60 protein-coding genes and 1 pseudogene (2 of these 61 cut by a window edge) are annotated in these 54342 nt (G+C 65.3%); 41 read left to right on the top strand and 20 right to left on the bottom strand.

Features of this window, described 5'->3' with window-relative positions; translation table 11 throughout:
* Positions 1–420, bottom strand: the 5' end (the start) of a protein-coding gene (locus GN330_RS11905) for a heparan-alpha-glucosaminide N-acetyltransferase (RefSeq protein WP_156712848.1). Its footprint begins 549 nt before the window's first position; the window shows 420 of its 969 coding nt (coding positions 1–420); the start codon lies at positions 418–420; its stop codon lies beyond the left edge, outside the window.
* A 188-nt stretch (positions 421–608) separates the two neighbouring features.
* On the opposite strand from GN330_RS11905, the gene GN330_RS11900 reads away from it, so the two are divergent.
* From GN330_RS11900 to GN330_RS23985, 4 genes are all read left to right on the top strand, one after another.
* Positions 609–1520: an acyl-CoA desaturase gene (locus tag GN330_RS11900; protein ID WP_343040584.1), complete on the top strand. Its 912-nt coding sequence runs from the start codon at positions 609–611 to the stop codon at positions 1518–1520.
* A gap of 107 nt (positions 1521–1627) precedes the next feature.
* Positions 1628–2458, top strand: coding sequence for an aldo/keto reductase (locus tag GN330_RS11895; protein ID WP_343040602.1), 831 nt, complete (start codon positions 1628–1630; stop codon positions 2456–2458).
* A gap of 106 nt (positions 2459–2564) precedes the next feature.
* Positions 2565–2873 carry a hypothetical protein gene (locus GN330_RS11890; protein WP_343040601.1) on the top strand — a complete coding sequence of 103 codons (309 nt, stop codon included), beginning with the start codon at positions 2565–2567 and terminating at the stop codon, positions 2871–2873.
* Between the two features lie 222 nt (positions 2874–3095).
* On the top strand, positions 3096–3230 hold the full coding sequence (locus GN330_RS23985) for a hypothetical protein (protein ID WP_281349396.1): 135 nt from the start codon (positions 3096–3098) through the stop codon (positions 3228–3230).
* A gap of 30 nt (positions 3231–3260) precedes the next feature.
* Here the strand turns inward: GN330_RS23985 and GN330_RS11885 are convergent, their stop codons facing one another.
* Together GN330_RS11885 and GN330_RS11880 are read right to left on the bottom strand one after the other, a co-directional pair.
* Positions 3261–4076 carry a DUF72 domain-containing protein gene (locus GN330_RS11885; protein ID WP_246188624.1) on the bottom strand — a complete coding sequence of 272 codons (816 nt, stop codon included), beginning with the start codon at positions 4074–4076 and terminating at the stop codon, positions 3261–3263.
* A 465-nt stretch (positions 4077–4541) separates the two neighbouring features.
* On the bottom strand, positions 4542–5528 hold the full coding sequence (locus GN330_RS11880; protein ID WP_156712844.1) for a hypothetical protein: 987 nt from the start codon (positions 5526–5528) through the stop codon (positions 4542–4544).
* Between the two features lie 150 nt (positions 5529–5678).
* On the opposite strand from GN330_RS11880, the gene GN330_RS23800 reads away from it, so the two are divergent.
* From GN330_RS23800 to GN330_RS11860, 3 genes are all read left to right on the top strand, one after another.
* Positions 5679–6110, top strand: a complete 432-nt coding sequence (locus GN330_RS23800) for a type II toxin-antitoxin system Phd/YefM family antitoxin (protein ID WP_281349395.1) — start codon at positions 5679–5681, stop codon at positions 6108–6110.
* A complete protein-coding gene (locus GN330_RS11865; protein WP_197435129.1) occupies positions 6107–6496 on the top strand; it encodes a PIN domain-containing protein in 390 nt (129 codons plus the stop codon). Before GN330_RS23800 ends, GN330_RS11865 begins: the two co-directional genes overlap by 4 nt.
* Before the next feature lie 283 nt (positions 6497–6779).
* Positions 6780–7148, top strand: a complete 369-nt coding sequence (locus GN330_RS11860) for an endonuclease domain-containing protein (protein WP_156712843.1) — start codon at positions 6780–6782, stop codon at positions 7146–7148.
* A gap of 482 nt (positions 7149–7630) precedes the next feature.
* Here GN330_RS11860 and GN330_RS11855 read toward each other — a convergent pair whose 3' ends face one another.
* The 4 genes from GN330_RS11855 to GN330_RS11840 form a co-directional block, all read right to left on the bottom strand.
* The gene (locus tag GN330_RS11855; protein WP_106569584.1) at positions 7631–7876 is read right to left on the bottom strand and encodes a hypothetical protein; all 246 of its coding nucleotides are present in this window, start codon (positions 7874–7876) and stop codon (positions 7631–7633) included.
* Positions 7877–7890: 14 nt separating this feature from the next.
* On the bottom strand, positions 7891–8166 hold the full coding sequence (locus tag GN330_RS11850; RefSeq protein ID WP_156712842.1) for a DUF4258 domain-containing protein: 276 nt from the start codon (positions 8164–8166) through the stop codon (positions 7891–7893).
* 2 nt (positions 8167–8168) lie between these two features.
* Positions 8169–11093, bottom strand: coding sequence for an excinuclease ABC subunit UvrA (uvrA, locus tag GN330_RS11845; RefSeq protein WP_156712841.1), 2925 nt, complete (start codon positions 11091–11093; stop codon positions 8169–8171).
* Between the two features lie 1100 nt (positions 11094–12193).
* Positions 12194–12463 carry a hypothetical protein gene (locus tag GN330_RS11840; RefSeq protein WP_156712840.1) on the bottom strand — a complete coding sequence of 90 codons (270 nt, stop codon included), beginning with the start codon at positions 12461–12463 and terminating at the stop codon, positions 12194–12196.
* Positions 12464–12728: 265 nt separating this feature from the next.
* Here GN330_RS11840 and GN330_RS11835 point away from each other — a divergent pair, with 265 nt between their 5' ends.
* The 4 genes from GN330_RS11835 (at position 12729) to GN330_RS11820 (ending at position 14935) form a co-directional block, all read left to right on the top strand.
* Positions 12729–13220: a single-stranded DNA-binding protein gene (locus GN330_RS11835; protein ID WP_156712839.1), complete on the top strand. Its 492-nt coding sequence runs from the start codon at positions 12729–12731 to the stop codon at positions 13218–13220.
* Between the two features lie 10 nt (positions 13221–13230).
* A complete protein-coding gene (locus tag GN330_RS11830; RefSeq protein ID WP_156712838.1) occupies positions 13231–13650 on the top strand; it encodes a VOC family protein in 420 nt (139 codons plus the stop codon).
* An 18-nt stretch (positions 13651–13668) separates the two neighbouring features.
* Positions 13669–14079 carry a hypothetical protein gene (locus tag GN330_RS11825; RefSeq protein ID WP_246188622.1) on the top strand — a complete coding sequence of 137 codons (411 nt, stop codon included), beginning with the start codon at positions 13669–13671 and terminating at the stop codon, positions 14077–14079.
* Positions 14080–14158: 79 nt separating this feature from the next.
* Positions 14159–14935, top strand: coding sequence for a methyltransferase domain-containing protein (locus tag GN330_RS11820; protein WP_156712837.1), 777 nt, complete (start codon positions 14159–14161; stop codon positions 14933–14935).
* A 42-nt stretch (positions 14936–14977) separates the two neighbouring features.
* Here the strand turns inward: GN330_RS11820 and GN330_RS11815 are convergent, their stop codons facing one another.
* A complete protein-coding gene (locus GN330_RS11815; RefSeq protein WP_156712836.1) occupies positions 14978–15607 on the bottom strand; it encodes a MarC family protein in 630 nt (209 codons plus the stop codon).
* 437 nt (positions 15608–16044) lie between these two features.
* Here GN330_RS11815 and gyrA point away from each other — a divergent pair, with 437 nt between their 5' ends.
* Positions 16045–18885 (top strand): DNA gyrase subunit A, encoded by a 2841-nt coding sequence (gyrA, locus tag GN330_RS11810; protein ID WP_156712835.1) that lies wholly within the window; start codon positions 16045–16047, stop codon positions 18883–18885.
* Between the two features lie 139 nt (positions 18886–19024).
* Here gyrA and GN330_RS23475 read toward each other — a convergent pair whose 3' ends face one another.
* Entirely contained in the window at positions 19025–19165 is a 141-nt protein-coding gene (locus tag GN330_RS23475; protein WP_197435128.1) for a hypothetical protein, read from the bottom strand.
* A gap of 198 nt (positions 19166–19363) precedes the next feature.
* Between GN330_RS23475 and coaD the strand changes: the two genes are divergently transcribed.
* The 7 genes from coaD to GN330_RS11775 all read left to right on the top strand — a co-directional run bounded on the left by coaD (position 19364) and on the right by GN330_RS11775 (position 24165).
* Entirely contained in the window at positions 19364–19864 is a 501-nt protein-coding gene (coaD, locus tag GN330_RS11805; RefSeq protein WP_156712834.1) for a pantetheine-phosphate adenylyltransferase, read from the top strand.
* Between the two features lie 11 nt (positions 19865–19875).
* On the top strand, positions 19876–20463 hold the full coding sequence (locus tag GN330_RS11800; RefSeq protein ID WP_156712833.1) for a peptidylprolyl isomerase: 588 nt from the start codon (positions 19876–19878) through the stop codon (positions 20461–20463).
* Positions 20464–20505: 42 nt separating this feature from the next.
* The gene (locus GN330_RS11795) at positions 20506–21015 is read left to right on the top strand and encodes a peptidylprolyl isomerase (protein WP_156712832.1); all 510 of its coding nucleotides are present in this window, start codon (positions 20506–20508) and stop codon (positions 21013–21015) included.
* A complete protein-coding gene (locus tag GN330_RS11790) occupies positions 21015–21410 on the top strand; it encodes a hypothetical protein (protein ID WP_156712831.1) in 396 nt (131 codons plus the stop codon). The genes GN330_RS11795 and GN330_RS11790 overlap by 1 nt, the downstream gene beginning before the upstream one ends.
* Complete coding sequence (queA, locus tag GN330_RS11785; RefSeq protein WP_156712830.1) at positions 21407–22486, top strand: tRNA preQ1(34) S-adenosylmethionine ribosyltransferase-isomerase QueA; 1080 nt, start codon at positions 21407–21409, stop codon at positions 22484–22486. Before GN330_RS11790 ends, queA begins: the two co-directional genes overlap by 4 nt.
* A 55-nt stretch (positions 22487–22541) precedes the next feature.
* A complete protein-coding gene (gene tgt, locus GN330_RS11780) occupies positions 22542–23672 on the top strand; it encodes a tRNA guanosine(34) transglycosylase Tgt (RefSeq protein WP_156712829.1) in 1131 nt (376 codons plus the stop codon).
* Positions 23673–23757: 85 nt separating this feature from the next.
* Complete coding sequence (locus GN330_RS11775; protein ID WP_197435127.1) at positions 23758–24165, top strand: DUF2177 family protein; 408 nt, start codon at positions 23758–23760, stop codon at positions 24163–24165.
* A gap of 12 nt (positions 24166–24177) precedes the next feature.
* Here the strand turns inward: GN330_RS11775 and GN330_RS11770 are convergent, their stop codons facing one another.
* Complete coding sequence (locus tag GN330_RS11770; RefSeq protein WP_156712827.1) at positions 24178–24597, bottom strand: DUF4864 domain-containing protein; 420 nt, start codon at positions 24595–24597, stop codon at positions 24178–24180.
* Positions 24598–24862: 265 nt separating this feature from the next.
* On the opposite strand from GN330_RS11770, the gene GN330_RS11765 reads away from it, so the two are divergent.
* Genes GN330_RS11765 through GN330_RS11750 form a run of 4 tightly spaced genes read left to right on the top strand, consistent with a single transcriptional unit; the run spans position 24863 to position 28813 of the window.
* Positions 24863–26278, top strand: coding sequence for a circularly permuted type 2 ATP-grasp protein (locus GN330_RS11765; RefSeq protein ID WP_343040580.1), 1416 nt, complete (start codon positions 24863–24865; stop codon positions 26276–26278).
* A gap of 17 nt (positions 26279–26295) precedes the next feature.
* The gene (locus GN330_RS11760; RefSeq protein ID WP_156712825.1) at positions 26296–27237 is read left to right on the top strand and encodes an alpha-E domain-containing protein; all 942 of its coding nucleotides are present in this window, start codon (positions 26296–26298) and stop codon (positions 27235–27237) included.
* 17 nt (positions 27238–27254) lie between these two features.
* Positions 27255–28049, top strand: coding sequence for a transglutaminase family protein (locus GN330_RS11755; protein WP_156712824.1), 795 nt, complete (start codon positions 27255–27257; stop codon positions 28047–28049).
* A 35-nt stretch (positions 28050–28084) separates the two neighbouring features.
* A complete protein-coding gene (locus GN330_RS11750) occupies positions 28085–28813 on the top strand; it encodes a proteasome-type protease (RefSeq protein WP_156712823.1) in 729 nt (242 codons plus the stop codon).
* Positions 28814–28972: 159 nt separating this feature from the next.
* On the opposite strand, the gene GN330_RS11745 is transcribed toward GN330_RS11750, so the two are convergent.
* From GN330_RS11745 to GN330_RS11735, 3 genes are all read right to left on the bottom strand, one after another.
* Entirely contained in the window at positions 28973–29368 is a 396-nt protein-coding gene (locus GN330_RS11745) for a rhodanese-like domain-containing protein (protein WP_156712822.1), read from the bottom strand.
* A gap of 25 nt (positions 29369–29393) precedes the next feature.
* Positions 29394–30014, bottom strand: a complete 621-nt coding sequence (locus GN330_RS11740) for a L,D-transpeptidase (protein ID WP_246188621.1) — start codon at positions 30012–30014, stop codon at positions 29394–29396.
* Between the two features lie 188 nt (positions 30015–30202).
* Entirely contained in the window at positions 30203–31822 is a 1620-nt protein-coding gene (locus GN330_RS11735) for a fumarate hydratase (RefSeq protein WP_156712821.1), read from the bottom strand.
* 289 nt (positions 31823–32111) lie between these two features.
* On the opposite strand from GN330_RS11735, the gene GN330_RS11730 reads away from it, so the two are divergent.
* The 6 genes from GN330_RS11730 to GN330_RS11705 all read left to right on the top strand — a co-directional run bounded on the left by GN330_RS11730 (position 32112) and on the right by GN330_RS11705 (position 38922).
* Positions 32112–33974 (top strand): L,D-transpeptidase family protein, encoded by a 1863-nt coding sequence (locus GN330_RS11730; RefSeq protein WP_156712820.1) that lies wholly within the window; start codon positions 32112–32114, stop codon positions 33972–33974.
* Between the two features lie 184 nt (positions 33975–34158).
* On the top strand, positions 34159–35559 hold the full coding sequence (locus tag GN330_RS11725; protein ID WP_156712819.1) for an L-serine ammonia-lyase: 1401 nt from the start codon (positions 34159–34161) through the stop codon (positions 35557–35559).
* A 76-nt stretch (positions 35560–35635) separates the two neighbouring features.
* Positions 35636–36073, top strand: a complete 438-nt coding sequence (locus tag GN330_RS11720) for a DUF1489 family protein (protein ID WP_156712818.1) — start codon at positions 35636–35638, stop codon at positions 36071–36073.
* A 375-nt stretch (positions 36074–36448) separates the two neighbouring features.
* Positions 36449–37387: a division plane positioning ATPase MipZ gene (locus GN330_RS11715; RefSeq protein ID WP_156712817.1), complete on the top strand. Its 939-nt coding sequence runs from the start codon at positions 36449–36451 to the stop codon at positions 37385–37387.
* Between the two features lie 95 nt (positions 37388–37482).
* Positions 37483–38214: a vWA domain-containing protein gene (locus tag GN330_RS11710; RefSeq protein WP_156712816.1), complete on the top strand. Its 732-nt coding sequence runs from the start codon at positions 37483–37485 to the stop codon at positions 38212–38214.
* A gap of 12 nt (positions 38215–38226) precedes the next feature.
* Positions 38227–38922 carry a DnaJ domain-containing protein gene (locus tag GN330_RS11705; protein WP_156712815.1) on the top strand — a complete coding sequence of 232 codons (696 nt, stop codon included), beginning with the start codon at positions 38227–38229 and terminating at the stop codon, positions 38920–38922.
* 67 nt (positions 38923–38989) lie between these two features.
* On the opposite strand, the gene GN330_RS11700 is transcribed toward GN330_RS11705, so the two are convergent.
* Positions 38990–40261 carry a D-alanyl-D-alanine carboxypeptidase gene (locus tag GN330_RS11700; RefSeq protein ID WP_246188620.1) on the bottom strand — a complete coding sequence of 424 codons (1272 nt, stop codon included), beginning with the start codon at positions 40259–40261 and terminating at the stop codon, positions 38990–38992.
* 431 nt (positions 40262–40692) lie between these two features.
* Between GN330_RS11700 and GN330_RS11695 the strand changes: the two genes are divergently transcribed.
* From GN330_RS11695 to GN330_RS11680, 4 genes are all read left to right on the top strand, one after another.
* A complete protein-coding gene (locus GN330_RS11695; RefSeq protein ID WP_156712813.1) occupies positions 40693–41022 on the top strand; it encodes a phasin family protein in 330 nt (109 codons plus the stop codon).
* A 263-nt stretch (positions 41023–41285) separates the two neighbouring features.
* The gene (gene clpS / locus GN330_RS11690; RefSeq protein WP_156712812.1) at positions 41286–41636 is read left to right on the top strand and encodes an ATP-dependent Clp protease adapter ClpS; all 351 of its coding nucleotides are present in this window, start codon (positions 41286–41288) and stop codon (positions 41634–41636) included.
* A 7-nt stretch (positions 41637–41643) separates the two neighbouring features.
* Entirely contained in the window at positions 41644–44103 is a 2460-nt protein-coding gene (gene clpA / locus GN330_RS11685) for an ATP-dependent Clp protease ATP-binding subunit ClpA (RefSeq protein ID WP_156712811.1), read from the top strand.
* 9 nt (positions 44104–44112) lie between these two features.
* On the top strand, positions 44113–44640 hold the full coding sequence (locus GN330_RS11680) for a hypothetical protein (protein WP_156712810.1): 528 nt from the start codon (positions 44113–44115) through the stop codon (positions 44638–44640).
* Here the strand turns inward: GN330_RS11680 and GN330_RS23980 are convergent.
* Both GN330_RS23980 and GN330_RS11670 read right to left on the bottom strand, forming a co-directional pair.
* A pseudogene (locus GN330_RS23980) lies at positions 44625–44883 on the bottom strand (hypothetical protein); the annotation flags it as partial. The gene GN330_RS11680 and the pseudogene GN330_RS23980 overlap by 16 nt on opposite strands.
* Before the next feature lie 225 nt (positions 44884–45108).
* Complete coding sequence (locus GN330_RS11670; protein ID WP_156712809.1) at positions 45109–45798, bottom strand: class I SAM-dependent methyltransferase; 690 nt, start codon at positions 45796–45798, stop codon at positions 45109–45111.
* On the opposite strand from GN330_RS11670, the gene GN330_RS11665 reads away from it, so the two are divergent.
* A complete protein-coding gene (locus GN330_RS11665) occupies positions 45791–46540 on the top strand; it encodes an AzlC family ABC transporter permease (RefSeq protein WP_156712808.1) in 750 nt (249 codons plus the stop codon). The two genes, GN330_RS11670 and GN330_RS11665, sit on opposite strands and share 8 nt — an antisense overlap.
* Positions 46537–46887: an AzlD domain-containing protein gene (locus GN330_RS11660; protein WP_156712807.1), complete on the top strand. Its 351-nt coding sequence runs from the start codon at positions 46537–46539 to the stop codon at positions 46885–46887. Before GN330_RS11665 ends, GN330_RS11660 begins: the two co-directional genes overlap by 4 nt.
* Before the next feature lie 28 nt (positions 46888–46915).
* Here the strand turns inward: GN330_RS11660 and GN330_RS11655 are convergent, their stop codons facing one another.
* On the bottom strand, positions 46916–47350 hold the full coding sequence (locus tag GN330_RS11655; protein WP_156712806.1) for an HIT family protein: 435 nt from the start codon (positions 47348–47350) through the stop codon (positions 46916–46918).
* A gap of 93 nt (positions 47351–47443) precedes the next feature.
* Here GN330_RS11655 and GN330_RS11650 point away from each other — a divergent pair, with 93 nt between their 5' ends.
* Positions 47444–47773, top strand: coding sequence for a DMT family transporter (locus tag GN330_RS11650; RefSeq protein WP_156712805.1), 330 nt, complete (start codon positions 47444–47446; stop codon positions 47771–47773).
* Between the two features lie 38 nt (positions 47774–47811).
* On the opposite strand, the gene GN330_RS11645 is transcribed toward GN330_RS11650, so the two are convergent.
* The 3 genes from GN330_RS11645 to GN330_RS11635 are packed head-to-tail and all read right to left on the bottom strand — an operon-like array spanning position 47812 to position 50264.
* Positions 47812–49017: a GNAT family N-acetyltransferase gene (locus tag GN330_RS11645; RefSeq protein ID WP_156712944.1), complete on the bottom strand. Its 1206-nt coding sequence runs from the start codon at positions 49015–49017 to the stop codon at positions 47812–47814.
* A gap of 55 nt (positions 49018–49072) precedes the next feature.
* Entirely contained in the window at positions 49073–49798 is a 726-nt protein-coding gene (locus GN330_RS11640; RefSeq protein ID WP_343040598.1) for a glycerophosphodiester phosphodiesterase, read from the bottom strand.
* A gap of 7 nt (positions 49799–49805) precedes the next feature.
* Positions 49806–50264, bottom strand: coding sequence for a RidA family protein (locus tag GN330_RS11635; protein WP_156712803.1), 459 nt, complete (start codon positions 50262–50264; stop codon positions 49806–49808).
* Positions 50265–50454: 190 nt separating this feature from the next.
* Here GN330_RS11635 and GN330_RS11630 point away from each other — a divergent pair, with 190 nt between their 5' ends.
* The 5 genes from GN330_RS11630 to pyrH all read left to right on the top strand — a co-directional run.
* Positions 50455–51267: a cell envelope integrity EipB family protein gene (locus tag GN330_RS11630; RefSeq protein WP_156712802.1), complete on the top strand. Its 813-nt coding sequence runs from the start codon at positions 50455–50457 to the stop codon at positions 51265–51267.
* Between the two features lie 11 nt (positions 51268–51278).
* Positions 51279–51605 (top strand): DUF4031 domain-containing protein, encoded by a 327-nt coding sequence (locus GN330_RS11625; protein WP_156712801.1) that lies wholly within the window; start codon positions 51279–51281, stop codon positions 51603–51605.
* Between the two features lie 201 nt (positions 51606–51806).
* Positions 51807–52622, top strand: coding sequence for a 30S ribosomal protein S2 (gene rpsB, locus GN330_RS11620; RefSeq protein WP_156712800.1), 816 nt, complete (start codon positions 51807–51809; stop codon positions 52620–52622).
* Positions 52623–52761: 139 nt separating this feature from the next.
* Positions 52762–53685: a translation elongation factor Ts gene (gene tsf / locus GN330_RS11615; RefSeq protein ID WP_156712799.1), complete on the top strand. Its 924-nt coding sequence runs from the start codon at positions 52762–52764 to the stop codon at positions 53683–53685.
* Positions 53686–53790: 105 nt separating this feature from the next.
* Positions 53791–54342: the 5' portion of a UMP kinase gene (gene pyrH / locus GN330_RS11610; RefSeq protein WP_156712798.1), read on the top strand. The gene runs 171 nt beyond the window's last position; the window shows 552 of its 723 coding nt (coding positions 1–552); its start codon is at positions 53791–53793; its stop codon lies off the right edge, out of view.

The following is a 54342-nucleotide window of genomic DNA, read 5'->3' as shown; positions in this document are numbered from 1 at the left end:
CAGCGCGGCCGCGATCGCGGTCACGAACCATGGCGCGCGCAGAAAGGCCAGGCCGAGCACGCTGGCGACGGCGATCTGATGCAGGATTCCGAAAAAGATGAAGGTCTCCGGCATGGCCAGATAGGTTGCGATGCTGATTGCGGCGGCGGCGGCGCCGACCTTGGCCAGCCGGCGTGCGAAGGACGGCCAGCGGATTTCGCGGCTGTGGGCCAGAACCAGGCTGAAGCCTGCCAGGGCCAGGAAGGACGAGGCGATCGACCGGGCAAAGAACTTCCATCCGCCCACCGCCGTCAGGCCGGGCTCGGCATAGCCGAAAAACTCCAGATCCCAAGTGAAATGATAGATCGCCATCGCCACCAGCGCCGCGCCGCGCAGGACATCGATCAGGACGATGCGGGTGCTGGTTGGGGTCTGCGTCATCAAGCCTGCTGTTGATAAATATAAAGACCGGGCTTTTCGGGCCAAGCCATGCCAAGCTCTGCCGGTCGGCGCCATGCGGTCAGGTTGACATCAAACGGGCAGTGCTGAAATCTGTCCCGGCGTCGCGTCGGGGAAGGGGGGCAGTCATCATGCAAGCAGGCTCGCCGAGGAGCGGACGAAGCGTCCGGGTGCCCTACGAACTCAACTGGCTCAACATCGTCAGCATCGGATCCTTTCATCTCGTCGCCCTGCTCGCCTTCATTCCCTATTTTTTCGACTGGCGCTCGGTCGTCATCTGCATGGCGGGCACGGTCGTCTTCGGCACGCTCGGCATTCAACTTTTCTATCATCGTTGCCTGACTCACAAGGGTTTCCAGTGCCCGAAATGGCTCGAGCGCTGTTTCGCCGTGCTTGCGGTATGCTCGTTCCAGGACACGCCCGCCCATTGGGTCGCCGTGCACCGCAAGCATCATGAACACTCCGACGACGAACCCGACCCGCATTCACCGATCCGCAGTTTCCTGTGGGCCCATATCGGCTGGCTGCTGGTCAAGTCGCCGGACATGTCGCGCTACGAAATCTATGCGCGTTACGCCAAGGACGTCCTGCGCGATCCCTTTTACCGCCGGCTGGAAAGCCAAAACTACTATCTCGGCATCATCGGCGCGCAGATGGTCGTCTTCCTGATTGTCGGTTTTTTGGTCGAGCTGCTCGCCGGCGGTACGGTTTCGCAGGCGCTTCGCTTCGCGCTCAGCCTGCTGGTCTGGGGCGTGTTCGTGCGCACCGTGCTTTATTGGCATAATTCCTGGGCGATCAACTCGATCACCCATATTTGGGGTTACCGCAATTACGAGACCGGCGAGCACAGCCGCAACAATGTCGTGTTCGGGCTGATCGCGTTGGGCGAAGGCTGGCACAACAACCATCACGCCGATCCGCGCTCGGCACGCCATGGCCATCGCTGGTGGGAGGTCGACGGCACCTATCTGATCATCCGCCTGCTTGGCGCGCTCGGATTGGCCTGGCGCATCACCGAGCCGAATATCAGTCCGAACCCGACGATGACGCCGCGTGCCGTGCGCGCCACAACCGAGACCTGAAGTCGGACGCCATTGGCGCCTGCCGGCCCGTCCGGGCGATTGTTCGGCGATCCGCGACGCTTTGGAGCGGTGACAGGCGGACCGCCATACGGGATAATGCCGCGATGGTGGAACATGTCGAGGTCAACGGCGCGTCGATCCCGGCGATCGGGCTCGGTACCTGGACGCTCAGGGGAGGCGCCTGCGCCGATATGGTCGAGCATGCGCTCGAACTCGGGTACCGCCATCTCGACACCGCTGCCATGTATGAAAACGAGGCCGATGTAGGGGCGGGGCTACGCGCCGCGGGCCTGCCGCGCGCAGAAATCTTCGTGACGACGAAGGTCTGGTACACCGACATCGCGCCCGGCGACCTGGAGCGTTCGGCCGAGGCGAGCCTGCGCCGGCTCGGCCTCGACCAGGTCGATCTGCTGCTGATCCACTGGCCCAACCCGGCCGTACCCGTTGAGCACAGCATGCGCGCGCTCAACGCCGTCCGCGAGGCCGGCATGGCGCGCCATATCGGAGTGTCGAACTTTCCGACCGGCCTGCTGCGCCGGGCGCTCGCCGCGAGCGCCCATCCGCTGGTCGCCAACCAGGTCGAACATCACCCGAAACTGGCGCAGGACAAGGTGCTGGCGGCGTGCCGGGAGGCGGGCATGGCGATGATTTCCTATTGCCCGCTGCATCGCGGCGGTGCGCTGTTGGACGAACCGGCGATCCGGCGGGCCGCCGACCGCCACGCCCGCACCCCGGCCCAGATCGTGCTGCGCTGGCATGTCCAGCAGCCGGGCGTGGCCGCGATCCCGCGCACCACGCGCCGGGACAGGCTGGCGGAAAATCTAGCCGTGTTCGATTTTGCCCTGTCGGACGCCGAGATGGCGGCCATCTCCGCCCTCGGGCGGGCCGGCGAGCGCCTGTGCGACTACGCCTTCTCGCCGCAATGGGACACGGCCTGAGACGGGCAGTAATGGTTAACGGTGCGTTAACCGAATCGGGCGGATGATTTTTACCGGGAGGAAACCTTGGAGAACCGCGATGTTCTTTGCAGGAAAACCTCCGCTCGTGGCCGGTTGGCTGTTTCTCGCCGGCGTCGTCTCCGCCTTGGCCCATGACGCGCTGCCGACGGCAGCCCAGCCTGAGGGCTGGAAATACCCCTTCGCCTGCTGTTCGGGTTTCGACTGCCGCATGGTGCCGACCAAGGCGGTCAGCGAGCGCCCGGACGGTTACGTGATCGCCACCACCGGCGAGGTGGTCGGTTATGCCGACACAAGGGTGCGCCATTCGCCGGACGGCGATTTTCACTGGTGTTCGGTCGCCGGCAAGAATGACGGCAAGACGATCTGCCTGTTCGTGCCGCCACGCGCGTTCTGAGCGACAGGACACGGACGGTAACCAGCTGTTGAAGGCATGTGTCCGGCCGCGGCGCCAGGCGCGCTTGAATGCCGTGACGGCGCATCCCATCTGATCGAGACCGGCTGCGGGAGGCGCGCGCCGGGCCGGCTGGCGGGTCGATGCAGAAGCTGAGGCCTGGCCGGGGATGAGATCGGGACGGGGTGGAACAGGGCTTGCGGGCCCCAGCCAGGAGTGCCTGTCGTGACCTATGCGCCAATGCCGTCCAAAGACGACCGCCGCGCCTATCGCAGGAGCCCGGCCCGGCCGGTGCGACCGGGCGAGGCCGTGCTCGGCGGCCTTCTGGCCCTGATCGCACTGGTGCTGGTGCTGCTTTGACGGCCATGGCCGCCGGCCGGCCGCTGCGCCTCATTTTTGGCCGTCGACACGCGCCATCAGCGCCCCGGCGCCGAACGGCGCCCGCAGCTTCCCCTCGGTGATGAAATAGACGAACACGTCGCGCGGTTTCTTCTCCGGCGCGAAGGATGGGTCGGCGCGCGGCAAATCGTCCGGCACGCCGCCGGCGGCCCAGATTTTGGCGCGTGCGGCCCAGCCGTCGAGCGCGGCGTCGGGATAGCAGTGCGGATTGTCGTCGGCGCCGGTCTGCAGCCTTGCATAGACGAAGTCGCCGGTGACGTCGGCGATCGCCGGATATTTGGCGTGGTCGGCGAAAACGATCGCCACCTTGTGGCGGTGCGCCAGCGCGACCAGCTCCGGCACGGCGAAGCTCGCATGGCGCAGCTCGATCGCGTGGCGCAGCGCGACCCCGTCATGGGTTGCCGGCAGCAGGGCCAGAAACGCCGCGAAATCTTCCGGGTCGAATTTTTTGGTCGGCGCGAACTGCCACAAAAGCGGCCCGAGCTTCGGGCCGAGCGCGGCGACGCCGGAGCCCAGGAACCGCGCCAGCGACTCGCCCGCCTCGGCCAGCACCCGGCGATTGGTGATGAAGCGGTTGCCCTTCAGCGACAGGACGAAATCGTCGGGCGTCTCGGCCGCCCATTTCAAAAAGGTCGGCTCCTTGAAGCTCGAATAATAGGTGCCGTTGACCTCGATCGTCGGCACCTGGCGCGCGGCGTATTCGAGCTGGCGCTTCCTGGCGAGCTTTTCGGGATAAAACGTGCCCTCCCAGGGCTCGAACGTCCAGCCGCCCATGCCGGCGCGGATTTTTCCCATGGCCGAGCTCATGGCGCGGGGCTCCCGGTTTTTTGTCCGGCCTGAAACGCCGGCGGGCGCATTCGCGCCCTTGGCTTTCCGCGCCAGGAGGCGCGACCCGGGTTCAAGTCCGGGGCGGGCTGGCCGGTCTGCCTTGCGGTCGCTGCGCGACCGGAGCCGGAGAAAAGAGTGATCACCGCGTGCATCGTTCCGTTCCTGAGATTTTTGCCCGGCGAAGATGCGGGCTTTGCCGGCGCCTGTCCATCCGAAACCGGCGGTCTGCTGACAGGGGCAGGTGGGAGTAGGGAGTAGGGAGTAGGGAGTAGGGAGTAGGGAGTAGGGAGTAGGGAGTAGGGATGGCTGGCTCCCGGCTGTGGTGGCGCCGCGGCGGCTGCCGCCGTTTTGCGGGGCGCGGCAAGGCGAAGGCGCGCGAAGGCGCGCGCGGCGAAGGGGTTTTCGCCGCGCGATGCGCTGCCTGGGGGCGGCGGGGGAGGCCGGTCACGACGTGTCGGGCGCCTCCAGCGCCCAGAAGGCGAGGCCGTGAACGTCGGTCAAAATTGTCTGGATTTCATGCGAGGGCCGGCGGCGCTCGGCCCGGCTCTGGCCGGGCGGATGCCCGCTGCGTAGCGGCCAGACGCGGCGGTTGCGGTGTCGTGGGACGCGTTGATAATCCCCACCCCGGCTCGCCAGATTTCGCTCCGCGTCGGCGGCGCGCCGATCCTGCCCACGAGGGGCAGGGGCGGGGGCGGCCGGGCTTTCGCCGCGCGCGTCGCGGGCCGCGCAGGCCGCGCGCCAGCGGGCAAACCGCCGCGCCGCCGCCGGCAGATCGTCGAGCGTGGCGGCAAGCGCTTCCAGCCTGAGCGTCAGCCGGGTGGCGTCGAGCGGGTCGTGGCGCGACGGCGCGCGGCGTTCGGCGAGCGCAAACGGCGCCGCTTCGCCCGGCACCCAGATGCGCGGCACGATGCTTTGCGCCGGCCGCGCCGGCCGCGGCAGCCGGCGCGGCGGGTCGAGCAGCGGCAAGGCGAGGCGGCGGGGCGGCGGACGCAGACCCGCGCCTAGCGCCAGACCGCAATCCGGATTTGCATCCCCACCCCTTCCGACAAGGGTGAGGGGCGGGGGTATCGTGCGGCCTGAGGGATGGCTGAACCCGCGCCGTATCCACACGCCGGTGCCGCCGGGGCGGCGCAGGACGGTGGGCGCCGGTTTCGGCTTCTGCGGGCGCGGCGCTGGCGGCGGCACGACAAGGCCGCGCGCGGCGACGATGATAAGCCGCCGCACGGCCGCTTCGGCCGGGCGCAGCACGCGCAGCACGGCGCGGTGGCGATGGCGGGGCAGGGTGATGCCGGCTATTCTTTCCCCTTGTGGGAGAGATGACCAGCAGGCCAGAGGGGGGTGGCTGTCCCCGAGCCCGGCCATGGCCACAAGCGCTGCCAGCACCCGTCGCAGCGCGTCGCGATGTTTGTCGATCGCAGCCTGCCAGTCCATCGCCGCCTCCTTGTCAGGGCGGCGGGAGTGTAGGCGGGGTTGGGAGGGGGGTGGATGAATTAAGGGCGGATTACGCGGGCGACCGCCGCCTGATGCCCCGCCATCCGGAGGCTTGTTGAACCTAGCTAGTTTTCTAGCTATATTTTGTCCATGGCGATCATCAACATGCACGATGCCAAGACGCGGCTTTCCGACCTGGTGGCGCGCGCCGAGGCGGGCGAGGTGATCGTGATCGCCCGCCGCAACAGGCCGGCGGTCAGGCTGGTGCCGGTCGATGCCGCAAGCGGCGCCGGCGGGGCGTTGCCGCCCGGTTTCGGCGAGGGCGAACAGGCCGACTACGATGCCGGCGCGCTGGAGCAGGCGCTGGCAGCCGGCAGGGAGTTCACGATCATGCGCGACGGTAAGGCGGTGGCCAAGGTGGTGCCGATCGCGGAGACAAAGCAGCGCGTGCCCGGCCGCTTCGCGCATCTGCGCGGCAGCCTGCCGCCCGACCTGTTCGACCAGCCGCTGGGCGAGGACGAATTGGCGGCATGGGAGGGCCGGTATTCGGCCGACGGCGATGTTGGTGACGGTGGCCGGTGAGGCTGCTCCTCGATACCCACGCCCTGTTCTGGTGGCTTTATTTTCCCGAGCTGCTGCCGCCGAGAGTCCGGGAATTGCTGGGCGACCGGCAGGTGCCCGTGTTCGCCAGCGCGGTGTCGGCCTACGAGATGTCCTACAAGCACCACCGCGGGCGCTGGCCGGAAATCGCGCCGCTGGTCGAGGCGTTCGAGGAGGTGGCTGCCGCCGAAGGGTTCGACCTTCTGGCGCTGTCGGCTCGGCACGCGGTGCGGGCGGGCTCGTACGGGCCCGAGCACCGCGACCCGTTCGACCGCATGCTCGCCGCCCAGGCGGCGGTGGAAGGGCTGACGCTGGTGTCGAAGGACGCGTGGCTTGGCGAACTGGGGGCGGAGGTCGTGTGGGGGTAGGGCGGCAGGTAAGCAGGGCGGCACTGATTGCTTGATTGCAGGCGCCTGAACCCGATCCCCCCTCTTGCAAAATCTGACATTTGGCTTCGCCAAGACGTCGATTTTGCTTTCTCCCCCGCATCGGGGGGAGATAAAGCCGGCGTCCGCGCTTGTCGCAAATCGCCGGGTCGAAGACTGGGTGCTGCGTCGCCGCTGCGCGTCCTATCTCCCCCCTTTGCGGGGGAGAAAGCGCAGTCTTGGTCCTGGCGCAGCCAGGCCTTAGACTGCGCAAGAGGGGGGATCGATGCAGGGGAAGCCCGTGCGTTACCAACCGCCGGCAAGCCACCGCAGCCGCGCGCGGGAGATGCGCAAGGACGCCACCAAGGCGGAAAACCTGCTTTGGCAGGCGCTGCGCCGGGGCCAGCTCGAGGGGCTGAGCTTCCGCAGGCAATATCCGCTCGACGGTTATATTCTGGATTTTGTCTGTTTCCGGCCGAAGTTGATCGTGGAGGTCGATGGCGGCCAGCATGCGGGGTCGGCCTCGGATACAAGGCGCGACGCGCATTTTCGCCAAAACGGGTTCACGGTGCTGCGGTTCTGGAATGACGACGTGGTGCGAAACATCGATGGGGTGTGCGCGCAGATCCTGGCGGCGGCGGGCAAGCGGTGGTGATCGGCGGGAGCGGGCGATTCAGGCTGATTTGCCGATGCCATCCCCGCCAGGACTGATCCCCCCTCTTGCAAAATCTGACATTTGGCTTCGCCAAGACGTCGATTTTGCTTTCTCCCCCGCAAAGGGGGGAGATAAAGCCGGCGTCCGCGCTTGTCGCAAATCGCCGAGGTCGAAGACTGCGTGCTGCGTCGCCGCTGCGCGTCCTATCTCCCCCCTTTGCGGGGGAGAAAGCGCAGTCTTGGTCCTGGCGCAGCCAGGCCTTAGACTGCGCAAGAGGGGGGAACAGCGCGGTGTTCCTGGAGCACGCGAAGACCGGCCGCGCCTCCCGTCCCCCGATAGTTTCTTGGCCCCTCTACTCCGCAGCCACCCGTTTCCGTCCCCCCGGCCGACGTTCCAGGAGTTCCTTCAAAAACCGGCCGGTATAGCTGCGTTTTTCGGCGATGATGTCGTCCGGCGTGCCCGAGGCGACCAGTTCGCCGCCGCTACGCCGACACCGGCAACAGCTCGAAAATCTCACCGTGGCGGGCAGCGCCGGCTATGTCGCCGCGCCTCAACGCGCTGCGCACCGCGTCGAGCTTGAGCGCGTCATCGGCCGACAGATACGGGCCCCAATTGGTCGGGTCGTCGGTTTCGTAGATCAGCGTGACGCGAATCTTGGCGACATAGCCGCCTTCCTCAACGAGCCGAGTTACTTCCTCACGCCTTGCGTCGGATCGTGAACTGCTCATCCCACAGCTCCTTGTCAGGCAGATAGACCGTCACGAGAACGGCATGAACCGCATTTTCGTTTATCATACCCCAGACAGTGGATCGGACCACCCGGCAACACGTGCCTTGCGAGGAGGGACGGTCCCATGCGGCCGCTTTCATAGGTTTCGATGACAGACCACGACGCGACGCTTGCCAGAATATCCGAAAGCAGCAGGCCTCTTTCATCCAACCGCCCCTGCGCGTGATCCGAGACCCTGAACGCGCCGCTCGCGATCCAGTTGCGTATCCGATCGGCGAGATCGTCCATCCCTACTCCGCAGCCACCCGCTTGCGTCCCCCCGGCCGGCGCTCCAGAAGCTCCTTCAAAAACCGGCCGGTATAGCTGCGCTCCTCGGCGATGATGTCGTCCGGCGTGCCCGAGGCGACCAGTTCGCCGCCGCCATCGCCGCCTTCCGGGCCGAGATCGAGGATCCAGTCGGCGGTCTTGATCACCTCCAGATTGTGCTCGATGACGACCACGGTATTGCCCTGGTCGACCAGCTCGTGCAGCACGTCGAGCAGTTTGGCCACGTCGTGGAAATGCAGGCCGGTGGTCGGCTCGTCGAGAATGTAGAGCGTCTTGCCGGTCGCCTTGCGCGACAATTCCTTGGCGAGCTTGATGCGCTGCGCCTCGCCGCCCGACAGGGTGGTGGCCTGCTGGCCGATATGGACGTAGCCGAGCCCGACCTTGGCGAGTGTCTGCAGCTTGTCGCGCACCGCCGGCACGGCGGCGAAGAACTCCGCGCCTTCCTCGACCGTCATGTCGAGCACGTCGGCGATCGACTTTTCCTTGAACGTGACCTCGAGCGTCTCGCGATTGTAGCGCTTGCCGTGGCACACGTCGCAGGTGACGTAGACGTCGGGCAGAAAATGCATCTCGATCTTGATCACGCCGTCGCCCTGGCAGGCCTCGCAGCGCCCGCCCTTGACGTTGAAGGAGAAGCGGCCCGGCTGGTAGCCGCGCGCCTTGGCCTCGGGCAGGCCGGCGAACCAGTCGCGGATCGGGGTGAAGGCGCCGGTATAGGTGGCCGGGTTGGAGCGCGGCGTGCGGCCGATCGGCGACTGGTCGATGTCGATCACCTTGTCGAGGAATTCCAGCCCCTCGATGCGCTCGTGCTCGGCCGGATGCTCGCGCGAGCCCATGATGCGGCGCGAGGCGGCCTTGTAGAGCGTCTCGATCAGAAAGGTCGACTTGCCGCCGCCCGACACGCCGGTGACGCAGGCAAACGTGCCGAGCGGGATCTCGGCGGTGACGTCCTTCAAATTGTTGCCGCGCGCGCCGACCACCTTGATGCGGCGGCCCTTCTTCAGCGGCCGCGGCGCGTCGCGCGTCGGGATCGCGAGCGCGCCCGACAGATATTGCCCGGTCAGCGAGCCGGGGTCGGCCAGAATGTCGGCCGGCGTGCCTTTTGCGACGACGCGCCCGCCATGGATGCCGGCGGCCGGGCCGATATCGACCACGTAGTCGGCGGTCAGGATGGCGTCCTCGTCGTGCTCGACCACGATCACCGTGTTGTCGAGGTCGCGCAGATGTTTGAGCGTGTCGAGCAGGCGGGCATTGTCGCGCTGATGCAGCCCGATCGAGGGCTCGTCGAGCACGTAGAGCACGCCGGTCAGGCCGGAGCCGATCTGCGAGGCGAGCCGGATGCGCTGGCTCTCGCCGCCCGACAGCGTGCCGGAATTGCGCGACAGGCTGAGATAGTCGAGCCCGACATCGTTGAGGAAGGCGAGCCGCTCGCGAATCTCCTTCAGGATGCGCCCGGCGATCTCGTTCTGCTTGTCGGTGAGCCGGGCCGGCAGCGCCTCGAACCAGGCGCCGGCCTTGCGGATCGAAAGCTGGGTGACCGCGCCGATATGCTGCCCGTCGATCTTGACCGCCAGCGCCTCCGGTTTCAGCCGGTAGCCCGAACAGGCCGGGCAGGGGCTGGCGGCCATGTAACGCTCGATCTCCTCGCGGCTCCAGGCCGATTCGGTCTCCTTCCAGCGCCGTTCCAGATTGGGGATCACGCCCTCGAAGGTTTTTGTCGTCTGGTAGGAGCGCAGCCCGTCATCGTAGGAAAAGACGATCTGGCGCTCGCCGGTGCCGTATAAGATCGCCTGACGCGCCGGCTCGGGCAGGTCGCGCCAGCGCTGGCCGATCTTGAAATCATAGGCCTTGCCGAGCGCCTCCAGCGTCTGGGTGTAATAGGGCGAGGTCGAACGCGCCCAGGGCGCGACCGCGCCGTCGCGCAGGGAAAGCCCGTCATCGGGCACAATCAACTCGGGATCGATGGCGCGCTGGCTGCCGAGCCCGTCGCAGGACGGGCAGGCGCCGAACGGGTTGTTGAAGGAGAAAAGCCGCGGCTCGATCTCGGTGATGGTGAAGCCCGACACCGGGCAGGCGAATTTTTCCGAAAACAACAGCCGCTCGTGGGTGTCGTTCTTCGACTTGTTGGCGGCTTCGCCCGACAGGGTTTCCGGCGGCAGCGGCCGGTCGGCGAATTCGGCCACGGCGAGCCCGTCGGCAAGCCGCAGGCAGGTCTCGATACTGTCGGCCAGCCGCGCGGCCAAATCGTCGCGCACCACGACGCGGTCGACGACGATGTCGATATCGTGCTTGAACTTCTTGTCGAGCGCCGGCGCCTCGGCGATCTCGTGGAAGACGCCGTCGATCTTGACGCGCTGAAAGCCCTTTTTCTGCAGCTCGGCCAGTTCCTTGCGATATTCGCCCTTACGTCCGCGCACGATCGGCGCCAGGAGGTAAAGCCGCGTGCCTTCCTCCAGCGCCAGCACCCGGTCGACCATCTGCGACACGGTCTGGCTCTCGATCGGCAGGCCGGTGGCCGGCGAATAGGGCACGCCGACGCGCGCGAACAACAGCCGCATATAATCGTAGATCTCGGTCACGGTGCCGACCGTCGAGCGCGGATTGCGCGACGTCGTCTTCTGCTCGATCGAGATCGCCGGGCTCAATCCGTCGATCTGGTCGACATCCGGCTTCTGCATCATCTCCAGGAACTGGCGCGCATAGGCCGACAGGCTTTCCACGTAGCGGCGCTGGCCCTCGGCGTAGATCGTGTCGAAGGCGAGCGACGATTTGCCCGAGCCCGACAGGCCGGTCATCACCGTCAGGCTGTTGCGGGGAATGTCGAGATCGACATTTTTGAGATTGTGCTCGCGCGCGCCGCGAATGGAGATGAATTTCTGATCGGCCATGCCGCAATGCCGTTCCGTGGTTGCGATGGGAAGGCGCGGACAAGGTTCCGCGCCAGCCTCCTAGGTAAGTCGCCGCGCCGCCGCGTCGAGGGGGTTTTTCGCAAAAGCGAGTTAGACTCCTTTGCCGGGTGAGGGCAAGGGGAAAGAACAAAGGTCGAACGCACTCCTGACACGGTTTGCGTCCGGTGCCGACGCGCCGCTCGCCCTCGATCACATTTTGCCTGTATGCGCGGCGCCGATATTGACAGCGATGGCGGCCGGGGCGCAGACTTCGAACCGTTCCATGGGCGGCCTCGAAATCATCCGCAGGAGCGGGATTTTCGCGAGGCGCCGCGAAGGCGAGGCTGCGGACGGAACGGTGTCGGTGTAACCAGCAGAGGAGAGAGGCATGACCCCGCCGGACAGTCCCTGCCGGCTCCGCCTGCCCGGTGGAGCCGCGGTGAGCCCGATCGGACGCTGAGCGGCTGATCGCGCGCCCCGTCAAATCACCTTACATCGCTGACCAATGCAAAGGGCGCCATCCTTGAGTGGATGCCCCTTGACGATCACCTGATATCCTCGGAGATCGGGGAAACCCAAAGGCCTCGCGCGCTCGAAACGGTAGCGGCGAGGCCGTTCTTTCGAGGGCGTCCGGTGGGGTACGGGCGGTGCGCGATGGCGCCGGCGGCAGCCGTTTTTCGCGCCCCCGGCATACCGGGCAGGAACAGGATTTCTCCGGCTTCAACACGGTTCCGTCGCGGGCTGTCGGCATCGATCAGAAAATTCTTGCAGGGTGCGGTTGGCGATGGCCGTGCGGCCGCGCACGCGAACCGCCGGGATTTGGTGGCTGACGCGGCCAAGACGCGACGAGGCCGGTAGTGTGGCGTGCGATCGGCACAAGCGCGCCACCTTCAAACCGTGCGGCCGAAAACCGTGCGGCCGACCCGGACGGCGTGCGCGCAGCAGGTCCGGGCGCGGCCGGAGCGCAAAAGCGCGTCGACATCGGGTCCGGTGTGAGCCGCTGTTGCGTGGCGTCGAGGGGGCGAAACGAACGATGAAAGGAACCGGGGCAAGCAAAAAGGCATGAACGACCGGACGAGGCAGGTTCCGGTGCTGCCGCATCAGCGGCCGGAGCGGTAACCGCCGGTGCCGATCTCGTAGGAAATGCTGCCGGAGATGGTCACGTCCCAGTCGCCGACCTTGAACGAGCCCGGCGTGGAGCCGACCGGCAGCGCCTCGTCCGGTTCGGGCAAGGGCGCGTCGGTGGCGCCGGCGCCTTGCGGGCGTTCGACGCCGGGCAGCCCGTTTTCGGCCTTATCCGCATCCGGGCCGGCCAGGGCAGGCAGGCTTGCGGCGGCGACAAAAAGGGCAATCAGCAGGGTTCGCGACATGATTTCGGCTCCGCTCACGCTTTGCCTCGACATAAGCGCGCACGCCGCCGCTGCCAAGAGCGCGCCGCTTCACATTTCGCGTCCCGTGCGGCGGGCGCCGGCGCATGGTTGAAACCGGGCCGGAAACCGTTTAGAACAAATAAGGAACAAAACCCTTGTGGACAGCGCAAGGAATCTGCCCCGCCGGGGCGCGTCGGCCGGGGCGATGGGATAGAATGCGCGCCGATCAGAAATGTCCCGGGCGGACGAGCGTGGAGATAAAGTGATGGCGGGAAGCGTCAACAAGGTGATTTTGGTCGGCAATCTGGGCGCCGACCCCGAAATCCGCCGCCTGAATTCCGGCGATCCGGTCGTCAACATGCGCGTGGCGACCTCCGAGTCCTGGCGCGATCGCCAGTCGGGCGAGCGCCGCGAGCGCACCGAATGGCACAATGTCGTGATCTTCAACGACAATCTGGCCAAGGTCGCCGAGCAATATCTGAAGAAGGGCGCCAAGGTCTATATCGAGGGCCAGTTGCAGACCCGCAAATGGCAGGACCAGCAAGGCCAGGACCGCTACACGACCGAGGTGGTGCTGCAGAAATTCCGCGGCGAGCTGCAGATGCTGGATTCGCGCGGGCAGGGCGAGGGCGGCGGCCAGTATAACGCCCCGGCCGCGCGCGGCTCCGATTTCGGCGCATCCAGCCCGAACGAAAGCCAGCGCGGCGGCGGGGGTGGCGGCTTCTCGCGCGATCTCGACGACGAAATCCCGTTCTGAGCGGCCGCCGATGCAGCGTATCGCGCACGTCATGGTCGTGGTGCGCGACTATGACGAGGCCATCGCGTTCTACTGCGGCAAGCTCGGTTTCGACCTTGTGGAGGATACGTACCAGCCCGAGCAGGACAAACGCTGGGTGGTCGTAGCGCCGCCGGACGGCGGCACGTCGCTGGTGCTCGGACGCGCGTCGGACGACGGGCAGGCGGCGGCGATCGGCAACCAGACCGGCGGCCGCGTCTTCCTGTTCCTGCAGACCGACGATTTCGAGCGCGACCATCAGCGCTACCTCGGCAAAGGCATCGATTTCGTGCGCGCGCCGACGGTCACGGAGTACGGCACGGTCGCCGTTTTTGCCGACCTCTACGGCAATCAGTGGGACTTGATAGAATTTGCGCCCGGTCATCCTCTGGCCATCGCGGCGAAATCCTGACGCCTTCGTGATTGGCAAATGAGCGCGCCCTGGCGCAAGAACGGTGCCATGCTGACGATCCGACATTTTTGTGCCGCGTGTTGCGTCGCACTGCTGGCGGCGGCCGGTACCGCCCATGCCGGCGAGGCCGACGTGACGGCGGTAGAAATCTCGCCGCGCGCCGACGGCACCTATCGCTTCGATGTCACCGTGCGCCATGCCGATACCGGCTGGGACCATTATGCCGATCGCTGGGAGGTGGTCGGCGAGGACGGCGCGGTGCTGGCCACGCGCGTGCTGGCCCATCCCCATGTCGACGAACAGCCCTTCACCCGCAGCCAGGACGGTGTGGCGGTGCCGCCCGGGCTGCGCACGGTGACGGTGCGGGCGCATGACAGCGTGCACGGTTTTGGCGGGCGCGCGATGACGGTGGTGCTGCCGGACCGGTGACCGGCGCGTCGTTGGACCGTTTGCGGTCGAGCAGGCGCGGCCTGCTTTCAAGCCGGCGCGATATCGCCTAGCATGGACCATGCTTCAGTTCGACGCGGCGACCACCCGACTTCTCGAGGATGCCTATCAGGGCTCGGATGTCGTCCGGCGGCGCATGGCCAGCCTTGAGGCGCTGGCGCCGCGTCCGGGCGATACCGTGGTCGATATCGGCTCCGGACCCGGCCTGCTGACCCTGGAACTGGCGCGTGCGGTCGGCCCGCTGGGCAGGGCGATCGGGGTCGAGCCCAGCGCCGAGATGCGCGCGGCGTCGACCGGGCGCTGCGCCGAGCGCGACAATGCCGAGATCGTCGACGGAACGGCCGAGGCCCTGCCGCTCGCCGCGACGTCGGTCGACGGCGCGGTTGCGCTGCAGGTGTTCGAGTATCTGCCCGACATTCCGGCCGCGCTGCGCGAGATCGCGCGTGTGTTGCGGCCCGGCGCGCGGCTGGTGGTGGGCGACACGCACTGGGACACGCTGGTGTGGTTCAGCGGCGACAGGCAACGCATGTCGAAGATGATGACGGCATGGGACGGGCACCTGGTCGAAAAGCGCGTGCCGGAAATCCTGCCGGCGCTGTGCCGGGACGCCGGCTTCATTGTTGATGCGGTGCGGCCGCTGGTGTTTTCCGATACGGTGCTGAAACCGGACGGGCTGGCCGCGATGATGATGCATCTGATGCGCCGCTATGCCGTCGACAACGGCCAGCTGACGCAGGCGGCCGCCAATGCCTGGTTCGAGGAGCAACACGCCCTGTCGCGTGACGGCCGTTTCTTCTTTACCGTGGTTTACTTCGTCACGCTGGCCCGCAAGGTCTGACGTCCGGCGGGCGTCCGGCCGGGCGTCCGGTTGCCGGTCCGATTACGCCGCCATCAGCGCCTTGACCCCGTCGGCGACGAACTGGACGGCGAGGGCGGCCAGGATCACGCCCAAAAGCCGGGTCAGGATCGAGCGCCCGGTCTGGCCCAAAAACCCGTCGACGCGCTCGGCCAGCAGGAAGACGAGATAGGTCGCCACGATCGCCGCAAGGATGACGGCGACCAGCATCGCCTGGCCGACCGGGCCCGAAAACGACCCCGACAACAGCACCGTGGCCGAGATCGCGCCGGGCCCGGCGATCAGCGGGATGGCCAGCGGGAAGGCGGCGATGTTGTGGATCATGTCGCGGGTGATGGCGACGTCGGCGCTCTTTTCCTTGCGCTCCTGGCGGCGCTCGAACACCATCTCGAAGGCGATGAAGAACAGCAGCAGCCCGCCGGCGACCCGGAAGGCGGGCAGGGTGATGCCGAACACCGACAGGATCGCCGCGCCGGCGAGCGCGAACAGCGCCAGAAGCAGAAAACCGATGATCGAGGCGCGCAGGCCGACCTGCTGGCGCTCCGAGCGATTCATGCCGCGCGTCAGCGCCAGAAACAGCGGCGCCAGGCCGGGCGGGTCGATGGTGACCAAAAGCGTCACGAAGGCGTTGAAGATCTGGTCCAGGCTCGGCATCGGGCGGCTCTCCGTCGGCGGCAGCGTATCGTCAGTCACCGCGCAAGGCCAGCGCGGGCGAGATTGCCGGCCTGGAGGCAACACCGCGCGCGGATGCGGCGCCAGGAAGGCCGGTCTTCCAGGGGAGCATCGCTGCTATTGGCGCGCGCGGCGTCAGGTGAAAACGGTGCGAAACGGGTATGGCCGGCCTCGATGCCGGTCGCAGGGCGATGTCCCGACCGGCCTGGCCGAACCGGTGGTTTCGCCACCTCGGAGGGCGCGATTCGCGCCGTTGCGGGCCGGTTGCCGGGCAACATTCGGCCGGGAAAATCGTTTCCGTTATAAGGCATTGTTTCCGTTGCGGTATCGGGCATCGAAAATCGACCGGCCGGTTTGGAGAAATGTGGCGTCATCCTATATAAGGAGCGACATGATTCCTCTATCGAACGTGATCCGTTTTGACTGACCAGACGACCCCGCGCGCGCCAGACGATCCCCACGGTATCGAGCCGGTTTCCATCATCGAGGAAATGCAGCGCTCCTATCTCGACTACGCCATGAGCGTGATCGTGAGCCGCGCACTGCCCGACGTGCGCGACGGGCTCAAGCCGGTGCACCGGCGCATCCTCTACGCCTCGCACGAGAGCGGTTATCACTGGAACCGCAAATATGTGAAGTCCGCGCGGCCGGTCGCCGACGTGATGGGTAAATACCACCCGCACAGCGACGCCTCGATCTACGACGCCCTGGTGCGCATGGCCCAGGACTGGTCGATGCGCCTGCCGCTGATCGACGGCCAGGGCAATTTCGGCTCGATCGACGGCGATCCGCCAGCGGCGATGCGCTACACCGAGGCCCGGCTGACCAAGGCCGCGCACGAGATGCTGGAGGATATCGACAAGGAAACCGTCGATTTCCAGGACAATTACGACGGGTCCGCCAGCGAGCCGAAAGTGCTGCCGGCGCGGTTTCCCAACCTGCTGGTCAGCGGCTCGGGCGGCATTGCCGTCGGCATGGCGACCAACATTCCGCCGCACAATCTGGGCGAGGTCTGCGACGCCGCGATCGCCATGATCGACAATCCGGCCATCGAACTGCCGGCCTTGATGGAGATCGTGCCCGGCCCGGACTTTCCAACCGGCGGCCTGATCCTCGGGCGCGCCGGCATCTACAGCGCCTATGACACGGGCCGCGGCTCGATCCAGATGCGCGGCAAGGTGCATGTCGAGCCGGCCCGCAACGACCGCGAGGCGATCGTCGTCACCGAGGTGCCTTATCAGGTCAACAAGGCGACGATGATCGAGAAAATGGCCGAGCTGGTGCGCGACAAGCGCATCGAGGGCATTTCCGACATTCGCGACGAAAGCGATCGCCAGGGCTACCGTGTGGTCATCGAACTGAAGCGCGACGCGGTCGCCGACGTCGTCTTGAACCAGCTTTACCGCTATACGCCGCTGCAGACCTCGTTCGGCGCCAATATCGTCGCGCTCAACGGCGGCAAGCCGGAACTGATGAACCTGCGCGACATCCTGCGCGCCTTCGTGTTTTTCCGCGAGCTGGTGGTCAGTCGGCGCACGAAATATCTTTTGAAAAAGGCGCGCGACCGCGCGCATGTGCTGGTCGGCCTGGCGATCGCGGTCGCCAATATCGACGAGGTCATCAAGCTGATCCGCACCGCGCCCGATCCGCAGACGGCGCGCCAGCAATTGATGGAGCGGCGCTGGCCGTCCGCCGATGTCGAGGGGCTGATCCGTCTGATCGACGATCCGCGCCACCGCATCAACGAGGACGGCACCTATAATCTCTCGGAGGAGCAATCGCGCGCCATTCTGGAACTGCGCCTGCAGCGGCTGACGGCGCTTGGGCGCGACGAGATCGGCGACGAGCTCAACACGATCGGCGAGGAGATCAAGGACTATCTCGACATTTTGTCCTCGCGCGTGCGCATTCAGCAGATCGTCAAGGACGAGCTTGTGGCCGTGCGCGACGAGTTCGGCACGCCGCGGCGCACCCAGATCGTCGAGGGCGGTCCGGATATGGACGACGAGGACCTGATCCAGCGCGAGGATATGGTCGTCACCGTCACCCATGAAGGCTATCTCAAGCGGGTGCCGCTTTCGATCTACCGGGCGCAGGCGCGCGGCGGCAAGGGCCGCTCGGGCATGGCGACCAAGGACGACGATTTCGTCACCCGGCTGTTCGTGGCCTCGACCCACACGCCGATCCTGTTCTTTTCCTCGCGCGGCATCGTCTACAAGGAAAAGGTCTGGCGCCTGCCGATCGGCACGCCGCAATCGCGCGGCAAGTTCCTGCGCAACATGCTGCCGCTGGATGAGGGCGACCGCATCACCGCGATCATGCCGCTGCCCGAGGACGAGGAGCGCTGGGGCGAACTCGACGTGATGTTCGCCACCACCCGCGGTACGGTCAGGCGCAACAAGCTGTCGGATTTCGTCCAGGTCAACCGCAACGGCAAGATCGCCATGAAGCTCGACGCCGACGACGCGATCCTGAACGTGGTCACCTGTACCGAAAACGACGACGTGCTTTTGACCGCCGACAGCGGCCAGTGCATTCGCTTCCCGGTCACGGATGTGCGTGTGTTTGCCGGGCGCAACTCGGTCGGCGTGCGCGGCATCGCCATGGGCGACGACGACCGGGCGATTTCGATGACGATCCTCGAGCATGTCGGGGCGGATCCGTCGGAAAGGGCGGCCTATCTGAAGCGCTCGGTGGCCGAGCGGCGCGCGGCTTCCGCCGATCCGGGCGACGGCGACGAGGACGTGGTGCTGACCAATGAGGAGGTCGCCGAGGCGGCCGATCTCAGCGACGAGCGCTACGCCGAGTTGAAGGCGCACGAGCAATTCGTTCTGACCGTGACGGAATTCGGCTACGGCAAGCGTTCGTCGTCCTACGATTTCCGCGTGATCGGACGCGGCGGCAAGGGCATCCGCGCGACCGACGTGTCCAAGGTCGACGAGATCGGCCGGCTGGTGGCGACCTTCCCGGTCGCCGACGACGACCAGATCATGCTCGTTTCGGACGGTGGCCAGGTCATCCGCGTGCCGGTCGGCGGCATCCGCATGGCCAGCCGCGCCACCAAGGGCGTCAAGGTGTTCAACACCGCCCAGGGCGAGCGTGTCGTGTCGGTCGAGCGCATTTCGGAGGCCCAGGACGAGGCGGTGGACGCCATCGACGCGGAGGCCGCCGAGGTCGAGGCGCCCGGAACGGAAGCGCCGGCGAGCGGTGGGCCAGCCCCCGACGCGCCAGACGCGCCGGAGGGCGACAAGGAGGCTTGAGACGGGCACGCCGCCCGCCGGAGCCGGAAACCCCGCCTGCGTAAAGCCTGGTCAAAAAGAAAGCCGCCCGAGGGGCGGCTTTCGGCGTGATTGTTGAAAAACGCGGCGTTTTGCCCTTGGCGAAGCCGGAGCCGGGCGCTCAGCGGCGCGACAGCCGGAACGAATTCTTGTCGGCGGTGCGCAGTTCGATCTTGGCCCGCTGGGCTTCCTCGTAGAATTTGAACGCGGTGGCGATCAGCATGGCAATGGTCATTGCTGCGGCAAGCAAGGTGATCAGCATGGCATCGTCTCCTTCGTTCTTAACAACGAACCAAAGCGGGTTTGGTTTCATCCGTCTGTGTTTTGTCTTACACAGGCCCGTTTGAATGCCGGCTGATCGTTGCGTTCATATTCGGTTCATGTTGGGGTGAGGCGGCCTTGATCCGCTTCCTCCCAGCCGATTGCCTTTGCCAACCAACGGACTTAAAAGCCTGCATCCATGACCCAGCACGTCGCCATCTATGCCGGTTCCTTCGACCCCCTGACCAACGGGCATCTCGACGTGCTCAAGGGCGCCTTGTCGATCGTCGACCGCGTCATCGTCGCCATCGGCATCCAGCCGGGCAAAAAGCCGGTGTTTTCCTTCGACGAGCGCCTGGAGCTGATCCATAAGGTGGCGGCGAGCGAGTTCGACGGTCAGAGCGCGCAGATCGAGGTGGTGTCGTTCGACCGGCTTCTGGTCGACGCGGCGCGCCACCACGGCGCCACGATCATGATCCGCGGCCTGCGCGACGGCACCGATCTCGATTATGAAATGCAGATGGCCGGCATGAACGAGACCATGGCGCCGGAACTGCAGACCGTGTTCATTCCGGCGAGCCCGTCCGTGCGCACCATTACCGCCACACTCGTGCGCCAGATTGCCGCGATGGGCGGCGACATCAGCGCGTTCGTACCGGACGTGGTGAAGGCGGCCCTGGACGAAAAATTCCCCCGTTAAAGGAACATTGCATGCTGCGAACGATCTTTTCTCGCACGCTGGCCGCAGCCCTGCTGGCCGGCGGTCTCGCCTCCGCCGCCATCGCGGCCGAGCCCGAAAACACCATGATCATCACGCTCAAGGACGGCGACGTCACCATCGCGCTCAAGCCCGAGATGGCGCCCAAACACGTCGAGCAGATCAAGGCGCTGGTGCGCGAAGGCGCCTATGACAACGTCGCCTTCCACCGCGTCATCGACGGTTTCATGGCCCAGACCGGCGATGTCGAGTTCGGCGACATGAAAGACGGATTCAACGCGCGTCGCGCCGGCACTGGCGGTTCCTCGCGCAGCGACCTGCCGGCCGAGTTCTCCGACGCGCACTTCGTGCGCGGCACGGTCGGCATGGCGCGAGCCCGCGATCCCAATTCCGCCAATTCGCAGTTTTTCATCATGTTCGCCCCGGCCCCCAATCTCGACGGCGCCTACACGATCGTCGGCGAGGTCGAGGACGGGATGGACAAGGTCGACGCGATCAAGCGCGGCGACCCGGCCCAAAACGGCGTGGTCGCGGAGCCCGACCGGATGCTCAAGGTGCGCATAGCCGCCGACGGCGAATAATCGCGGCGCGCCGCGAACACAACACCAAGGAAAGGACGACCCATGGCCGAGATCAAGGATCCGGAAAACACCATCGTTATGGAAACCACGCAAGGGCGGGTGGTGATCGAGCTTTTGCCCGACCTGGCGCCCGGCCATGTCGGCCGTATCAAGGAACTGGCGCGCGAGGGCGCCTATGACGGCGTCGTATTCCACCGCGTCATCGACGGCTTCATGGCCCAGACCGGCGACGTGCGCTACGGCAAGTCGGGCGGCGCGTCTTTCGACCCGTCGCGCGCCGGCATGGGCGGTTCCGACAAGCCGGACCTGAAGGCCGAATTCTCCAACGCCAGCCATGGCCGCGGCACCTGTTCGATGGCCCGCTCGCAAAATCCGAACTCGGCCAATTCGCAGTTCTTCATCTGCTTTGACGACGCCTCGTTCCTGAACCGGCAATATTCGGTCTGGGGCCAGGTCGTCGAAGGCATGGACAATGTCGACAAGATCAAGCGCGGCGAGCCGGTGCAGGATCCCGACAAGATCGTGTCGATGAAGGTCGCGGCGGACGCGTGATGAAAATCCGCGCCGCCGTTCTCGCGTTCTGTCTCGCCGCGACGGCCACACCGGCCGTCGCCAGCGGCGGGATCGCATGCACGGGCGACGGCGTTGAGGTCGACCTTTCGGTCGGCCGGCTCGAGGTGATCTCGGTGCTGCGCGCCACGGTCGAGATCGGCGGCAAGGTCTGGTCGACCAACCCCGAAATCGTGCCCGGCACGCCGATCGCCGTCGGCCAGGCGTTCGAGGATCAAAACCGTCTGCTGATCGACTTTACCGACGAGGCGGTCAACGCGATCATTGGCCGGTTGCGTGTGTTTTCCCTGACGGAGGGCGACGGTTACGCCGCCGGAGGCGTGGTCTCGTTCAAGGACGAGGGCGTCTTCGTCGTCGACTGTTCCGAACGCGGATGAAGGTCGATCAGTTCGATTTCGCGCTGCCTGAAGAGCGCATCGCGTTGCGCCCGGCCGAGCCGCGCGACGCCGCGCGCATGCTGGTGGTGCGGCCCGGCGCCGGGCTCGACGACCGCGGCGTCGGCGACCTGCCGGGCTTTCTGAAGCCGGGCGACGTGGTCGTGTTCAACGACACCAAGGTGATCCCGGCCAGGCTCACCGGCATCCGCCGCCGCGGCGATGCCCAAGCGCATATCGAGGCGACGCTGCACATGCGGGTCGGACCCGATCGCTGGAAGGCGTTCTTGAAGCCGGCCAAGCGCGTCGAGGCGGGCGAGCGCATCCAGTTCGGCCATGACGGCGCGGTGTGCCTGACCGGCAGCCTCGACGCCACGGTGGCCGAAAAGGGGCAGGGCGGCGAGGCGCTGCTGGCCTTCGACCTTTCCGGCGCAGTGCTGGACGAGGCTCTGGAGGCTGTCGGCCACATCCCGCTGCCGCCCTATATCGCGGCGCGGCGGCCCGACGACGCCCGCGACCGGCGCGACTACCAGACGATTTTCGCCCGCCAGGAGGGGGCGGTGGCCGCCCCGACGGCGGGGCTGCATTTCACCCCCGCGCTCTTGTCGGCGCTCGACGCGGCCGGCGCGGACCGGCACTGCGTCACGCTGCATGTCGGCGCCGGCACGTTCCTGCCGGTCAAGGCCGACGACACCGACGACCATGTGATGCACGAGGAGTGGGGCACGATCTCGACCGAAACGGCGACGGCGCTCAACCAGGCGCGGGCGCGCGGCGGCCGGATCGTGGCGGTCGGCACGACCACGCTCAGGCTGCTGGAAAGCGCGGCCGGTCCCGACGGGCGTTTCAGCGAATGGGCGGGCACGACCGATATCTTCATCACCCCGGGATACCGGTTTCGCGCCGTGGACGTGTTGATGACCAATTTCCATCTGCCGCGCTCAACGCTGGTCATGCTGGTGTCGGCCTTTTCGGGCGTGGAGACGATCCGCGACGCCTACCGGCATGCCATCGAGAGCGGCTATCGGTTCTATTCCTACGGCGATGCGTGCCTGTTGTTCCGGGCGCGCGCAGAATGATCCACTACCGCGGCGCATTCCAAAACGCCTGCCTTTCAGCCGGTTGAAGATCGCGATGACGCAAAGCTTTCAGTTTTCCCTGCTGGCGACCGACGGCGCGGCGCGGCGCGGCGAAGTCTCCATGCCCCGCGGCACGATCCGCACCCCCGCCTTCATGCCGGTCGGCACCGCCGGCACCGTCAAGGCGATGTATATGGACCAGGTGCGCGATCTCGGCGCCGATATCATTTTGGGCAACACCTATCATCTGATGCTGCGGCCGGGCGCCGAGCGCGTCGCCAGGCTCGGCGGGCTGCATGAATTCGCTCGCTGGCCGCATCCGATCCTGACCGATTCGGGCGGGTTCCAGGTCATGTCGCTGGCGCAATTGCGCAAGCTTTCCGAAAAGGGCGTCACCTTCAAGTCGCACATAGACGGCGTGGTGCACGAGATGTCGCCAGAGCGCTCGATCGAGATCCAGGGCCTACTCGGTTCCGACATCCAGATGCAGCTTGACGAATGCGTGGCCCTGCCGGCCGAGCGCGACGTGATCGAGCGCTCGATGGAACTGTCGCTGCGCTGGGCGGACCGCTGCAAAATTGCTTTCGGCGATCAGCCGGGCCGGGCGATGTTCGGTATCGTCCAGGGCGGCGACGACGAGGCGCTGCGCGTGCGCTCGGCCGAGGCGCTGACCGGGCTCGACCTGAAGGGCTATGCGGTCGGCGGGCTGGCGGTCGGCGAGCCGCAACCGGTGATGCTGGCGATGCTCGACGCGGTCTGCCCGGCGCTGCCGCAGCACAAGCCGCGTTATCTGATGGGAGTCGGCACGCCCGACGACATCGTCAAGTCGGTGCAGCGCGGCATCGACATGTTCGACTGCGTCATGCCGACCCGTGCCGGGCGCCACGGGCTCGCCTATACCCGGCACGGCAAGATCAATCTGCGCAATGCGCGCCATGCCGAGGATTCGCGACCGCTCGACGCCGAAAGCGACTGTCCGGCCGCGCGCGATTACAGCCGCGCCTATCTGCACCATCTGGTCAAGGCGGGCGAGGCGCTGGGCGGCATGCTTTTGACCTGGAACAATCTTTCCTATTATCAGAGCCTGATGCAGGGCCTGCGCGACGCGATCGAAGCCGGCCGGCTTGCCGACCATGCCGCCGCGCTGGCCGAGGGCTGGGCGCGGGGCGATCTGGCGCCGGTGTGAACCGCTTCCGGTCGGCCCGCGTAGGAGGAGGAGACGCCGCCGGCATTGCCCGCCAGCGCGGAAACCCCTGTCCTTCGAGGATATCTTGGCCGACCATCTTGTTGCCTATGCCGTCGCGCTCGTCCTGTTCCTGATCGCCGACGGGCTGTGGCTCGGCATTTCGGGGCCGCGCGTCTACCGCCCGCGTATCGGCGCGATCCTGCGCGACAGGCCGCGGATCGCTCCGGCAGCGGCGTTTTACCTGCTCTACGTCGCCGGGCTGGTCTATTTCGCCGTGGCGGACAATCTCGCCGGCGGTACGGTCTTCGCCGGCGCCCGCGACGGGGCGCTGTTCGGTTTTTTCTGCTATCTCACCTTCAACGCCACCAGCCTCGCTCTCATTCGCGGCTACGACCGGGCGATCGCCATGCTGGACACCGGCTGGGGCGCCGTACTCGGCGGCCTGGTCGCCGGCGCGACGGTGGCGATCATGAACTGGGCAGCTTTCATGTGACCGGCTCCGCCGTCAGGTGCTGAGCGCATTCGAGGCCCGCAGGCTGCAGCCGGTAATGCGGAACACGCCGTCTTCCTGCAGTTCGAGCGTGTAGACGGCGACATAGTTGCGCCCGTCGGGACCGACCACATGCACCTGCTGCAAGATCGTGGACTGGTTGAGTTCCTTCGCGGCGCCGAAAGCATAACTCCGCGGCTGCCGGACGGGCATGTAGCCGCGTTCGACCATCGTCATGAAAGCGTCGACCGTCGGGTAGAGCTTTTTGATGGTCGGGGCGGCGTGGCTGTAGGCGGCCGCGCCGTCATCCGCCTGGAATGCCTGCAACTGCTTGTCGATGGTCGACTGGGCGGCCTGAATTTCAGCCTCGCCGGCAAGGACGGGTGCCGCACCCAGAAGGGCCAAAGTGAGGGCGATTGCACGATAGTGGGCCATTGTTCCGCTCCGGGCTTGGGCCGTCCGGTGGCCTTGCCGGACCGAACGGCCGTCTTGATCATCAAAAGCATATACGACGAAGAGAAGCTGCCGGTTTCATCTCGCCGACGGCCAATCCGTGCCGCGCGCACGACCAGAACGCCTCGGTTAGCGGAAAAGATCGACGCCCGCTTGTGCCTCAAATGACGAGAAAGCTTTTTTGTCTCCCTGCGCTTGATTTCGTCCGGCGAACCCTTTGTTATGGATGCCACAGGGGAATTGTTGCGTGGTTGCATTCGATGAAATGCGGCCCGACGGCACCACGGTCCGCGGGCCTTACGCGAGCTACAATGACTGGCTGAAAGCGCAGGACGCGGCGCGTCTGGCGGAAAAGGCGAGTGACGCCGAACAGGTTTTTCGAAAAACCGGCATCACCTTCGCCGTCTACGGCGAGGCCGAGGCGGCCGAGCGGCTGATCCCGTTCGACATCGTCCCGCGCATCATTTCAGGCGCCGAATGGCGCCGCCTGACCCAGGGCATCGAGCAGCGCGTGATGGCGCTGAATGCCTTCCTCGACGACATCTACCACCGCCAGGAGATCCTGCGCGCCGGCCGGGTGCCGAAGGAGCTGATCGCCAACAACGAGGCTTTCCAACCCGAAATGATCGGCGTGCGCCCGCCGGCCGGCGTCTACACCCATATTATCGGCGTCGATATCGTCAGGACGGGCGAGAACGAATTCTTCGTGCTGGAGGACAATGCGCGCACGCCGTCGGGCGTGTCCTACATGCTGGAAAACCGCGAGACGATGATGCAGCTCTTTCCCGAGCTGTTCCAGTCGATCAGCGTGCGGCCGGTGGAAAACTATCCGCAATTGCTGCGCCAATCCTTGTCGCGGGTCCGGCCCGAGGGCTGCCGCAAGGACACGCCGCGCGTAGCGGTGCTGACGCCCGGCATCTACAATTCGGCCTATTTCGAGCATGCCTTCCTGGCCGACCAGATGGGGGTCGAACTGGTAGAGGGCTCCGATCTCAGGGTCGTCGACGGTCGGGTGGCCATGCGCACCACCGAGGGTTACAAGGAAATCGACGTGCTTTACCGCCGCGTCGACGACGCCTTCCTCGATCCGATGACCTTCAGGCCCGATTCCGCGCTCGGCGTGGCCGGCATCATGGACGTCTACCGCGCCGGCAACATCACCATCGCCAACGCACCGGGCACGGGGATCGCCGACGACAAGGCGATTTATTCCTACATGCCCGAGATCATCGAGTTCTACACCGGCCGCAAGCCGCTTTTGGGCAACATTCCGACCTGGCGCTGCGCGGAAAAGGACAGCCTCGCCTATGTGCTGGAGCATCTTGACGAACTGGTCGTCAAGGAGGTGCACGGCTCCGGCGGTTACGGCATGCTGGTCGGGCCGGCGGCTTCGAAAAGGGAGCGCGAGGCGTTCGCCGAAAAGCTTGCGGCGCGGCCGGGCAACTATATCGCCCAGCCGACCCTGTCGCTGTCGACCTGCCCGGTCCTGAGCGGGGCCGGTCTCGCGCCGCGCCATGTCGATCTGCGCCCGTTCGTGCTGGTCTCCGACAAGATCCAGATCGTGCCCGGCGGGCTGACGCGGGTGGCGCTGAAGGAGGGCTCGCTGGTCGTCAATTCCTCTCAGGGCGGCGGCACCAAGGACACCTGGGTGCTCGATGACTGAGGCGCGAAAGGGCTGCCATGCTGCTCGGTAGAACCGCCAACGGGCTCTACTGGATGAACCGCTATATCGAGCGGGCCGAAAACATGGCCCGGCTCGTCGATGCCGGCCTGCGCCTGTCGCTGACGCGCACCACCACGCCGGCCGAGGAATGGGCCTCGGTGATCGTCAGCGCCGGCCTGCAGGCGGATTTCCAGACCCGCCACGACGAAGCCACCGTTGAGACCGTGTCGGAATTCCTGCTGCGCGATCTGACCAATCCGTCGAGCGTGATGGCCTCGATCGAGACGGCGCGCAACAATGGCCGCATGGTGCGCACCGCGCTGACGCGCGAGACCTGGGAAAGCCTCAACGAGGCCTGGATGGCGATGAAACGCATGCTGGCCCGGCCGGTCGACGGGCGCGAGTTGCCCAAGGTGCTTGGCGCCATCAAGCGCGAGACGGCGCTGATCCGCGGCGCGTTTTACGGCACCATGCTGCGCAACGAGATTTTTGACTTCGCCCAGCTCGGCACCTTCGTGGAGCGCGCCGACAACACCGCCCGCATCATCGATGTGAAATATTACGTGCTGTTGCCGTCGCTGTCCTGGGTCGGCTCGACGCTCGACAATTACCAGTGGGAATCGATCCTGCGCTCGGTTGCCGCCCATCGCTCCTATGGCTGGGTCTACGAGGGCGACTACAAGCCAACCAATATCGCCGATTTCCTGATCCTCAACAACCGCATGCCGCGATCGCTGGCCTTCTGCTACCGCAACATTGCCGAGAGCCTCAATTTTCTGGCGGCCGAATACGGCCCGCGCCACGGCTGCCACGACATTGTCGAGACCACGCTCGGCAAGATCAAGGGCAACACGATCGAGCGCATCTTCGACATCGGATTGCACGAATTCCTGTCCGACTTCATCGTCGAGAACAACCGGCTGGGCAACGAGATCGCCCGCGACTACCGGTTCTACTGAACAGCGGGACTGGACGAATGCGCCTGAAAATCAGCCACCACACCGAATACAGCTACGATGCGCCGGTGGGCTACGCGCTGCAGCGCCTGCGACTGATCCCCAAGCAGGATACGGTTCAGACCGTGCACGGCTGGGAGCTGTCGATCGACGGTGCGCGCGAGGAGGTGCGCTTCCGCGACCAGTTCGCCAACGAAACCGTGCTGATCAGCGCCGAGGGCGGCCGGCATGCCATCACCGTGGAAGCGCGCGGCGAGGTCGAGACCAGCGACGCGGCCGGCGTGGTCGGCGAACATCGCGGTTTTGCGCCGCTGTGGCTGTTTCGCCGCGAAACGGCGCTGACGAAGGCCGGACCCGGCGTGGCGCGCCTCGTCGAGCAGATGGGCGAGGCCTCCGATCTGGAGCGCCTGCACGCGCTGATGGCGGCGATCGCCGACACCGTCGCCTACCAGACCGGGACCACCGACGCCGAAACGCCGGCCGAAGAGGCGATCAAGCGCGGCACCGGGGTATGCCAGGACCACGCGCATATCTTCGTATCGGCGGCGCGCCGCACCGGCTTTCCGGCCCGTTATGTGAGCGGCTATCTGCATATGGACGGCACCGACCAGCAGGCGGCGAGCCACGCCTGGGCCGAGGTCCATGTCGACAGCCTGGGCTGGGTGGGGTTCGACCCGGCAAACCGCGTCTCGCCAGACGCGCGCTACGTGCGCGTGGCGACCGGCCTCGACTATCGCGACGCCTGCCCGGTCTCCGGCATCCGGCATGGCAGCGGCGAAGAACTGCTTGCAGTTCGCGTCACTGTCGAGCAGTAATCTGCGCGAACCGAGTTTTCAGGCGGATTCTTTCGATGACCTATTGCGTCGCGCTCAGCATGGATCGCGGGCTGGCCTTCATGTCCGACACGCGCACCAATGCCGGTGTCGACAGCATTTCGACCTTTCGGAAAATGTTTTCGTGGACGAAGCCGGGCGAGCGGGTGATCGTTCTGCTTGCCGCCGGCAATCTGGCGACCACCCAGGCCGTCGTCAGCCTGCTCGACGAACGCGCCAAGGCGTCGCACGACCGCTCGCCCTCGCTGTTGGAAACGCCGTCCATGTACCAGACCGCGCGCGTGGTCGGCGATCTCCTGAAGGAGGTCATCGCCGGCTCCGTACCCGCCGGCCAGAGCCAGGACGCGTTCGGCGCCTCCTTCATCCTCGGCGGCCAGATCCGGGGCACCGAGCCGCGCCTGTTCATGATCTATCCCGAGGGCAATTTCGTCGAGGCCGGCGCCGACACGCCGTTTTTCCAGATCGGCGAGATCAAATACGGCAAGCCGATCCTGGTGCGCGCCTTCGATCCGGGGATGAGTTTCGCCGAAGCCGCCAAGCTGCTGCTGGTTTCGTTCGATTCCACGGTGAAATCCAACCTTTCGGTCGGATTGCCGCTCGACATGCAGTTTTACGAGCGCGATAGTTTTACCCCCGGCAAGCAGGTCCGCGTCAATGCCGACGATCCCTATTACCGGACGATCTCCGAAGGCTGGTCGGACGCGCTGAAAACGGCCTTCCGCAAATTGCCCGACTTTCCATTTTAGGGCCGTTTATCTTTAACTGGCTTCGTTTGACCGCCGGGATTTCGTGGTCTGGCCGGGAGCGTGCGGCGATGCCGCCGGAATTGAACGATTTGCCCCGCACGCCGCTCCAATCCACAACCGCCCCACAGGCTCGCGCGCATGGACGGCAGGCGCCCGGCATCAGCCCTTCGGCGTGCCGGGCTCGTGCGGCAGGCCGGCTTCCTTCCACGCGGTGAAACCACCGGCGACATGGCTGACCCTGTCCAGCCCCATTTCCTGGGCGGTCTTGGCCGCGAGCGCGGAGCGCCAGCCGCCGGCGCAGAAGAACACGAGATGCTTGCCGGAGGAAAACAGCGCCTTGTGGTAGGGGCTGTCGGGATCGATCCAGAATTCCAGCATGCCGCGCGGGCAGTGATGCGCGCCTGAAATGCGCCCGGCGCGTTCCAGTTCGCGCGGGTCGCGAATGTCGATGAAGGCGACGTCGTCGCGGCCCAGAAGCGGCGCCGCCTCGGCCGGCGTCAGCGCCTCGACCACCGCGTTGGCCTCGTCCAGAAGCGCCTTGTAGCCTTTTTTCATCACATCCTCCCGTTGCCGGCGCTGCTTAGCGCACCACCACGACCTTGGCGCCGACCCCGACCTGGTCGTAGAGATGCTCGACATCGTCATTGGCCATGCGGATGCAACCCGACGACATCGCCTGGCCGATCGTCCACGGCTGGTTGGTGCCGTGGATGCGGTAGAGCGTCGAGCCGATATAGATCGCACGGGCGCCGAGCGGGTTGTTGGGGCCGCCGGGCATATAGGCCGGCAGCTTGCGGCCCTTGCGCGCCTCGCGCCGGATCATCTGCGGCGGCGGCGTCCAGCCAGGCCATTCGGCCTTGCGCGAGACGCGGTCGGTGCCCGCCCATGTAAAGCCCTCGCGGCCGACGCCGACGGCGTATTTCAGTGCCCGGCCATTGCCGAGCGTGTAGTAGAGCCGCCGCTCGGAGGTGTTGACGATGATCGTGCCCTTGCCGTGCGGCCCGTCATAACGCACCGTCTCGCGCGGGATCGGCGATTTGTCGGAATTCCTGGTGCCGTGTTCGACCCGCGGCTGGCCGCCGCGAATGATGCGCGCGAACAGGCTTTCGGCCGCAGCCGTGTTGACCAGCGGCGAGCCCGGCGCCGCCATCATGAAAGCCGCGGCCAGCGCCGCCTTGATCCCAAGCCCGATTTTGCCCATGTCACCCATCCTGATGAAAGTCTGAACTTTACGCGTCCGTCGCGCCGGCCCGGTCCTAGCGCCGCATCATGGAATGGCGGCCCGAAAGGTCAAGCGACGACGGAAGAGGACGCGCGGCGCGCCGATGCGCCCGCATCCCGACGTCACTATGGCGGCGGCCGGTAAGTAAATCGTTGCGGCGCCCGCCTTCAGCCGAGATTGAGCTCCTTGAAGAAGTCGTTGCCCTTGTCGTCGATGACAACGAAGGCCGGGAAATCCTCGACCTCGATGCGCCAGACGGCCTCCATGCCGAGTTCGGGATATTCGACCACCTCGACCTTCTTGATGCAGTCCTGGGCCAGGCGCGCCGCCGGCCCGCCGATCGAGCCGAGGTAAAACCCGCCATGGGCCGCGCAGGCCTCGCGCACCTGGCGCGAGCGGTTGCCCTTGGCCAGCATCACCATCGACCCGCCGAAGGACTGGAACTGGTCGACGAAACTGTCCATCCGCCCGGCGGTCGTGGGCCCGAACGAGCCCGACGCGTAGCCCTTCGGCGTCTTGGCCGGGCCGGCATAATAGACCGGATGGTTCTTCAGATAGTCGGGCATCGGCTCGCCCTTTTCCAGCCGCTCGCGGATCTTGGCGTGGGCGATGTCGCGGGCCACGATGATCGGTCCGTTGAGCGAAAGCCGTGTCTTGACAGGCTGTTGCGACAATTCCTTCAGGATTTCGTTCATCGGCCGATTGAGGTCGATCCTGACCACGTGCGCGGTCAGCCTGTCCTCGTCGACATCGGGCATGTAGCGCGCCGGATTGGTTTCCAGCTCCTCCAGGAAAATGCCCTCGCGGGTCACCTTGCCGAGCGCCTGACGGTCGGCCGAGCACGACACGCCGAGCCCGATCGGCAGCGAGGCACCATGGCGCGGCAGGCGGATGACGCGCACGTCGTGGCAGAAATATTTGCCGCCGAACTGGGCGCCGACCCCCATCTGCTGGGTGAGCCTGTGCACCTCGGCCTCCATCTCCAGGTCGCGGAAGGCGTGGCCGGTCTCGCCGCCCGCCGTCGGAAGGCCGTCGAGATAGCGCGTGGAGGCGAGCTTGACGGTTTTCAGGTTCATCTCCGCCGAGGTGCCGCCGATCACGATCGCCAGGTGATAGGGCGGGCAGGCGGCCGTGCCGAGGGTCAGAATCTTTTCCTTCAAGAATTCGATCAGCCGGTCATGGGTGAGCAGCGACGGCGTGCCCTGGTAGAGAAAGGTCTTGTTGGCCGAGCCGCCGCCCTTGGCCACGAACAGGAATTTATAAGCGTCCCCGCCCTCCTGGTAGAGGTCGATCTGCGCCGGCAGATTGTTTTTCGTGTTGTTTTCCTGAAACATCGACACCGGCGCGAGCTGCGAATAGCGCAGGTTTTTCTTTTCGTAGGCGTCGAGCACGCCGCGCCCCAGCGCCTCGGCGTCGCCGCCTTCCGTCCACACCCGGCGGCCCTTCTTGCCCATGATGATCGCGGTGCCGGTGTCCTGGCACATCGGCAGGATGCCGCCGGCCGCGATATTGGCGTTTTTCAGCAAATCGTAGGCAACGAAGCGGTCATTGTCGGTCGCCTCCGGGTCTTCCAGGATCGCGGCGAGCTGTTTCAGGTGGCCGGGCCGCAACAGATGGTTGATGTCGGCGAACGCGGCTTCCGACAAAAGCCGCAATCCCTCCGTCTCGACAATCAACATCTCCTGGCCGCGAAAACTGTCGATGCCGACATGATCGTCGGTCAGCTTGCGATAGGGCGTCTGGTCGGCGGAAAGGGGAAAAAGATCGGCAAGCACCGGGTCGATCATGCGCATGTTCCTCGCTTCGGCTGGGAGCGGATAGTGGCCGGGTTATTGTCGCTGCGGCAGAAAAAGTCCATGCGAAGCGTTGCCGCTGCGACGGGAGCGCGTGCCGATGGCGGGCGTCTGTGCGAAAAACATAACAGAAATTTTATCGCCGTCGGGCAAAGGCTCCGGCATTTGCTGTTGCCATAATCCGGCGCTACGGTTCCACTCGCCGACAACCGGCCATATCGTGAATCGGCGCGCCGGAACACACGGGCAACCAGACTGGACAACGAGACCACGGGCAGGGGTTATGCACGAAAACCACCGTCGATTGCTGGCCTATCCGGCCTGTCTTCTGGCCGCCGCCATGATGATGGCGCCCGCGCCGGCCGAGGCGCAGAACATTTTTCAGATGCTGTTCGGCGGCGGCATCAAGGAGCGCCGCGAGCGCGACGTGCGCACCCAGGCGCCGAAGCCGAAACAACCGAAAACCCGGGTCAAGCGGGTCAAGATTTCGGCGCCGTCCTATTACACCTACCGTCCCGACAAGCTGGTGAAGGTATCGTTTGCCGAATTGCTCAAAGCGCCGCGCCCGGCTAGCCTCGAACCATCGCTGGATAGCGGCCTTTTCGGCGAGGCCCTTGGCGGGCTCGAGGATTTCGACCTGCGCGACTACCAGGACGTGGCCGCGGCGCTGACGGCCTATTACGGCGACAAGCGGGCCTTCATCTGGGTCTCGGGCTTCAGTGCCAACGGGCGCGCGGCCGAGGCCGTCCGGGTGTTGGGCGAGGCCGCCGATTTCGCGCTCGAGCCGGCCGATTACACGGTGACGATGCCGGCGCCCGGCTTTTCGATGGACCAGATGGCGGCCCGCAACACCGAACTGATCCGTTTCGAGATGGCGCTGTCGGCCAGGGTGCTGCGTTATGTCCGCGACGCCTGGTCCGGCCGTGTCGATCCCAACCTTCTGTCGGGCTACCATGACTTTCCGAAAAAGCCGCTCGAATTGGTAAAGGTTCTCGATCGTCTCGCCCATACCCAGGACGTACGCGCCTATCTGGAGTCGCGCCATCCGCAGAACGAGCATTTTTCGGCATTGCGCGTCGAACTGGAGGCGCTGCGCGCGAGCGCTGAAAACGACATCGTCGTCGACCCCAAGCTGCTGCTGCGTCCGGGCAAATCCAGTCCCGAATTCCCAAAAATGCTCGCCCTGTTCGCGCGCGAGACCGACGAAGCGTTTCGCACCGAACACGCAGCTTTGCTGGAAAGTTTCAAGGACAGCGAGCTTTACGACGAGCAACTGGTGTCGCTGGTCAAGGCCGCGCAGGAGTTCAAGGGCCTGAAAGGCGACGGTGTGATCGGTCCGCGCACGGTCGGCGCCTTTGCCGGCGAATCCAGGGCCGCCCGCATCGCCAAGGTCGAATACGCGCTCGAAAGGCTGCGCTGGCATCCCTCCGATCTCGGCAGTCCGCGCGTCTTCATCAACCAGCCCGCCTTTACCGCGACCTATGTCGAAGGCGGCAGCGACAAGCTGTCGATGCGCGTGGTCGTGGGCAAGAAATCCAACCAGACCAACTTCTTCTACGACCAGATCGAGCAGATCGACTACAATCCCTATTGGGGCGTGCCGCAGTCGATCATCGTCAACGAGATGTTGCCGAAGCTGCACCGTGATCCGGGCTATCTCGACCGCGCCGGTTACGAGGTCACCGACGCGCGCGGCCGGCGCATCTCCTCCTCCGCGGTCAATTGGGGCCGGTATGGCGGCAAGGTGCCCTTCAATGTGCGCCAGCGCCCCGGCTCCGGCAATGCGCTCGGCGAGTTGAAGATCCTGTTCCCCAACAAGCACGCCATCTACATGCACGACACGCCGTCGAAGAGCCTGTTTGAGCGCGATACGCGCGCCTACAGCCATGGCTGCGTGCGCCTCGCCGACCCGCGCGGCATGGCCGCCGCGGTGCTCGACAAGCCGCTCGACTATGTCGCGGCGAAGATCGGCGCCGGCCATTCGTCGGAAAAGATCACCCGCAAGATCCCGGTCTATGTCGCCTATTTCACCGCCTGGCCCGATCAGGACGGCAAGGTCGCCTATCATGCCGACGTCTACGACCGCGACAGCCGGGTGCAAAAGGCGCTGGAGGCAATCGAGGCGGTGCGCCAGCCGGCCGGCTGAAGCGGTTCCAACAAAGATGTGAAGCGCTTTCGTATCCGGAACTGCGCAAAGCAGGCCGCCATTCGGCGCCCTTTTTGTTTGCGCGCGTCGGGTGTATGTCGTGCACGCACCAGGGACAGTCGGACTGCGTGAAGCGGGCGGACGCAAAAGCGCCGACAATGGCGCGAAACACCGGAATGCGAAGATGTTTCTTTCCGTATTCGATCTCTACAAGGTCGGCATAGGTCCATCGAGCTCGCACACGATGGGACCGATGACCGCCGCCGGCCGTTTTCTCGACGAGATCGCCGGTGACGACTGGCCGCGCCCGAGCGGCGTGGCGGTGGCGCGCCTTTCGGCCAGCCTGCACGGTTCGCTCGCCTTTACCGGCGTCGGCCACGGAACCGACCGGGCCGTGATTCTCGGCCTCGCCGGCGAGAACCCGACCACGGTCGATCCGGACGGCATGGACGGCATCCTCGCCGCCGTGCGCGCGCAAAAGACGGTCAGGCCGGCCGGCCATCCCGCCTACCGGTTCGATCCGGACGCCGACCTGGTGCTGGACAAATCCACGCCGTTGCCCGGCCACGCCAACGGCATGGCATTTAGCGCGCATGACGGGGAGGGCCGTGTCCTGCTGCGGCGCGTCTATTATTCGATCGGCGGCGGGTTCGTCGTGTCGGAGGAGGGATTGCAGCGGCTGAAGGCGCGCGGCACGCCGCCGCCCGGCCCCGACGTGCCCTATCCCTTCCGCTCGGCCCGGGAAATGCTCGAGATGGCCAAGAAGAGCGGGTTGTCGATCGCCGAGATGAAACGCGCCAACGAGCAGACCCGCCAGACCGGCGAGGCACTCGACGCCGGTTTGGAGGACGTCTGGGGGGCGATGCAGGCCTGCATCGAGCGCGGCCTGTCGCGGGACGGCATCATGCCGGGCGGACTGAAAGTGCGCCGGCGCGCACGCGTATTGCACGACCGGCTGGAGCAGGACTGGCGCGAAAACCGTCCCAACCCGCTGCTTGCCAATGACTGGCTGGCGGTGTTCGCGATGGCGGTCAACGAGGAAAACGCCGCCGGCGGGCGCGTGGTGACGGCGCCGACCAACGGCGCGGCCGGCGTGGTGCCGGCGGTGCTGCGCTACTGGCTGAAATTCCATGTCGACGCCGATGCGCGCGGCATCAAGGATTTTCTGCTTACTTCGGCCGCCATCGGCGGCATCATCAAGCACAACGCCTCGATTTCCGGCGCCGAGGTCGGCTGCCAGGGCGAGGTCGGATCGGCCTCGGCGATGGCCGCGGCCGGTCTCGCGGCAGTGATGGGCGGCACGCCCGAGCAGGTGGAAAACGCCGCCGAGATCGCGCTCGAGCACCATCTCGGCATGACCTGCGATCCCGTCGGCGGGCTCGTCCAGGTGCCGTGCATCGAACGCAACGCGCTCGGCGCGGTCAAGGCGGTCACCGCCGCCTCGTTGGCGCTGAAGGGCGACGGGACGCATTTCGTGCCGCTCGACGCCGCGGTCGAGACCATGCGCCAGACCGGCCTCGACATGAACGAGCGCTATAAGGAGACCAGCCAGGGCGGGCTCGCCGTCAACGTGGTGGAGTGCTGAGCCGGGCAGGGCGGCTTTGTGGAGAACCGGCCGTGCCGCTTGACCCGGGCCGGATCGACGCTACACCCTTTCAGGCATGACTCTTCACTTGGTCAAACTGTGTGTCGGCGCCGACAGCGTCGAGGATCTTCAGGGCTGGGTCGAGGCCAGGCTCGACGCCATGCGTGGCGCTGGCGAGACTCCGAAACATTTCCACACCACCCGCATGATCCCCAAACGCCGCGACGAATTGCTCGACGGCGGCTCGCTCTATTGGGTGATCAAGGGCAATGTCCAGTGCCGGCAGCGGCTTGCCGACATCAGGCCCTTCACCGACAAGGACGGCGTCTCGCGCTGTCGGCTGGTCTTCGACCCGCAGATCGTGTTGACCGAATGGCAACCCCGGCGCGCTTTCCAGGGCTGGCGCTATCTGCAGCCCAAGGACGCGCCGCGCGACATCGACGACAATCGTGGCGGATGGCAGTCCCTGCCGCCCGAATTGCGGCGCGAGCTCGCCGAACTCGGCCTGCTTTAGCCGGTTCGGCTCTAGCTGAAACCGTTTGACGGGCGACATCAATAACACGGCCGTTCTCCCGGCCTGGACGGTTTTTCCGCCCCTGCCTTTCGGGCTAGCCCGATAAACCAGAACCTCACCGTCGAAGCCCTTGCCGGCCGTCGATGTCGCGCCGCGGGCATCTTCTTGCCGGAACGCAGAATCCATTCCGCCAAACCGCCCCATCCAACGATGAGCCGCTTTAGATTTCGTTCACCGCGCCGACAGATCAGTCGGCCGTTTATACAAAGCTGCGGCGTGCTTTACCAAAATTCGCGGTTCTTCCTGTAGTCCAGTGGAAATGATTGAAGCTGCGGGCAAAAAGAGTCAATCTCACCGTTGGGTGGAGTAACAACGATGTTCTTGTCGGGGTTGAGGGGACGCACGAGCGAGCGGCGTGATCACGGCGCGCATGTGGTCGTATGCGGCAATGAAAAGGGCGGCTCGGGCAAGTCGACGACGGCGGTCCACATCGCGGTCGCGTTGCTGAAATCCGGCTATTCGGTCGCCACCGTCGATCTCGACGGGCGCCAGCTTTCCCTGACCCGTTATGTGGAAAATCGGCGCCGCTGGGCCCACAAGGCGCGTATCCCGCTCGATATTCCGCATCATTTCCACGTGCCACCGGCCCGGCGCGACACGATCTCCGATGCCGAGGGCGAAGAATTCAGAAAATTCGCCGAAGGGCTCGCCGACATCGAAAACGGCCACGACTTCGTGATTATCGACACGCCCGGTTCCGATACTTTTCTCAACCGGCTCGCGCACCGCATCGCCGACACTTTGGTGACGCCGATGAACGATTCCTTCATCGATTTCGACGTGCTGGCGCGCATCGACCCGGTGAGTTACGACATTCTCGAGATTTCGCAATATTCGGCTTCGGTCCGCGATGCCAGGCGCGAGCGCCGGCAGACCGACAATACCATCCCCGACTGGGTCGTGGTGCGCAACCGCATGTCCTCCTTCACCTCGCGCAATGAGCAGAAGGTCGATGCCTGCCTGAAAAACCTCGCCGCCCGGCTCGGTTTCCGGCTCGCCGACGGCATTTCCGAGCGCGTCATCTTCCGCGAGTTCTTTCCGATCGGACTGACCGCGCTCGACGATTTCGAGGAGCACGTGCTCGGCACCAAGCCGACCCTGTCGCATCTGGCCGCACGTCAGGAAATCCGCCTGCTGCTTGCCGCCCTGCGGCTGCCGACCAGCGAGATGGGCCGCAAGCGGCTCGACATGCGCCGCAAGCTGGCCGATTCGTCGAGCCGCCCGCTCGAACTGCCCGACATCTTCGCCAATTGAGACCCCGGCGCACCGCCGAACCTCGCGATCACCCACATCTTTGGCCGGTCAACGGGCTTGCAACTTCTGCCGTCACGCCACATTTTCCAAAGGTGATGAACAAACAGGACAAACCGCTCGCGCGTAAGGAGGCCGGCCGGCCGGCCGAGCCGCGTTCCGAAGCCGGGGCGGTGGACGCTTTCGTCAAGCAGGCCAAGGCGTTGCGCACCGTGTCGGGCCTGGCGCGCGGACGGCTGGTGCTGGCGCTCGACGCGACGATGAGCCGGCAGCCGACCTGGGATCTCGCCTGCCGCTTGCAGGGCGAAATGTTCCAGGCGGCCGGCAAATCCGGAAAATTGCGAGTCCAACTGGTCTATTTTCGCGGCTTTGGTGAATGCCGCGCCTCGAAATTCGTGCTCGATACCGAGGAATTGACCCGCTTGATGACCCGCATCGATTGCCGCGGCGGGCGCACCCAGATCGGCAAGGTGCTGTCGCACGCCCTCAAGGAAAACGAGCGCGGGAAGATCGACGCGCTGGTCTTCATCGGCGACGCGATGGAGGAGAACGTCGACGAACTGGCCGATCAGGCCGGCCGGCTCGGCCTGCGCGGCGTGCCCGTCTTCGTTTTTCAAGAGGGCCATGACGGCGCGGCGGAAATCGCCCTGAAGGAAATCGCGCGGCTTTCCCGCGGCGCCTGGTTCCGTTTCGACCGCGCCGCGGCCGGCCGGCTGGCCGAGCTTCTGTCCGCGATCGCGGTTTACGCGACCGGCGGGTTCGCCGCCCTGGAAGCGCGCGGCAGTGCCGGCGATCGCCTTCTCATCGAGCATATGGGCAAAGGGCGGTAGCGGACGCACGACATGACGGTGCTGTTTTACCTCACGGCGATCCTGCTTGTCGCCGTTCTGGGCGCGTTGGCGTTCCTGCGGGCCAATCCCGCGCGGCTTGCCGCCGGGCTTAGTGTGCTGGGGCCCGCGCTGGTCGGTCTCGCCGGTCTCGGTCTGATGCTGGCGGGCCGCGTCGGGCTGGCAGGGGTGCTGCTGTCGATGGCGGCGGCGTGGTTCGTGTCGGGGCGCCGACGCCGTCGGGCGCGGCCGTCTCCGGGCCGCGTATCGACCGTTCGCACCGCCGCGTTGGAAATGGAACTCGATCACGATACCGGGGCGCTGGACGGCGCCGTACTGGCCGGTCGTCACGAGGGACGCAATCTCGGCGGCATGGATCGCGGCGAACTGTTGGAACTTCGCGCCGCCCTGTCGAGCGACACGGAGAGCCTGCAGTTACTGGAAACCTATCTTGACGGCCGTTTTCCCCAGTGGCGTGAAGGCTTTGACGGTGACACGCACGGGCGGGAGCGAACTCCTCCAAGCACGGGCCCCATGACAAAGGAGGAGGCCTACGAGATCCTTGGTCTTGAAGCGGGGGCCGGTGCGGCGGACATCCGCGAGGCGCATCGCCGCCTGATGCAGCGTGTGCACCCCGACCTCGGCGGATCGTCTTTTCTGGCCGCCCGCATCAACGAGGCCCGCGACGTCCTGCTGAATGGTCATGACTGAATTCTCCGTCGACTAAAGAACCTGCCCGGGAGAGGGGATCGGTAATCTGGTTGGATGCGGCTCAGGCCTATTGCTGCGCCGCGTAGCACTCGATGTTTTTGCGCTTCAACGCCTTGCAGGCATTCCAGGCGGCCGTCTTGGTGGTGAACCCGCCAAAGCGGGCGCGGTGATAGACGGTTCCTTCATGTTCGAACGGAACGGTGAAGGGGGACGCCTCCGACAGGATGCTGCCGGCCATGGCCCGCGTCTGTGACAAGGCGACCAGAGCATCGTTCTGGTTGGGCGATGAGGCAACCTGAACCACCCATCCCGAAACCGTGGTCGAGGCGGTCTTGACCGGATCCACCCGCGCCACGGAATTGCGGATTTCGGTCGCGGCGTCGCGCGTGCCAGCGGGGATGGCCGCGGCCGGCCTGGGCGCCGGTTCGGGCGCATAGGCGGCAACCACAACCTCCTGCGGACGCGCTTTTGGCGTTGGAATGTCGGCCTTGGGCAAAGCGAGCATGCCCGCCACGGCGATCGAACCCGGATTGACTGTGCGCTTAGCGACCAGCGGACCGCGGTCGCGCGTCGAGGCCTTGGGCAGATATTTGCGGATCAACTCGGCCATGTGGGCGTCGCGGCTGCGGCCCGACTTGCCGCCCATGACCACGGCAACGATGCTGCGTCCGCCGGTATTGACCGACGAGACCAGATTGAAGCCGGAGGCGCGCGTATAGCCGGTCTTGATGCCGTCGACACCTTTGACGCGACCGAGCAGCTTGTTGTGATTGCTCATCCGGCGTTTGCCGAATTTGAACGAGCGGGTGGCGAAATACCCGTAATATTTCGGAAAATGCTCGCGCAGGGCGATGCCTAGAATGGCCATGTCGTGCGCGGTGGTTTTTTGCGCCGAATCCGGCAGGCCGGAGGCGTTGCGGAAGGTGGTCTTTTTCATGCCGAGTTGGCGCGCCTTGGCCGTCATCTTGCGCGCGAAACCGGATTCGGTGCCGCCGAAATATTCGGCCAGCGCGGCCGAAGCGTCATTGGCCGACTTCGTGACAAGCGCGTAGATCGCCGTCTCCAGCGAGATCGAACCGCCGGCGCGCACGCCGAGCTTGGTGGGCGGGCGCGCGGCGGCGTGCTTGGAAAACGGAATCCGCGTGCTCTTGCTGACCTTGCCGGCTTCCAGCGCCTCGAAGACCATATAAAGCGTCATCATCTTGGTGAGCGAGGCGGGATAGCGCGCCGCCTCGGCATTGGCGGCGTGGAGCGTCTTGCCGGTATTGGCGTCGATGACGATCGCCGCGTATTTCGACGCGTAGGCCGGCGCCAGTGCAAACACCGCCAGAGCGACCAATGTTGCTGAAACCGTCCGGAATGCGGACCGGATACCCGATGAACCAAATACGCTCACGCTAACCACCTTCAAAAACGCCTTCCGGTGTGGGTTGCAGGCCGCGAACCAAACGGGAGCCGCAACGCCATTTCCCGCAAGGTAGGGGCGACGCCGTTACCATTCCGTTTATGGTAACCGGGTTCTTCACCATTTCCCTTGCATTCGCCTCGCATTCGAACGAGCCACGCACCGGCCGGCAATGACATCGGCGCGGCGAAGGCAAACGCGACCGCCCGAACAACCGCTCTCCGTGCACGCGTTTTCAAGCGTGGCGCGGCCGCTTCGTCCCCTGGCGTGCGCCGGCGCAGCATTGACATTTGCTGCAGTGCAAACTACATTGCTGCATCGCACATAGATACATGCAGCATCCTCCAACGCGCCGGGAAAAGACCATGATGCAGTCATTCGAAGACACCAACAAGCTGGGCAAGGAATACATGGACAGCGGCCTGACGAGCGCCGCCGCCCTGTCGAAGGGGTTCCAGGCCATCGCCGTGGAGACCACAGAGTTCTCCAAAAAATCGTTCGAGACGGCGACCGCGGCGGTCGAAAAGCTGGTAGCAGCCAAGTCGCTCGACACGGCGATCGAGGTCCAGAGCGACTACGCCAAGCAAGCCTATGAGGCGTTCGTCGCCGAAGCCACCAAGTTGAGCGATCTTTACGCCGACCTGGTCAAGGACGCCTACAAGCCGTTCGAATCGGTCGTTTCCAAAACGGTCTGACGCGCTCCGTCATTGCGCTTCATCAGACGTTTCCTGCCTTTTTGCAGGTCTCCGCAAGTCCCGGCCGCGTGATCGCGGCCGGGCTTTTTTCGTTTCGGACCCATGATCGGCCAATCGTGACCGGAATTCGCGCCGCCAACGCCGGCGTTCATATTGTCAGCGCCCGAGAAGGCCTTAAAATTGGAACACGAGTGATTACATAGGTCGTTCCGTCCCGTGAATGAGATAAGGGCTTCCGAGACTTGACGACAGGTAGGGCAGCCATGGGAGACCAGGCCGAAAAAATGCAAGGCGACGAAGGCGGTTCGGGCACCCCTGGGCGGGGAACCACGGTCATTACGCGGACCAAGCCCAAAACGAAGAAGCCCAGCCTCTATCGTGTACTCATCCTCAACGATGACTACACGCCGATGGAGTTTGTCGTGCACGTCCTGGAACGTTTTTTTCAGAAGGATCGTGAAGCCGCCACACGGATCATGCTTCATGTTCACAATCATGGCGTCGGCGAATGTGGCATATTCACCTTCGAGGTGGCGGAAACGAAGGTATCCCAGGTGATGGATTTTGCCCGCCAGCACCAGCATCCGCTACAATGCGTGATGGAAAAGAAGTGAGGTTCTAATGCCGGCTTTCTCGCAAGGCCTCGAACGGGCGCTGCACCAGGCGCTGACCTACGCCAACGAGCGGCATCACGAATATGCCACGCTCGAACATCTGCTGTTGTCCTTGATCGACGATCCGGACGCGGCCGCGGTGATGCGCGCCTGCAATGTCGATCTCGATGAATTGAAACAGACCGTGCTCGGCTATATCGACACCGAGCTCGACAATCTGGTGACCGGGTACGGCGAAGATTCCAAGCCGACCGCCGGGTTCCAGCGTGTCATCCAGCGCGCCGTCATCCACGTTCAATCCTCGGGACGCGAGGAAGTGTCGGGCGCCAACGTGCTTGTCGCGATCTTCGCCGAGCGCGAGAGCCACGCCGCCTATTTCCTCCAGGAACAGCAGATGACGCGCTACGACGCCGTCAACTACATCTCGCACGGTATCGCCAAGCGTCCCGGCGCCACCGAGACGCGCTCGCCGCGCGGTGCCGAGGAAGAGCAGGGCCAAACCGGCGGCGAGGCCGAGGAGGGCGGCAAGAAGAAGCAGCAGCAACAGGATGCGCTGAGCGCCTATTGCGTCAACCTCAACGACAAGGCGCGCGCCGGCAAGATCGACCCGCTGATCGGCCGCGAAAGCGAGATCAACCGCACCATCCAGGTGCTGTGCCGCCGTTCCAAGAACAATCCGCTCTATGTCGGCGACCCGGGCGTCGGCAAGACGGCGATCGCGGAAGGGCTGGCCAAGCGCATCGTCGAGGGCGACGTGCCCAACGTGCTGGCCGAATCGACCATATTCGCGCTCGACATGGGCACGCTGCTTGCCGGAACCCGCTATCGCGGCGATTTCGAGGAGCGGCTGAAGCAGGTCGTCAAGGAACTGGAGGACTTTCCCGGCGCGATCCTGTTCATCGACGAGATCCATACCGTCATCGGCGCCGGCGCGACCTCCGGCGGGGCGATGGATGCGTCCAATCTTTTGAAGCCGGCGCTGTCGTCGGGCACGATCCGCTGCATCGGCTCGACCACCTACAAGGAGTTCCGTCAGTTCTTCGAAAAGGACCGCGCCCTGGTGCGCCGGTTCCAGAAGATCGACGTCAACGAGCCCACCGTCGACGACGCGATCGAGATCATGAAGGGGCTGAAGCCCTATTTCGAGGAATTCCACAAGGTTAAATACACCAACGACGCCATCAAGGCGGCGGTGGAGCTGTCGGCGCGCTACATCAACGACCGCAAACTGCCGGACAAGGCGATCGACGTCGTCGACGAAACCGGTGCCTCGCAGATGCTTCTGCCGGAGGCCAAGCGCAAGAAGACGATTTCGATCAAGGAGATCGAATCGACCATCGCCACCATGGCGCGCATCCCGCCGAAGACGGTTTCGGCCGACGACGAGAAGGTTCTGGCCGGTCTCGAGACCGAGCTCAAAAGCGTCGTCTACGGCCAGGACCGCGCCATCGAGGCGCTCGCCTCGTCGATCAAGCTGGCGCGCGCCGGCCTGCGCGAGCCGGAAAAGCCGATCGGCGCCTATCTGTTCTCGGGCCCGACCGGCGTCGGCAAGACGGAGGTCGCCCGCCAGATCGCGTCCTCGCTGGGCGTCGAACTGCTGCGTTTCGACATGTCGGAATATATGGAGCGGCATACGGTCTCGCGGCTGATCGGCGCGCCGCCCGGCTATGTCGGCTTCGACCAGGGCGGCTTGTTGACCGACGGCATCGACCAGCATCCGCATTGCGTGCTTTTGCTCGACGAGATCGAGAAGGCGCATCCCGACCTGTTCAACATCCTGCTGCAGGTGATGGATCACGGCAAACTGACCGACCACAACGGCAAGCAGATCGATTTCCGCAACGTGATCCTGATCATGACCACCAATGCCGGGGCCGCGGACCTCGCCAAACCGGCGATCGGCTTCGGTTCGTCCAAGCGCGACAGCGACGACATGGAGGCCATCAACCGCATGTTCACGCCGGAATTCCGCAACCGGCTCGACGCGGTGATCCCGTTCGGCTCGCTGCCGGTGCCGGTGATTCACAAGGTGGTGCAGAAATTCGTCATGCAGCTCGAGGCCCAGCTTTCCGAACGCGGCGTCACCTTCGACCTGTCGCAGGAGGCGATCGCCTGGCTGGCCGACAAGGGCTATGACGAGCGCATGGGCGCGCGCCCGCTCGCGCGCGTGATCCAGGAAAGCATCAAGAAGCCGCTCGCCGAGGAGGTCCTGTTCGGCAAGCTCAAGAAGGGCGGCACGGTGCGCGTCAGCGTGGAGACCAAGGAAGACGGCGAGACGGGCCTGAAGCTCGACGCGATCGCCGACACGGTGCCGGTCAAGCCGAAGAAGGAAGTGCCCGCCAAGCGCAAGCCGGCCAAGAAACCGCGCGCCAAGCCGGCGGCGAAGAAGGCCAAACCCGTGTCCAAGGACAAGGACAAGGAGCCGCCCAAGCGCAGCCTCGTGCCGCAAATGCCGCGCAAGGGCTGACGCGCCGAAATGGCGGCCGACGCGCTGCGCCGGCGCCTCGCCGAAGGCGCGCGTGGCGAGATCGCCAACGCCACGGAAGTCGCCCGGGAGGTCATCGACCATCCCGGGCTTTTTTCATCGCTGATCGACTGCCTCGAAGACGACGATCCGGCCGTGGTCGCGCACGCAGCGCACGCGGCCATGCAGGTCGCGCTCGACAGGATCGATCTCTTCGATGAAATGGCTGACCGCCTGATCGCGGTTCTCCGCGAAGGCGCGGCGTGGGAACTGGGCGAACAACTGCCGAAGATCCTGGCGCGGCTGCCGCTGAGCGCGACGCAGGCGGCAGAACTGGCCGACATTCTCGTGGCAAAGCTCGACGAGCACTCGAATATCGCCGCCGGTTCGGCGCTTTCCGCGCTGGTCGACCTCGCCGACAAGGGCGTCGTGCCGGCCGAGCGCGTCCGTGCGCTGCACGAAACCGCGCTCACTTCGCCGCGCAAGGCGCTCGCCGCGCGGGCGCGGCGGCTTGCGAAGCTGGTTCAACGGCTGGCGTGAAACTGGCGTCGTGAAACGGGCCCCGCTGTGCTAGCCCGATGACTCATAACGCGCAGCCACAGCCGGATAGCCGCGAGCTTGACGAAGGCGAGGAAGTTGGCGGCGTGTTTCTCGTAACGCATCGCAATGCGACGACAGTGTTTGATCTGGTTGAGGAGCCGCTCGACGTAATTTCGGTGGCGGTAGAGGTATGGGCTGAAGCAGATCGGATCGCGGCGGTTTTTTGCGGGGCGGGATGTTCGCCGGGACTGTCGACCATCTGAACCTCGGCATCGTGCCGATGCGAGATAGCGGCTAGGATGCGATCCCAGACCCGGCGGAGCGCCATCGGAGCGCGCGTATCTCATGTTCAAGGCTCCTTTTCGGTGCTTGAACCATGCCGGGATGCCCGAGTTCAATATCTGCTTTGCGCCAGACATTTGTGTGCAGTCCGTCGACTCGACCGGCGCTTGGAGCCCAGGGTGTCGCTCAAGTTCTGCGGACGAAAAGGTAGCCGCGTTTCTGGAATTCGATGACCCAGCCCTGTCGATGCGCCGAAATCGCTGCCTGGAAACCCGGGATGTTCGACGTCTCGTCTGCAATTATCAGGAAGCCTCCCTCAATGACATGATCAAGCAGGGTTGAAAGGACCGTACGACGTTCATCTGGCGTCAGCATGTGGAGTGTGCGATCAATCAATACGACATCAAATGAACCCGTCGGCGTAAATGATGTGACATCCGCCACGACACCCTCGACGGTCAGGTTTTCTTTCTTGGCAACGGCTTGTAGGTCGCGAATACCATTTGGTGATTGGTCTACTCCAATGACGTGATGACCGCGTCGCCCAAGGAACAATGCATCACGGCCTTGACCGCATCCGACGTCAAGGATGCGGGCATTCTGCGGCACATGCTCGTCAAAGAAATTGACGATGATCTTCGTGGGCTTTCCGAGGGCGTTGGGTGTTTCGCTGTAGAGCTTGTCGTAGTCAAAGGGCATGTGAGAATGATACCAAGGCAGATTGGTAATGCCTAAGTGAAGTTTTCCGTGAACGACCGCTTCGTCCGCATTGCCAATATTCGCGTTCGATTGATCACCCGCAGCGGAATTGCCGAAAACGGTTATCCACTTCCAACCATTTATGAGTACACGCCCTAGTCGCCAACCGATGACCAATGACGAGGACAACCAGGTGGCAACGCGTGCCGGCGGCCCATGGCTCTGGTTCCTGCGCGGCGTGGCGGCGTCGTTTTCGATACCGGGCCTGATCCTGGCCAGCGCCTTTGTCGGCTTTGCCGGCCTGGCGCGCGAAGCCGGCCTGACGATGGCCGAGACCGTGTTCATGGTCGGCATCGTGTGGGCATTGCCGGCCAAAGTGGTTCTGGTCGGCGCGATCCTGTCCAACACCACGCTTCTCGCCGCCGCCTTCGCAGTCGCGCTCTCCTCGGTGCGGCTGATGCCGATGGTGGTCGCGATCGTGCCGGAAATGCGCGCGCCGACGACACGCAAATGGGTGCTCTACGCGCTGTCGCATTTCGTCGCCGTCACCTCCTGGGTGGTGGCGCTGGAACGTTTCCCGACCGTGCCGAGGTACCGGCGCACGGTTTTTTACGCCGGGCTGGGCGCAACGCTGGTGGTCATCAACATGGTCGTCGTCGCGGTGGTGTTCAGCCTGGCGCAGAACCTGCCACCGATCGTCGGCGCGGCGCTGTTTTTGCTGACGCCGATCTATTTTCTGACCTCGCTGTGGGGATCGGCGCGCGAGCGCGCCGGCCATCTCGCCATGGTGTTCGGGCTCGCGCTGGGACCGGTCTTCCATCTCGTCGCGCCGGGCGTCGACCTCTTGGCGGCGGGCCTGCTCGGCGGCCTGATGGCCTATGGCTGGCACCGGTTTGCCCGGCGCAGGGCGCGCGCATGAGCTTCGCCGCGATCGACGCCTGGTGGTGGCCCTATCTGTTCATCCTGCTTGCCGGCTGGCTGGCGACGGATTGCTGGCGTTATCTCGGCGTCTATCTCGGCGACCGTCTGTCCGAGGACGCCGATATCCTGGTCTTCATCAGGGCGGTGGCGACCGCGCTGGTGGCGGCCGTCATCGCCAATCTGATCATTTTTCCGGCCGGCGCGCTCGCCGCCACGCCGCTGGCGCTTCGCATCGCCGCCGCCATCGCCAGTTTCCTGGCCTATCTCGCCGCCGGCAAGCGCGTCTTCGTCGGCATTCTGGCCGGCGAGGCGGCGCTTCTGGGCGGGATTTTCCTGTTCGGCTGATATCTTGCGACTTTCGGCGAAACCGTCGCTACAGCGCGGCCAGGGCTGCCCTGATCTTTTCGGCTTGCTCGGCCAGGACAGCCTGGTCGGCCATCTCGCCGGTATGGGGGCGAAGCTTCACCTCCTCGAAACGCGGAATGACGTGCACGTGCAGATGAAAAACGACCTGGCCGCCGGCCTGCTCGTTGAACTGCTGGATCGTCACCCCGTCGGCCGAAAACGCCTTGGTGACGGCCTTCGCCAGCGTCTGGGTCGTCGCCATCACCGCCGCCAGGTCGGTCGCCTCGACGTCGAGAATATTGCGCGAGGGCTTTTTCGGGATCACCAGGCAATGGCCGTCGCCGCGCGGCATGATGTCCATCAAGGCAAGCGTGTGCTCGTCCTCGTAGAGCTTGTGCGCGGGCAATTCGCCGCGCAGGATCTTGGCAAACACGTTGTCGGCGTCGTAGGTGGGCTGGCTCATCTCATCCTCGTTCCGTGACCGCTATCGCGGCCATGTTTCGGCGCTAGTTTCAAAGTCGTCAACCGGGCAGGGCCCGAATCCGCGGAGCCATCGATGACCTATTTCTACCTCGCCGCCGCCATCATGTTCGAGGTCGTGGCGACCACGGCGCTCAAACAGACGGACGGCTTCACCAAATTGTGGCCGTCGCTGATCACGATCGGCGGTTACGCGCTCGCCTTCTATTTCCTGTCATTGCCGCTGCGGGTGCTGCCGGTCGGCATCATCTACGCGGTCTGGTCCGGGGTGGGCATCGTGTTCATCACCGCGATCGGCTGGGTGTGGTTTCGCCAGACCCTCGACCTGGCCGCAATTGTCGGCATCTTGCTGATCGTCGCCGGCGTCCTGGTGCTCAACCTGTTTTCCAAGACGCTCGCCCACTGAGCGGCCAGCGCGACCCCATTTTTGAGCGGCCGTCGCGATCACGGTTTTCTGAACGGGGCGTGGTCCTCGAAATAGGCGCCGACACGGGCGACATCGGCGCGCTCGTGGTCGAGATAGTCGGCGACCGCGCGCCTGAGCCCCGGATGGGCGATGAAATGCGCGGAATGGGTGGTGACCGGCACGTAGCCGCGCGCCAGCTTATGCGGCCCCTGCGCGCCGGCCTCCACCACTTTCAGCCCGCGTTCGATGGCAAACGCGATCGCCTGGTAATAACAAACCTCGAAATGCAGGAACGGGTGGTCCTCCACACAGCCCCAATGCCGGCCGAACAGCGTGTCGCCGCCGATGAAATTGATCGCGCCGGCGATATGGCGCCCGCCGCGCCGCGCCATGACCAGCAAAATGTCGTTGCCCATGCGCTCGCCGATCAGCGAAAAGAAGCGCCGGGTGAGATAGGGCCGGCCCCATTTGCGCCCGCCGGTATCGATGTAGAAGCGATAAAAATCGTCCCAGACCGCTTCCGTCAGATCACGACCGCTGAGCCATTCGATGGTGATTGCCTCTCCAAGCGCGTCGCGACGCTCCTTGCGGATCGCCTTGCGCTTGCGCGAGGCGAGCGAGGACAGGAAGTCGTCGAAGGATCCGTAATCCTGGTTGCGGAAATGAAACTGCTGGTCGGTCCGGTGCAGGAACCCGGCCTGTTGCAGAGCATCGACTTCCGGCTCCGGCGCGAAGGTGACATGGGCCGACGACACGCCGAGACGTTCGGCCAGCGTCGTCAGCCCGGCCGCGAGCGCACCGCGCGCCGGTGCCGGATCGCCGCCGCGCCGGGCGAGCAGGCGCGGGCCGGTCGCCGGCGTGAACGGTACCGAGACCTGGAGCTTGGGATAATAGGCGCCGCCGGCGCGCTCGAACGCATCGGCCCAGCCGTGATCGAAGACGTATTCGCCCTGGCTGTGCGATTTCAAAAAACATGGAACGGCACCGAGGAGGACACCGCCGGGACCTTCGAGGCGCAGGTGCTGGGGCTGCCAACCGGTTTCGCGGACGGCGCAGCCAGCCTCTTCCAATGAACTCAGGAATCCGTGCGAAATAAAGGGGTTGTAGGGTGTTTTTTCATCGTCGCGACAGGTGCCGGCGAGCATCCGCCATTCGGCTTCGGTGAACTGGCTGAACGAGGGCACGACGCGAATGACGAATTCGTCCGCCTCGGTGGAGCCATTGCATTCGCCGTCTGTCGCCATCATGCCAAGATATGGTGCCCGGTCCGGCTTGCAAGGCAAAACCCGGCCTCTCTCCTCATCGGGCGGCGAGAGTGGGCTCGAAGCCCTCAAACGTCATCTGGTCGGCGAAGGCGACGGTGCGGGCGATGTCGTCTGGCGTGCGCACCGTCCAGGTGATGACCGGCATGCCGAGCCTTTCGCGGACAAAGGCAACGAACGGATTCGGCAGGTCGGAAACCCCGTAGGAAACGAAATCGATGCCGTGCGCCAGCATGGAAAAATGGTTTTCCAGTTGCTCGATCTCCGTGCCCATGGCGGTCAGCCCGGCGGGAATGCCCGCCGCGTCGGCCGAAAAACGCCGCACAAGCCAGGGGTCGAAGGACATGATCGCCGCCCGGCCGGAATAGGCAGCGAGATCGCGGCCCACGGCGCGCACCAGCCCCGCATCGGCGCCCTCGGTCCCTTTCAGCTCGATGACCAGCGGCACCCGCCCGGCAACGCAGGCGAGCGTCTCGGAAAGGGAGGGCACGCGGGCGTCGGTTTCCCCGACCCGCATCGCGCCCAGTTCGGCGGCCGTATGGTGATGGACAAGCCCCGGCCGGCCGGTGAGGCGGTCCAGTTCGGCGTCGTGAAAGACCACCGCCACCCCGTCGGCTGAAAGCCTGACGTCGCATTCGATCGCATAACCCTTGGCGCAGGCCGCCTCGAAGGCGGGCAGGGTGTTTTCCCAGCGCATCCGGTTGAGGTCGTGCAGGCCGCGATGCGCGATCGGGCGCGCGGTCAGCCACGACAGGTCGTGCACGGCACGCTCAGCCAAGTTCGAACATCGCCTCGATCTCGACCGGCGCGTTGAGCGGCAGGACCGCGGTGCCGACGGCGGCGCGCGCATGCCGGCCGCGCTCGCCCAGCACGTCGGCCAGCAGGTCGGAGGCGCCGTTGGCGACCAGATGCTGTTCGGTGAAGTCCGGCGTCGAGGCGACGAAGGCGGTGATCTTCACCAGCCGGACGATGTTTTCCAGATCGCCGGCGCCCGCCCGGGCCTGGGCGAGCAGGTTCAAGGCGCATTGACGCGCGGCGTCCTGGCCCTGATTTGTCGTCAACTCGCGGCCGAGCAGCCCGGTAGCGATCAGCCTGCCGTCCCTGAGCGGCAATTGCCCGGAGATCATCAAGAGCGAACCGGTTCGCACGAAGGGCAGATAGTTACCGGCCGCGGAAGCGGCAGGCGGCAGATCGTAGCCCATGTCGGCCAGGCGCTGTTCGGCTGTCATGATCGTGCGGCCCCCTCTATCGTGGCGCTTCCCGCTGTCTTCGGCACGGTACCGGTGCGCCAACAGTGTAATTTGCTCTGGCTTCCGCCAAGCCATATTTAATACTGTGCCCAGGAATCAGCCATATGACGGCGCAAACGCCACCGACCGTCATTCAAGATCCGCCGCGGCGGAGGTCAGGGAGACTGTCATGCGCGTCATCCGCGCTTTCGCCACCAGCGCCTTTTGCGGGCTTGTCGCGGCGCCGGCCATGGCCCAGCCGGGCCTGGTTCCGCACCGGGCCGTCTACGACATATCGCTCGACGAAGCCTCCGACCGTTCGGGCATCACGGCGGCGCGCGGACGCATGGTCTACGAGTTCAACGGATCGGCCTGCGAGGGCTATACGGTCAATTTCCGCTTCGTCACCCAGATCCACACCGCCGACGTCTCGCGCATGACCGACCAGCAGACATCGACCTACGAGGGACCGGGCGGCAACAGTTTCGATTTCGTCACCAAGGCCTATGTCGACCGCGCGCTCGACCGTGAGGTCAAGGGTCGTGCCCGGCTTGAGGACGGCGCCACCGTGATTGAGATCGACAAGCCCGAGCGCGGCACCGTGACGCTGGAGGCGACCCAGTTTCCCACCCGCCACCTGGAGGAGCTGATCGACAAGGCCGAAGCGGGCGAGACCTTCTACGAAACCAACCTGTATGACGGGTCCGAGGACGCCGACCGCATCATGACGACGACGGTGATCATCGGCCAGTCGGAAACCACCGATCCGCAAGACGGCGAGTTCCCGGCCGCCGGCACCATCGAGCCGGCGCGTTATTGGCCGGTGTCGATCGCCTATTTCGATCTTTCGAAAGGTGAGGAACTGCCGGACTACCGCATCGACTTCAAATTGCATCCCAACGGCATCACCCGCGACCTCGTCATGGATTATGGCGATTTTTCCATGTCCGGAAAGTTGGTCGATCTGGCGGTGTTCGAGCAGCCGGCGGGCTGCGGGAACTGACGGCCGGCGCGATGGCCGTTTATGTCGACCGTCCCCTGTGGCGCTTCGCCGGCCGGAAATGGTGCCATCTGCTGGCCGACAGCCCCGAGGAACTGCACGGCTTCGCTGCCAGGCTCGGCATCACCCGGCTCTCCTACCAGGGGCCGCCGAAGACGTCGGCGCCCCATTACGACATTACCGGGCTGGAGCGCAGCCGAGCGCTGGCGCTGGGTGCGGTCGCCTGCGGACGCGAGGAGATCGTCGCGGTGTTCCGGCGGGTTCGGGTGCCGAACGGCAAATGGCGCGAGCAGACGTCGCTTGCGGCGCGGGCAGGACGCAAGAGAGCTGCCGGCTCGTAAAAACCCGCCCGCGCAGGCCCGGCAGGACGGCAGGCAGGCACAAGGCTTGCATTAGCGGGTAAAATCCCCTATTTGCGCGCTCATTCCACACACGGGGATTGGTAACGCGCCGGGAGAAATCCGGTCGTCGCCGCCGGTGGCGTCATCGCAAACGCGGTGTCGTCGTTCGCCCGTGGAGGCCAAACCGGAAAGGAAAACCCTATGGCACTGCCCGATTTCAGCATGCGTCAGCTTTTGGAAGCCGGCGTTCATTTCGGCCACCAGACCCACCGCTGGAACCCGAAAATGGCGTCCTACATCTTCGGCGCCCGCAACAACGTCCACGTCATCGACCTGTCGCAGACCGTTCCGCTGCTGCACCAGGCGCTCAAGGTAGTCTCCGACACGGTGGCCGCCGGCGGCCGCGTGCTGATGGTCGGCACTAAGCGTCAGGCGTCCGAGATCATCGCCGATTCGGCGCAGCGTTCGGCGCAATATTTCGTCAATGCGCGCTGGCTGGGCGGCATGCTGACCAACTGGAAGACGATTTCCCATTCGATCCAGCGCCTGCGCAAGCTTGACGAATTGCTGGCCGGCGACGCCCAGGGCTTCACCAAGAAGGAGCGACTCAACCTCGAGCGCGAGCGCGAAAAGCTCAACAAGGCCCTCGGCGGCATCCGCGACATGGGCTCGACCCCGGACCTGATGTTCGTGATCGACACCAACAAGGAAGCGATCGCGATCCAGGAAGCCAAGCGGCTGGGCATTCCGGTCGTGGCGATCGTCGATTCCAATTGCGATCCGGACATCGTCGATTACCCGATCCCGGGCAACGACGACGCCGCGCGCGCCATCTCGCTTTATTGCGATCTGATCGCCAAGGCGGCGATCGACGGCATCGCGCGTCAGCAGGGCGCGCTCGGCGTCGATGTCGGCGCGTCCGAGGAAGCTCCTGACGAGCCCGCGCTGGAACCCGAAGCCGCGCCGGCCTCCGAAGCCGCGCCTGCGCCCGAAGCCGAAGCCGGCAAGAGCGCGTAAAAATCCGTCGCAGCAATCTGCGAGGCGGACCGGCATGGTGCCAACCGTGCCGGCCGCGAACGAGGCATTCCCGGGTGTGCGCAACGGTTGCGCAGGACTGCCGGACGGCGTCCGACCCGGCTTGGTACGAGAGGTAGAGATGAGCATTTCGGCTGCACAGGTGAAAGAGCTCCGCGAGATGACCGGCGCGGGCATGATGGACTGCAAGAGCGCGCTGACGGAAACCGGCGGCGACATGGAAGCCGCGGTCGACTTCCTGCGCAAGAAGGGCGTCGCCAAGGCGGACAAGAAGGCCGGCCGCACCGCCGCCGAGGGCCTGATCGGCGTCGCCGCCGACGGCAATGCCGGCATCGTTGTGGAAGTCAATTCCGAGACCGATTTCGTCGCCCGCAACGAGGCTTTCCAGGACCTGGTCCGCGACATCGCAGCGGTTGCGCTTGCGACTGACGGATCGACCGACGCGGTCGCCCAGGTCGCCTATCCCGGCACCGGCAAGCCGGTTGTCGACCAGGTGCGCGACGCGATCGCGACCATCGGCGAGAATTTGAGCCTGCGCCGCTCGGCCAAGCTGACGGTGGGGCAGGGCGCGGTGGCGACCTATGTCCACAATGCCGTCGGCGACAATCTCGGCAAGCTCGGCGTGCTCGTCGGTATCGAGACCGCCGGCGACGCCGAGGCGGCGCGCGCCTTCGCGCGCCAGGTCGCCATGCATGTCGCCGCGACCAACCCGATGGCGCTGACCACGGAGGAACTCAATCCGGCAGCGGTGGCCCGGGAGCGCGAAATCTTCGCCGACCAGGCGCGCGCCTCCGGCAAGCCCGACAACATCATCGACAAGATGGTCGAGGGCCGGCTGCGCAAGTTCTACGAGGAAGTGGTGCTGGTGAAGCAGGCCTTCGTCATCAATCCGGACCTCACCGTCGAACAGGCGCTGAAAGAAGCCGAAGCGACGATCGGCGCACCCGCCAAGCTGACCGGTTTCGTGCGTTTCGCTCTCGGCGAGGGTATCGAGCGCGAGCAAAGCGATTTCGCCGCCGAAGTAGCCGCGGCGGTCAAAAAATAACTCTATCTTAGCACCGCAAGCACTATCAGGGCGTCGCGTGACATCGCGACGCCCTTCGTGTATCGCAAGCCGCGCAACGGTTCCCCGAACGACAAAGAGTGTGTGATGCCCGCCAACCCGCCCTATCGCCGCGTCCTGTTGAAAGCATCCGGCGAGGCGTTGATGGGCAAGCAGGGGTTCGGCATCGACGTCTCGGTGGCCGACCAGGTCGCCGCCGACATCGCCGAGGCGCGGGCGCTCGGCGTCGAGGTCGGGCTGGTCATCGGCGGCGGCAATATTTTCCGCGGCGTCGCGGTGGCCTCGGCCGGCGGCGACCGGGTGACCGGCGACCATATGGGCATGCTCGCCACTGTCATCAATTCGCTCGCCATGCGCACCTCGCTGGTCAAGATCGGGGTCGACGCGGTCGTGCTTTCGGCGATCGCCATGCCCGAACTGTGCGAGAGCTTTTCCCAGCGCAAGGCGACGGCCTATATGAACGCGGGCAAGGTGGTCATCTTCGCCGGCGGAACGGGCAATCCCTTCTTCACCACCGATTCGGCCGCGGCACTGCGTGCCGCCGAGATCGGCGCCGATGCGCTGTTCAAGGGCACCCAGGTCGACGGCGTCTATTCGGCCGACCCGAAAAACAACCCCGACGCGCGCCGCTACGACCGC

This window comes from Nitratireductor arenosus, assembly GCF_009742725.1.
Taxonomy (GTDB): domain Bacteria; phylum Pseudomonadota; class Alphaproteobacteria; order Rhizobiales; family Rhizobiaceae; genus Mangrovimarina; species Mangrovimarina arenosa.
The sequence above is the reverse complement of the archived record's forward strand: the minus strand, read 5'-3'. Positions and strand labels throughout refer to the sequence as shown.

What these genes read in the sequence shown, in the direction of transcription:
- uvrA (WP_156712841.1), bottom strand. Translation starts at nt 11,093, where the DNA reads ATGGCCGATCAGAAATTCATCTCCATTCGCGGCGCGCGCGAGCACAAT.
- GN330_RS11710 (WP_156712816.1), top strand. Translation starts at nt 37,483, where the DNA reads ATGAACAAACAGGACAAACCGCTCGCGCGTAAGGAGGCCGGCCGGCCG.
- GN330_RS11840 (WP_156712840.1), bottom strand. Translation starts at nt 12,463, where the DNA reads ATGTCGCGAACCCTGCTGATTGCCCTTTTTGTCGCCGCCGCAAGCCTG.
- clpS (WP_156712812.1), top strand. Translation starts at nt 41,286, where the DNA reads ATGGGAGACCAGGCCGAAAAAATGCAAGGCGACGAAGGCGGTTCGGGC.
- GN330_RS11695 (WP_156712813.1), top strand. Translation starts at nt 40,693, where the DNA reads ATGATGCAGTCATTCGAAGACACCAACAAGCTGGGCAAGGAATACATG.
- GN330_RS11680 (WP_156712810.1), top strand. Translation starts at nt 44,113, where the DNA reads ATGGCGGCCGACGCGCTGCGCCGGCGCCTCGCCGAAGGCGCGCGTGGC.
- GN330_RS11745 (WP_156712822.1), bottom strand. Translation starts at nt 29,368, where the DNA reads ATGAAAAAAGGCTACAAGGCGCTTCTGGACGAGGCCAACGCGGTGGTC.
- GN330_RS11735 (WP_156712821.1), bottom strand. Translation starts at nt 31,822, where the DNA reads ATGATCGACCCGGTGCTTGCCGATCTTTTTCCCCTTTCCGCCGACCAG.
- GN330_RS11830 (WP_156712838.1), top strand. Translation starts at nt 13,231, where the DNA reads ATGCAGCGTATCGCGCACGTCATGGTCGTGGTGCGCGACTATGACGAG.
- GN330_RS11665 (WP_156712808.1), top strand. Translation starts at nt 45,791, where the DNA reads ATGACCAATGACGAGGACAACCAGGTGGCAACGCGTGCCGGCGGCCCA.
- GN330_RS11635 (WP_156712803.1), bottom strand. Translation starts at nt 50,264, where the DNA reads ATGACAGCCGAACAGCGCCTGGCCGACATGGGCTACGATCTGCCGCCT.
- GN330_RS11800 (WP_156712833.1), top strand. Translation starts at nt 19,876, where the DNA reads ATGCTGCGAACGATCTTTTCTCGCACGCTGGCCGCAGCCCTGCTGGCC.
- rpsB (WP_156712800.1), top strand. Translation starts at nt 51,807, where the DNA reads ATGGCACTGCCCGATTTCAGCATGCGTCAGCTTTTGGAAGCCGGCGTT.
- GN330_RS11885 (WP_246188624.1), bottom strand. Translation starts at nt 4,076, where the DNA reads ATGAGCTCGGCCATGGGAAAAATCCGCGCCGGCATGGGCGGCTGGACG.
- GN330_RS11630 (WP_156712802.1), top strand. Translation starts at nt 50,455, where the DNA reads ATGCGCGTCATCCGCGCTTTCGCCACCAGCGCCTTTTGCGGGCTTGTC.
- GN330_RS11770 (WP_156712827.1), bottom strand. Translation starts at nt 24,597, where the DNA reads ATGGCCCACTATCGTGCAATCGCCCTCACTTTGGCCCTTCTGGGTGCG.
- GN330_RS11660 (WP_156712807.1), top strand. Translation starts at nt 46,537, where the DNA reads ATGAGCTTCGCCGCGATCGACGCCTGGTGGTGGCCCTATCTGTTCATC.
- GN330_RS11850 (WP_156712842.1), bottom strand. Translation starts at nt 8,166, where the DNA reads ATGGACGATCTCGCCGATCGGATACGCAACTGGATCGCGAGCGGCGCG.
- GN330_RS11725 (WP_156712819.1), top strand. Translation starts at nt 34,159, where the DNA reads ATGTTTCTTTCCGTATTCGATCTCTACAAGGTCGGCATAGGTCCATCG.
- GN330_RS11795 (WP_156712832.1), top strand. Translation starts at nt 20,506, where the DNA reads ATGGCCGAGATCAAGGATCCGGAAAACACCATCGTTATGGAAACCACG.
- GN330_RS11730 (WP_156712820.1), top strand. Translation starts at nt 32,112, where the DNA reads ATGCACGAAAACCACCGTCGATTGCTGGCCTATCCGGCCTGTCTTCTG.
- GN330_RS11720 (WP_156712818.1), top strand. Translation starts at nt 35,636, where the DNA reads ATGACTCTTCACTTGGTCAAACTGTGTGTCGGCGCCGACAGCGTCGAG.
- tsf (WP_156712799.1), top strand. Translation starts at nt 52,762, where the DNA reads ATGAGCATTTCGGCTGCACAGGTGAAAGAGCTCCGCGAGATGACCGGC.
- GN330_RS11835 (WP_156712839.1), top strand. Translation starts at nt 12,729, where the DNA reads ATGGCGGGAAGCGTCAACAAGGTGATTTTGGTCGGCAATCTGGGCGCC.
- GN330_RS11860 (WP_156712843.1), top strand. Translation starts at nt 6,780, where the DNA reads ATGCAGGGGAAGCCCGTGCGTTACCAACCGCCGGCAAGCCACCGCAGC.
- GN330_RS11815 (WP_156712836.1), bottom strand. Translation starts at nt 15,607, where the DNA reads ATGCCGAGCCTGGACCAGATCTTCAACGCCTTCGTGACGCTTTTGGTC.
- GN330_RS11705 (WP_156712815.1), top strand. Translation starts at nt 38,227, where the DNA reads ATGACGGTGCTGTTTTACCTCACGGCGATCCTGCTTGTCGCCGTTCTG.
- GN330_RS23800 (WP_281349395.1), top strand. Translation starts at nt 5,679, where the DNA reads ATGGCGATCATCAACATGCACGATGCCAAGACGCGGCTTTCCGACCTG.
- GN330_RS11625 (WP_156712801.1), top strand. Translation starts at nt 51,279, where the DNA reads ATGGCCGTTTATGTCGACCGTCCCCTGTGGCGCTTCGCCGGCCGGAAA.
- tgt (WP_156712829.1), top strand. Translation starts at nt 22,542, where the DNA reads ATGACGCAAAGCTTTCAGTTTTCCCTGCTGGCGACCGACGGCGCGGCG.
- GN330_RS11790 (WP_156712831.1), top strand. Translation starts at nt 21,015, where the DNA reads ATGAAAATCCGCGCCGCCGTTCTCGCGTTCTGTCTCGCCGCGACGGCC.
- GN330_RS11755 (WP_156712824.1), top strand. Translation starts at nt 27,255, where the DNA reads ATGCGCCTGAAAATCAGCCACCACACCGAATACAGCTACGATGCGCCG.
- GN330_RS11760 (WP_156712825.1), top strand. Translation starts at nt 26,296, where the DNA reads ATGCTGCTCGGTAGAACCGCCAACGGGCTCTACTGGATGAACCGCTAT.
- queA (WP_156712830.1), top strand. Translation starts at nt 21,407, where the DNA reads ATGAAGGTCGATCAGTTCGATTTCGCGCTGCCTGAAGAGCGCATCGCG.
- GN330_RS11855 (WP_106569584.1), bottom strand. Translation starts at nt 7,876, where the DNA reads ATGAGCAGTTCACGATCCGACGCAAGGCGTGAGGAAGTAACTCGGCTC.
- GN330_RS11645 (WP_156712944.1), bottom strand. Translation starts at nt 49,017, where the DNA reads ATGGCGACAGACGGCGAATGCAATGGCTCCACCGAGGCGGACGAATTC.
- GN330_RS11650 (WP_156712805.1), top strand. Translation starts at nt 47,444, where the DNA reads ATGACCTATTTCTACCTCGCCGCCGCCATCATGTTCGAGGTCGTGGCG.
- GN330_RS11750 (WP_156712823.1), top strand. Translation starts at nt 28,085, where the DNA reads ATGACCTATTGCGTCGCGCTCAGCATGGATCGCGGGCTGGCCTTCATG.
- GN330_RS11825 (WP_246188622.1), top strand. Translation starts at nt 13,669, where the DNA reads ATGAGCGCGCCCTGGCGCAAGAACGGTGCCATGCTGACGATCCGACAT.
- GN330_RS23475 (WP_197435128.1), bottom strand. Translation starts at nt 19,165, where the DNA reads ATGCTGATCACCTTGCTTGCCGCAGCAATGACCATTGCCATGCTGATC.
- GN330_RS11715 (WP_156712817.1), top strand. Translation starts at nt 36,449, where the DNA reads ATGTTCTTGTCGGGGTTGAGGGGACGCACGAGCGAGCGGCGTGATCAC.
- GN330_RS11655 (WP_156712806.1), bottom strand. Translation starts at nt 47,350, where the DNA reads ATGAGCCAGCCCACCTACGACGCCGACAACGTGTTTGCCAAGATCCTG.
- coaD (WP_156712834.1), top strand. Translation starts at nt 19,364, where the DNA reads ATGACCCAGCACGTCGCCATCTATGCCGGTTCCTTCGACCCCCTGACC.
- GN330_RS11880 (WP_156712844.1), bottom strand. Translation starts at nt 5,528, where the DNA reads ATGGACTGGCAGGCTGCGATCGACAAACATCGCGACGCGCTGCGACGG.
- GN330_RS11820 (WP_156712837.1), top strand. Translation starts at nt 14,159, where the DNA reads ATGCTTCAGTTCGACGCGGCGACCACCCGACTTCTCGAGGATGCCTAT.
- clpA (WP_156712811.1), top strand. Translation starts at nt 41,644, where the DNA reads ATGCCGGCTTTCTCGCAAGGCCTCGAACGGGCGCTGCACCAGGCGCTG.
- GN330_RS11740 (WP_246188621.1), bottom strand. Translation starts at nt 30,014, where the DNA reads ATGGGCAAAATCGGGCTTGGGATCAAGGCGGCGCTGGCCGCGGCTTTC.